This window comes from Paraburkholderia sp. J69-1, from assembly GCF_905220255.1.
Taxonomy (GTDB): Bacteria; Pseudomonadota; Gammaproteobacteria; order Burkholderiales; family Burkholderiaceae; genus Paraburkholderia.
On record NZ_CAJMZG010000018.1, the window covers coordinates 112,668 to 170,338 of the forward strand.

Here is a 57,671-nt window from a genome sequence, read left to right on the forward strand (position 1 = left end):
ACTCGCCAAGGCGCGCGCCACGCTGATCGCCGCGCAGGCGCAAGCCGATCGTTACAAGGTGCTGGTCGCGGCCAACGCGGTCAGCAAGCAGGACTACGACAACGCCGTGGCATCGGCGGGCGAAGCGCAGGCCGATGTGGAAGCCGACGCCGCCAGCGTCGAAACCGCGAAGATCAACCTCGGCTATACCTCGGTGTATTCACCGATCACGGGCCGCATCGGCAAGTCGTCGGTGACGCCAGGCGCGTATGTGCAGTCGAGCGGCGCGACCGAACTCGCCACCGTGCAGCAGCTCGATCACGTGTATGTGGACCTCACGCAATCGAGCGTCGATGGTCTGAAACTGCGCCGCGCCGCCGCCGAAGGCAAGGTCACGCTGACCGGCCCGCACGCCGCGAAGGTGCAACTGATTCTGGAAGACGGCCAGCCGTATCAAGGCGAAGGCAACCTCGAATTCTCCGATGTCACCGTCGATCAGACCACCGGTTCGGTCACGGTGCGTGCGACGTTCGACAATCCGCAGAACGTGCTGCTGCCTGGCATGTACGTGCGCGCGCGTATCGACGAAGGCTATAACGAGCAGGCCGTGCTGCTGCCCGAAGCCGCCGTTCAGCACGACCAGAAGGGCAATGCGACGGCTTACGTCGTCAACGCGCAGAACAAGATCGAATCGCGCCAGCTCACCACGGGCGGTGTGACCAACGATAACTGGATTATCGAAAAAGGCCTTCAGGCAGGCGATCGCGTGGTGGTGGCAGGCGGCATGAAGGTGCAGCCTGGCGAGACCGTCAAGACCGTCGATCAGGGCGCAACGCCCGCATCGGCTTCGGCACCCGTGGCCGCGTCTGCCGCATCCGCCGGCGCAGCGTGAGGGTGGACTGAATGGCACGATTCTTTATTGACCGGCCGATCTTCGCCTGGGTGATCGCGATCATCCTGATGATGACGGGCGCGGCTTCTATTTTCAACTTGCCGGTGGCGCAGTATCCGACGATCGCGCCGCCTTCCATCCAGATCAGCGCGAGCTATTCGGGCGCTTCGGCAAAGACCGTCGAAGACACCGTAACGCAGGTGATCGAGCAGCAGATGAGCGGTCTCGACCATCTGCTGTACATGTCGTCGACTTCCGACGATTCGGGCGCGGCGACGATCACGCTGACCTTCGCGGCGGGCACCAATCCCGACATCGCGCAGGTGCAGGTGCAGAACAAGCTGCAACTGGCGACGCCGGTGCTGCCGACCGTGGTGCAGGAAGCCGGTATCAAGGTTACGAAGTCCAGCAGCAGCTTCCTGATGGTGATGGCCTTCGTGTCCGCCGACGGCAGCATGGACCGCTACGATCTCGCGAACTACGTGGCCTCGCATATCGAGGACCCGCTTAGCCGCGTGGATGGTGTGGGCACGGTGACGCTGTTCGGCACGCAGTTCTCGATGCGCGTGTGGCTCGACGCCAACAAGCTGAATCAATACGCACTCACGCCTGTCGATGTCGAAACGGCGATCACGAACCAGAACGTCCAGGTGGCGGCCGGTTCGATCGGCGGCACGCCGGCTGTGAAGGGCCAGGCGATGCAGGCGACCATCACGGAAGCGTCGTTCCTTCGGACCCCGGAAGAATTCGGCAATGTGTTGCTGAAGGTGAACCAGGACGGCTCGCAGGTGCGTCTGAGGGATGTGGCGCGTATCGAACTGGGCGGCGAAAACTATAACTTCGACACCAAGTACAACGGTGCGCCGGCAGCCGGCTTCGGTATTCAGCTTGCGACGGGCGCCAATGCGCTGCAGACGGAAAAGCTGGTGCAGGCCAAGCTCGCCGAGCTGTCGAAGAACTTCCCGCACGGTCTGGTCGTGAAGTATCCGTACGACACCACGCCGTTCGTGCGTCTGTCGATCGAGGAAGTGGTCAAGACGCTGCTGGAAGGCATTGTGCTGGTGTTCCTCGTGATGTATCTGTTCCTGCAGAACCTGCGCGCCACGCTGATCCCGACGATCGCAGTGCCGGTGGTGCTGCTGGGCACGTTCGCGATCATGAGCGCGGTGGGCTTCTCGATCAACACGCTGTCGATGTTCGGGCTCGTGCTGGCGATCGGTCTGCTGGTGGACGATGCGATCGTGGTGGTGGAGAACGTCGAACGCGTGATGGTGGAAGAAGGCTTGTCGCCGAAGGAAGCCACACGCAAGGCGATGGGCCAGATTACCGGCGCGCTGGTGGGTGTGGCGCTGGTGCTCTCGGCGGTGTTCGTGCCGGTGGCCTTCTCGGGCGGCTCGGTCGGCGCCATCTATCGTCAGTTCTCGCTGACGATCGTGGCGGCGATGGTGCTGTCCGTGCTGGTCGCGCTGATTCTCACGCCGGCGCTGTGCGCGACCCTTCTGAAGCCGATTCCCAAGGGTCATCACGAAGAGAAGAAGGGTTTCTTCGGCTGGTTCAATCGCACCTTCGACAAGAGCCGCGACAAGTACCACGGCGGCGTCCAGCATGTGATTCGCCGCTCGGGCCGCTGGCTGGTGATCTATCTTGCGGTGATCGTCGGCGTGGGCTTCCTGTTCGTGCGTCTGCCGAAGTCGTTCCTGCCCGATGAGGACCAGGGCACGATGTTCGTGCAGGTGCAGACGCCGCCGGGCTCGACCCAGGAAACCACGGCACGCTCGCTCAAGGCGGTGACCGACTATCTGCTCACGGACGAGAAGAACATCGTCGAATCCGTGTTCACGGTGAACGGCTTCAACTTCGCGGGCCGCGGCCAGAACTCGGGGATGGTCTTCGTGCAGATGAAGGACTTCTCGAAGCGCCGCTCGTCGGACGAAAAGGTCCAGGCGCTGGTGGGCCGCGTGTTCAAGCACTTCGCGAACGACAAGGACGCCACGGTCATTCCGATCAACCCGCCGTCGATTCCTGAACTGGGTACGGCTTCGGGCTTCGACTTCGAACTGACCGACAACGCTTCGCTTGGCCACGAGAAGCTGATGGCCGCGCGGAACCAGCTGCTGGCGATGGCCGCGAAGAATCCGGATCTTGCGCTGGTGCGCCCGAACGGTCTGAGCGACACGCCGCAATACAAGGTCGATATCGATCGCGAGAAGGCCGAAGCCATGGGCGTGGCCGCTTCCGACATCGACGATACGTTCTCGATCGCGTGGGGTTCGAAGTACATCAACAACTTCCTCGATACCGATGGCCGTATCAAACGCGTCTACGTGCAGGCCGATGGCCCGTTCCGTATGAACCCGGACGATCTGGGCCGCTGGTATGTGCGTGGCTCGTCGGGCACGATGGTGCCGTTCACCGCCTTCGCAAAGGGCAAGTGGACGTTCGGTTCGCCCAAGCTCGAACGCTACAACGGTATTTCGTCGCTGGAAATCCAGGGGCAGGCCGCAGCGGGTAAATCGACCGGTCAGGCCATGAGCGCAATGGAACAGATCGCTTCGAAACTGCCGGCAGGGATCGGTTATTCGTGGACGGGTCTGTCGTTCCAGGAAATCCAGTCGGGCAGCCAGGCGCCGTTCCTCTACGCGATTTCGATCATCGTGGTGTTCCTGTGTCTCGCCGCACTGTATGAAAGCTGGTCGATTCCGTTCGCGGTGATTCTGGTGGTGCCGCTCGGTGTGATCGGCGCGCTGCTGGCCGTGACGATGCGAGGGCTCGAAAACGATGTGTTCTTCCAGGTGGGTCTGTTGACGACCGTGGGTCTGTCCGCGAAGAACGCGATTCTGATTGTGGAATTCGCGCGTGAATTGCAGGAGCAGCATGGCATGACCGCTGTTGCGGCGGCGCTGGAAGCGGCGCGTTTGCGACTGCGTCCGATCTTGATGACGTCGATGGCCTTCGTGCTGGGCGTGCTACCGCTGTCGATCAGCAACGGCGCGGGTTCGGCGTCGCAGCATGCGATTGGTACGGGTGTGATCGGCGGTATGTTCACGGCCACGTTCCTCGCCATTTTCATGATTCCGATGTTCTACGTAGTTATTCGTTCGAAATTCGGCTCGTCGAAGCCGGACGAACAAGACAGCGCCGATACGGCGCACGTGCAGGAGGACAGCCATGAATAAGCTCACGTTGAGCGCACTGGCTGCGGCAGTGGTTTGCTTCACTTCGGCGTGTACGCTGGAGCCGCATTACACGCAGCCTGCCGCGCCGGTTTCTGCGGCGTATCCGACCGGTCCGGCTTACGACAGCCAGCCCACGGACGGCGCGCGCAGCGCGCAGGGACACGCGGCGGCCGATATCGGCTGGCGCGACTTCTTCAAGGATCCGCGTCTGCAAAAGCTCATCGAGCTGTCGCTGCAGAACAACCGCGATCTGCGCGTCTCCGTGTTGAAGGTGGCGCAGGCGCGCGCGCAGTACCGCATCGAGCGCGCGAACCTGCTGCCGACGCTTGACGTCAGCGGCACGGGCACCCGCACGCGCACGCCTGCCGATCTGTCTTACTCGGGCCGCGCGACAGTGTCGAGCGACTACGAGGCGGCAGCCGGCGCGTCGTGGGAACTGGACTTCTTCGGCAAGGTGCGTAGCCTGTCTAATCAGGCGCTGCATACCTATCTGTCAACGGCGCAGGCGCGCAAGGCTGCGGAAATCACGCTGGTTTCCGAAGTCGCCGACCAGTACCTGACGATGATCGCCTACGACGACTCGCTCAAGGTCACGAAGGCGACGTTGGATGCCGCGCAGAAGTCGTACGCTCTGACCAAGACCGAGTTCGATACCGGCACGGGTTCGGAGCTTGATCTGCGCGAAGCACAAGGCGTCATGCAGCAGGCGCATGCGAACTACGAAAGCCAGTTGCGTCTGCGTGCGCAGGCTGAAAACGCGCTCGTGCTGCTGGTGGGCGCGCCGTTGCCGGCGGACCTGCCGGCCGGCCTGCCGCTGGATTCGCAGGATCTGCTCGCCGATATTCCCGCCGATCTGCCTAGCACGCTGCTCACGCGCCGCCCCGACATCCTCGAAGCCGAGGAAACGCTCAAGGCCGCCAACGCCAATATTGGCGCGGCGCGCGCGGCGTTTTTCCCGAGCATCAGCCTGACGGGGCAATTCGGCTATGCGAGCGCAAGCCTCGGCTCGCTCTTCAAGCCGGGGCAGCTTGCGTGGGACTTCGGCCCGACGATCACGATGCCGATCTTCGAAGGCGGCGCGAATAAGGCCAGCCTCGACGTGGCGAAGCTCGAAAAGGACGAAGATGTGGCCGCGTACGAAAAGGCCATTCAAACGGCCTTCCGCGAAGTGGCGGACGGGCTGGCCGCGCGCGGCACGTATGACACGCAGATCACCGATCTGCGCGCCTACACCGAGAGCCAGCAGCGCCGCTATACGCTGTCCGATCTGCGCTATCGCAACGGCGTGGACAGCTATCTCACGGTGCTGAGCGCGCAGGATGATCTGTACACGGCGCAGCAGTCGCTGATCAGCGCGAATCTGGACCGGCTGACGAACCTCGTCGATCTGTACCAATACCTGGGCGGCGGCTGGATCGCCAATACCGGCGATAAACCGCGCAACGCCGATTCGGACAGCACGGCGATGCAGACGTCGCAATCGAAAGAGAGCGCCGTTCACTAAGGGCGTCCGTCGAGCGAGGCGGAAAAGCATTCCGATGTGCAGGGCAAGTGTCGTTTCCATGACTTGTCCTGCACGCGGAATTCTGGCGTGATAACACATCGTCATTGCCAACTTCGTCCCATCTCGCTTGATATGGAAAGCCCCCGACTCAACTTCTCCTTGCGTCAACTACGCTACTTCGTGACGGCGGCGGAAACGCTGTCGTTCACGCTGGCGGCGCGGCTGATGCATATCTCGCAGCCTTCCATTTCCAGTGCGATCTCCGAACTCGAAGACGCATTCGGCATTCAACTGTTCATTCGCCATCATGCCGCCGGTCTGTCGCTCACGCAGGCAGGGCGCGAATTGCTCGGCAAAACACGCGATCTATTGAAGAACGCCGAAGAACTCCAGGCCGTTGCGCGCGGGCTCGATACCGGCATGACGGGCACGATTGCGCTCGGCTGCCTGGTTTCGCTGGCGCCGCCGTTGTTATCCGGCTTGATCAGCCGCTTTCTGGCCGATCATGCGGGCATCGCCTTCAAGACGATGGAAGCGCATCAGGATGGTTTGTTCGAAGGGCTGCACGACGGCTCGCTGGATATCGCACTCACGTACGATATCGATCTCACCGATGACATCGACTTTCGGCCGCTGGTGCATTTGCCGCCTTATGTGATCCTTCCTAGCCGCCATCCGCTTGCGCAGCATCGGGCGGTATCGCTGTCGAATCTCATCGACGAACCTTATGTGATGCTCGATCTGCCCCATAGCCGCGAATATTTTTCTTCACTGTTCGATACGGTCGGGCAGCGGCCGGTGCCGGTGTTCCGCTCTTCGCAACCGGAAGTGGTGCGCGGCATGGTGGCGAACGGTCTGGGCTTCAGCATCCTGAACTTCCCGCTCAAATCGACCCAGACGGTCGATGGCGAAGATTTCGTGGTGAAGCGCTTCAAGGAGAAAGTGGTTGCGACTACGCTGGGTATTGCGCAGTCGCGCACCATGAAGCCGCGCGTGGTGGTGCAGCGGTTCGCTGCATTCGCCGAGGAATTGATCAAACGGCAGTACGCGCGGCCCTGACGAATCCTAGTGACCGGTCTTGAGCTGCGCCCAGAGGCGGTTTTCCAGACGCAGGATATCGGCGGGCAAGGCTTTCATCATGGTCATTTTCGCGAGCACATCCGGCGCGGGATAGACGCCGGCGTCATTGGCCACGGAGGCGGTCACGAACGAACGCGCGGCCTTGTTCGGCGTGGGGTAGAACACCTCGTTCGTGATTCCCGCGTTCACTTTCGGGTCCTCGATATAGTTGATCCAGGCGAGCGCGGCTTCGGGATGCGGAGCGTCCTTGGGAATGCCCATGATGTCGAACCAGATCAGCCCGCCTTCCTTCGCATTCGAGAACCTGATTTCATAGCTGCGTTTGGCATCCACGGCGCGGCGATGCGCAATGCCGATATCGCCGGACCAGCCAAACGCCACGCAGATATCGTTATTCGCAAGGTCGTTGATATATCCGGACGAATTGAATTGCGTGATATACGGGCGGACTTTCTTGAGCGTTTCATACGCCGCCTGATAATCGCCGGGGTTGGTGCTGTTGGGGTCTTTGTGCATATATTGCAGCGTGGCCGCGAACACATCGACGGCCTGGTCCAGGAATGACACGCCGCAACTCTTCAGTTTCGACATATTTTCCGGGTCGAACACCAGCGCCCAACTGTCGACGGGCGCGTTGCCGCCGAGCGCCTTCTGCACGGCCTGCACGTTGTAGCCCATGCCATCCGTGCCGTAGGCATACGGCGCGCCGTACTGATTGCCGGGATCGGCCTGCGCAATGATTTTCATGAGTGCAGGATCGAGATTCGCCAGATTGGGCAATTTCGATTTGTCGAGCTTCTGGTAGATGCCCGCTGGAATCTGCCGCGCCATGTAATTAGATGTTGGCACAACGATATCGTAGCCGGAGCTGCCGGCAAGCAGCTTGGCCTGCAAGGTATCGTCGCCGTCGTAGTTATCGTATTTGACCTTGATGCCCGTTTGTTTTTCGAAATCGGGAATGGTGTCCTTGCCAATATAGTCGGACCAGTTATAGACGTTCAACTGCGTTTCAGCCGCCCTGGCGGGCGCGCTGGTCAGACTTCCCGTGCTGGCGAGCGCCGCAAGCGAAGCCAGGGCAATCGAAGGACGCACAAACTGCCGGATACGATCGATGCGCATGAATGTCTCTCTATGAATGAGGATTGGCCATAAGGGCTGCGACGAACGACGGCTGAATCCTGGCACGCGAAGAGCGGGAGAAAAAAATAGTTTATCTAGGTCATGTACAGGTTTTTTCTATGCGATGCGCCATGGAACTGGCATCGACAAATTCTATGCAATAGCCAGAAATTGCATTCTTTACCTTGTTATTTTGTCGAGGGAGAGTGAGCCGAACTGGTGTTCGTTTTTGTCGCGGACACCGAGGGTATTCACCAGGCGTAACGGTGCTCAATAGAAGTCCGATTCTGGAACCAGAACCATGAATACACGCGATCTCCCCCAGCGCAGTACCCGTGACTATCAACAGAGCGATGCCGCGCATCATCTGCATGCGTTCGTCGACCAGAAGGCGCTGAACGCGGAAGGGCCACGCGTTATGGTGCGCGGCGAGGGTGTGCATCTCTGGGACAACGACGGCAATCGCTACCTCGACGGCATGTCGGGCTTGTGGTGCACGAACGTCGGTTATGGACGCAAGGAACTGGTCGATGCCGCCGCGCGGCAGATGAAAGAACTGTCTTACTACAACATGTTCTTTCACACCACGCATCCTTCGGTGATCGAACTGTCCGAGAGGCTGTTTTCGCTGCTGGGCGGCCATTTCAGCCATGTCGTTTATACGAACTCCGGTTCCGAATCGAATGAAGTGCTGATCCGCACGGTGCGCCGCTTCTGGGACGTAATGGGCAAGCCGGAAAAGAAGGTGCTGATTGGCCGCGTGAATGGCTATCACGGCTCGACGGTCGGCAGTGCGTCGCTGGGCGGTATGGCGTTCATGCACGAAATGGGCGATCTGCCGATCCCCAATATCACGCATGTCGATGAACCGTACTGGTACGCCAATGGCGGCGATCTCACGCCGGAAGCATTCGGCCTGAAAGCCGCACAATCGCTCGAGTGCAAGATTCTCGAACTGGGCGCGGACCGCGTTGGCGCCTTCGTTGCCGAACCGTTCCAGGGCGCGGGCGGCATGATTTTCCCGCCCGACGGTTATTGGCAAGAGATCGAGCGCATCTGCCGCAAATACGATGTGCTGCTGTGTGTCGATGAAGTGATCGGCGGCTTTGGCCGCACCGGCGAATGGTTCGCGCATCGGCACTTTGGCTTCGAACCGGATTTGATCTGTATCGCCAAGGGTTTGACATCGGGCTACGTGCCGATGGGCGGGCTCATCATGAGCCGCCGCGTTGGCGAGGCGCTGGTCGAACGCGGCGGCGTTTATGCACACGGTCTCACGTATTCGGGGCACCCGGTTGCCGCAGCGGTGGCGCTGGCGAATCTGGATGTGCTCGATCGCGGCGGGCTGGTCGAGCGCACGAAGACAGATATCGGCCCGTATCTGCAGAAAGCGCTACGCGAAGCCTTTGCCGGCCATCCGTTAATCGGCGAAGTGCAGGGCGTGGGGGCCGTTGCCGCGATCCAGCTTGCGAAGAACAAGAGCACGCGCGAGCGCTTCGCCAACGAAGCGGAATTGACGTGGCATAGCCGTTCCGTGGGTTTCGATCTAGGCGTGATCGTGCGTTCGACCAACGGTCGTTTGATCGTCGCGCCGCCGCTCGTGATCGACCACGCGCAAATCGACGAATTGGTGGACAAGATGCGCCAGGCGGTAGACGCGACCGCTGGAACCCTGCTGTAAAGCGTTGGAACTACAACGCCCGCTTCGTTCCCATTCGGGAGCGAGCGGGCGTTTTTTTATTGACCGCAATACAGCCAAAAAAGCGCAGAGGAATTTTTTTGCTAGGCAGGAACGACAAAAATCATCGTTTCGCAATTCCTCGACTCTGAACAGAATAGACACAACCAAACCCAACCGAACCCCCACACAGGGTCGCACAGGCGGTGCGTTTTCTGGTTTGTTGCCAACTCAGGCCGCCTTGCATAAGGAAACCGCAATGACAATCGAAACCGTTGATACGCTCGTCGTCGGCGCCGGGCAGGCCGGCGTGGCAATGAGCGAGCACCTGGGCAAGCTGGGTGTGCCGCATCTCGTGCTGGAGCGCGAGCGCATCGCCGAGCGCTGGAGAACCGGCCGCTGGGATTCGCTGGTCGCGAACGGTCCTGCATGGCACGACCGTTTTCCGGGCCTGGAATTCGACGATCTCGACCCTGACGCTTTTGCCTCGAAAGATCGCGTGGCCGATTATTTCGAAGCCTACGCAAAGCAGTTCAATGCGCCGATCCGCACGGGTGTGGACGTCACAAAAGTGGTGCGCAATGCAGGCCGCCCCGGCTTCACGGTCGAAACGAGCCGCGGCGTGATCGAAGCGCAACGTGTGGTGGTCGCCACCGGCCCGTTCCAGCGCCCGGTGATTCCGCCGATCGCGCCCAAAAATGCCGCCGGTCTCGTGCAGATTCACTCGGCCGATTATCGCAATCCGCAGCAATTGCCCGAAGGCGCCGTGCTGGTGGTGGGCGCGGGTTCGTCGGGCGTGCAGATTGCCGAAGAATTGATGCGTGCGGGCAAGCGTGTTTATCTCTCCGTGGGTCCGCACGATCGCCCGCCGCGCGCGTATCGCAATCGCGACTTCTGCTGGTGGTTGGGCGTGCTCGGTCTCTGGGATCTGGAAACTGCCGTGCCGGGCCGCGAACACGTGACGATTGCTGTGAGCGGCGCGCGTGGTGGCCATACCGTCAATTTCCGCAAACTCGCGCATGCGGGCATGACGCTGGTGGGGCTGACCCAGTCGTTCAACGACGGCGTGGTGAAATTCGAAAGCGATCTCGCGACCAATCTCGCGAATGGCGACGCCAACTATCTCTCGCTGCTCGACGCCGCTGACGCCTATGTCGTGGGCAACGGTCTCGATCTGCCCGAAGAACCCGAAGCGCGCGCGGTCGTGCCCGACCCGGAGTGCGTCACGCAACCGCTCCTCGAACTCGACCTGAAAAAGGCCGGTGTGAGTTCGATCGTCTGGGCCACCGGTTACGCAAACGACTATGGCTGGCTGCAGGTCAACGCCTTCGACGAGAAAGGCAAGCCGAAGCATCAGCGCGGCGTATCGAGCGAGCCGGGCGTCTATTTCGTGGGCCTGCCGTGGCTCTCGCGCCGTGGCTCGTCCTTCATCTGGGGCGTGTGGCACGACGCGAAGCATGTCGCCGGCCATATCGCCACGCAGGCTCAATACCTCGACTATCGCGACGCGACGCAACGCGCGCAAAGCACTCAATCCGCCAGTGTGGAAGCGAACATCGACGCTCGCGAAGAAACCCGTAACGAATCGAATAACGCAATCGGAGTCATTTAAATGCCCACGCATACCCGCATCCGCATGTTCAATACCAAGGATACTTATCCGAACCAGACGCTCGACAACGATCTTTGCCAGGCCGTTCGCGCCGGCAATACGGTGTACGTGCGCGGCCAGGTAGGTACGGATTTCGACGGCAAGCTCGTGGGGCTGGGCGACCCGCGTGCGCAGGCCGAGCAGGCCATGAAGAACGTCAAGCAACTGCTCGAAGAAGCGGGCAGCGACCTGAGCCATATCGTCAAGACCACGACGTATCTGATCGACCCGCGTTATCGCGAGCCGGTTTATCAGGAAGTGGGCAAATGGCTCAAGGGCGTGTTTCCGATTTCGACGGGCCTCGTGGTCTCGGCGCTCGGTCAGCCGCAATGGTTGATGGAAATCGACGTGATCGCCGTGGTGCCGGACGGCCGGACGCCGCCGCAAGCCTGAAAACAAGGGAGAAACGTGCCATGACATTCTCGATTGTCGGCCGCTGCGCCGAAACCGGTCAGCTCGGCATTGCCATCAGTTCGTCGAGCATTGCAGTGGGGGCGCGTTGTCCCTGGGCACGCGCAGGCGTGGGCGTCGTGGCGACGCAAAACGTCACGCTGCCCGCACTCGGCCCGCAGGTGCTGGATCTGCTGGAGCACGATCAGCTCGAACCCGCAGCCGCGCTGGACCGCGCATTGAATTCGAATGGCTGGAGTCAGTATCGCCAGGTGACGGTGATCGACGCGCAGGGGCGCACGGCGTTTTTCAGCGGCAAGGAAGCGCTGGGCATTTATCACGCGGCGGCAGGCGAGCAGTGCGTGGCCGCGGGCAATATGCTCGCGGGACAACACGTGATCGATACGATGGTGCAGGCGTTCGAAAACACGCCGGGCGCGCTCGCCGATCGTTTGCTGGCTGCCATGCACGCTGCGATGGCGGCGGGCGGGGAAGCCGGACCGGTGCATTCGGCGGCGCTGAAAATCGTCGACGACCATACCTGGCCGGTGGTCGATCTGCGCGTCGATTGGGCCGATAACGATCCGCTCGGCGAGCTGGACGGTCTTTGGCAGGCGTATCGTCCGCAGATGCAGGACTATCTGACCCGCGCGCTGAATCCGACTGCCGCGCCAAGCTATGGAGTCCCAGGCGATGAATGAACGCAGCAGTCGCAAGCTGCTGGAGCGGTTGATCGGTTTCGCAACCGTCAGCCGCGAATCGAATCTCGAACTGATTGCGTTTATCGAGCGCTATCTGGCGGAATTCGGCATTCGCAGCGAGCTTTTCTATAACGCGGAGCGCACCAAGGCAAATCTGTTCGCGACGATTGGTCCGTGCGATCGCGGCGGCGTGGTGCTCTCCGGGCATACGGACGTGGTTCCCGTGGACGGCCAGGCGTGGACGGTCGAACCGTTCCGCCTCACGGAGCGCGACGGGCGTCTGTATGGACGCGGCACGGCGGATATGAAAGGCTTTATCGCCTCGGTGCTGGCAGCCGTGCCGGAATTCATTGCCGCCGATCTGAAAACGCCCATCCATCTGGCGTTTTCCTATGACGAAGAAGTGGGTTGTCTGGGTGTGCGCCCGATGCTCGAAGAACTGGCGAAACGCCCGCACAAGCCGCTCCTTTGCCTGATCGGCGAACCTACGGAGCTCAAGCCGGTGCTCGGTCACAAGGGCAAGCTGGCAATGCGTTGCTGCGTGAAAGGCGCGGCGTGTCATTCCGCTTATGCACCTTATGGCGTCAACGCGATTCAATATGCAGCGCGTCTGATTGGTCAACTCGACGAAATCGGCGCGCGTCTGGCCAGCCCGGAACATCGCGACGAACGTTTCGATCCGCCTTATTCCACAGTGCAAACCGGTGTCGTCAAAGGCGGGCGCGCGCTCAATATCGTGCCGGCGGAATGCGAATTCGATTTCGAAGTGCGTGCATTACCGGGTTTCGAGGCTCAGTCGGTAGCCGACGAACTCGCGCAATACGCGCAGGCGCAATTGCTGCCCGCCATGCGCGCCGTGCAGCCCGATACCGATATCCAATGGCAATCGCTCGGTGCCTATCCGGGACTGGCGACGCCGCCCGAAAGCGAAGCGGCGCGCCTGCTCGCGCATATCAGCGGATCGACGGATTTCGGTACGGTGGCGTTCGGCACGGAAGGCGGCCTGTACGAACAGGCAGGCATACCGACCGTGGTGTGCGGCCCCGGCAGCATGGACCAGGGCCACAAGCCCGACGAATTCGTGAGCGAAGCACAGCTTGCGGATTGCGATGCCATGCTCGTGCGTCTCGCGCAATATCTCGCGCGAGCGGAGTGAGTTTCAAATCGACGCCTCGTGCAGATTCGCGAGGTGTTCGCGGCAGAAGTCCACGAACAGTTGCGCGGGCTTGGTCAGTTGACCGCGTTTGAGCCGCGCGCTCACGAGACCGGAGGTGGCCACGGGTTCGGTGATATCGATCGTGACCACCTTTTTGCCGTCGTAAGTGCATTCGGAATGCGGGCGCGTGACCAGCAGCGAAAAGCCGAAGCCCTGGCCCACCATGCCGCGCACCATTTCGATCGAAGGCGAGCCGAACACGATATTGGGCGTGAGGCCAAGATCGTGAAAGAGGCTCACGAAATAGGTACGGCTGGGCTGCACGTCGAGCAGAATCATCGGCTCGGCGCAAAGATCGCGCAGCGATACGTGCGATTGACTCGCGAAGCGGTGGTTTTCCGGCAGCAGCACATAAGGCTTTTGCGGCGGCATCAGCGGCTCGGTGGCGATGGTGCCGTCGAGTTCGTGATCGTAGAGAAAGGCGACGTCGAAGGTGCCTGCAGTGAGTCCCTGAACCAGTTCCTGCTGTTCGCCGTCGCGAATGCGGATATTGACGCCGGGATAGCGTTCGCGGAAACCCGCAATCAGTTGCGGCAGATAGAGCGGCGCCACCGTTTCGAAGCAGCCGATATCGATCTGGCCGGTGATGACGTCATTGTCGGCCAGCGCGTTCTGTTCGAATTCGTGCGCCATGCGCAGCAGTTCCTGCGCCTTGCGATAGAAGCGCGTGCCGCCCGGCGTGAGCGACACGCCCTGGGCGTGGTGCCGGATGAACAGCTTGACGTTGAAGCTTTCTTCCAGTGCCTTGATGGCGCTGGAAATGGACGGCTGGGCAATATGAAGCTGGCGCGACGCCTCGGCCACGCTGCCGGCTTCAACGGTTGTCACGAAGTACTTGAGTTGTCGCAATGTATAGAAAGCCACTTGCACCTCTGATGCAGGGCCGCAGGCACGGAGGTGCGCGGCACGTTTTACCGGTTTTTCAGGCGTTTTTCGACATTACCTTACCCTGGAAGCGCGTGCGGAAGAAAACTGCATTGCATAGTTTTATCGTATGACTCGAAAATATTTTTATTAATTTGTCTTTGACGCGAAATATCGCACCATCGACTCAAACCCTTGCTTTTCACTATCAACATGGGCTGCCCGGGCGGCCCCTCTGGAGACCCGCATGTTTGATCTCGGCTACTGGCAGCGTCGCGCTGCGGAGCAGGTGTTCATCGACCAGGCCCTGATTGGCGGGCGGCGCGTGGCCGCGCTGTCCGGTGCGACGTTCGACGCCGTCAATCCGGCCACGAACCGCCTGTTGGCGCGCGTGGCCGCCTGCGATACGGCAGATGTCAATCTGGCCGTGCGTGCCGCACGCGAAGCCTTCGACAAGGGCACGTGGTCGCGCGCGCCAGCGGTCGAGCGCAAGAAAGTGCTGCTGCGCCTGGCCGAATTGATGCTCGCCAATCGCGAGGAACTGGCATTGCTCGATTCGCTCAATATGGGCAAGCCAGTCGCCGATGCGTGGAATATCGATGTGCCGGGCGCGGCCCATGTGTTTGCGTGGTACGGCGAATCACTCGACAAACTCTATGACCAGGTCGCGCCCACCGCGCCGAATGCGTTCGCGACGATCACGCGCGAAGCGCTGGGCGTGGTCGCGGCAGTCGTGCCGTGGAATTTCCCGCTCGACATGGCCGCGTGGAAACTCGCACCCGCGCTGGCCGCAGGCAATAGCGTGGTGCTCAAGCCCGCGGAGCAATCGCCGTTTTCCGCGCTGCGCCTCGCCGAACTCGCGCTGGAAGCGGGCCTGCCCGAAGGCGTGCTCAATGTCGTGCCGGGGCTGGGCGAGCAGGCCGGGCGTGCGCTCGGTCTGCATCCGGATGTTGATTGCCTCGTGTTTACCGGCTCGACCGAAGTCGGCAAATACTTCATGCGCTATTCGGCCGATTCGAATCTCAAGCAGGTCTGGCTCGAATGCGGCGGCAAGAGCCCGAATCTGATCTTCGAAGATTGCGCCGATCTCGATCTGGCCGCGGAAAAAGCCGCGTTCGGCATCTTCTTCAATCAGGGCGAAGTGTGCTCGGCCAATTCGCGGCTTTATGTGCAGCGCTCGATTCAGGAGGAGTTTGTCGAGCGCCTGCTTGCAAAGGCGCGCGACTGGATGCCAGGCGATCCGCTCGATCCGGCCAGCCGCGCGGGTGCCATCGTCGATGCGGGGCAGACCGCGCGCATCATGCGCGCCATCGATCAGGCCCAGCTTGACGGCGCGCGCCTGCTCAAGGGCGGCAAGCGTCTGAACATCAACGGCTCGGACAATTTCGTCGAGCCGACCGTCTTCGCCGGTGTGAACAACGACATGCCGATCGCACGCGAGGAAGTATTCGGCCCCGTGCTGGCGATCAGCACGTTCGACACCGAAGAAGAAGCGCTGCGTCTCGCGAACGACAGCGTGTATGGTTTGGCGGCTTCGCTGTGGACCGATAACCTGAATCGCGCGCATCGCGTGGCGCGTGCGCTAAAGGCTGGCACGGTGTCGGTGAATACCGTCGATGCGCTGGACGTGACGGTGCCGTTCGGCGGCGGCAGGCAATCGGGCTTCGGCCGCGATCTCTCGCTGCATTCGTTCGACAAGTACACGCAATTGAAGACCACCTGGATTCAATTGCGCGGATAAGGCGTATCGGACTGGCCGCAACCGGAGCACGCGGCCAGTCTGCTCGATGGAAAGAGGCAGTGCAAGCGATGCATTGAATCAGTAATCCGAAATAATTAGTTCTTGAAACCAGGCAGGAGACAGTATCGTGGCCAGTACGGATAGCAGCAACGCGCAATTGATCGAGAAACACACTATTGGCTATGTGCCGCCCGCAGATCGTCACGGCAAGGTCCGCGATCTTTTTACGCTCTGGTTCGGCGGCAATATCGCGCCGCTGCCAATCGTCACCGGCGCGCTGGGCGTGCAGATGTTCCATCTGAATCTGTTCTGGGGAATCGTGGCGATCGTCTTGGGGCAGGCGTTGGGCGGCGTGCTGATGGCGCTGCATTCGGCCCAGGGCCCGCAAATGGGCATTCCGCAGATGATTCAAAGCCGTGCGCAGTTCGGTTCATGGGGCGCGCTGCTCGTGACGGTGATTGCGGGCGTGATGTACGTGGGCTTTTTTGCATCGAATATCGTGCTGGCCGGCAAGTCCTTGCACGGCATCCAGGCATCGATTTCTGTACCGGTCGGGATTGTGATTGGGGCAGTGGGGTCGGGGCTCATCGGCATTATTGGTTATCGCTTCATCCACTTTCTGAACCGCATTGGCACGTGGGTATTGGGTATCGGTATTGCCATCGGCTTTGGCTATATCTTCACGCACGTGTCCACGGACGATTTCCTCACGCGCGGCGGCTTCAATTTCGCGGGCTGGCTCGCAACGGTATCGCTTTCGGCGCTGTGGCAAATTGCATTCGCGCCTTATGTTTCTGACTATTCGCGCTATCTGCCGGAAAACGTGCGCGTGTCGTCCACGTTCTGGGCGACGTGGCTCGGTTGCACGATCGGCTCCACGCTCGCGTTCGTGTTTGGCGCCGTGGCGGTGCTCGCCGTGCCGCCGGGTGCCGACGCAATGGACGCCGTCAAACTGGCGACCGGCCCGCTCGGGCTGCCGATGCTGGTGCTGTTTCTGCTCAGCGTGATCAGCCATAACGCGCTGAATCTCTATGGCGCTGTGCTCGCGACCATCACGTCCGTGCAGACCTTTGCGAGCCGCTGGATTCCCACGGCTAATGCCCGCGCGGTATTTTCGGTGGTGATTCTAGCATCGTGCTGCTACGCAGCGATTGGCGCATCGACGAATTTCGTCGGCAATCTCGTCGATCTCGTGCTGGCTTTGCTTGTAGTGCTGGTGCCGTGGACGGCAATCAACTTGATCGATTTTTATGTCGTGCACAAAGGCAAATACGACATCGCATCGATATTCAAAGCCGATGGCGGCATTTACGGCCGATTCAATCCGCAGGCGCTGATCGCCTATGCCGTCGGTATTGCAGTGCAGATCCCGTTCATGAATACGCCGATGTACACGGGGCCAGTACCCAAATATCTGGACGGCGCCGATCTTTCCTGGCTGATTGGATTGCTGCTGACGTCGCCGCTCTATTACTGGCTGGCCACGCGCGATACGGCTTATCGCCGCCGCGTCGAAGCAGGGGCAAGCGCTGCTTTGCGGTGAATTTCCCAATCCTTTAGAAGCGCATTTTCCGATGACGCCGCTCCCCAAACGAGCGGCGTTTTTCGTTTGCGCCTGGCACCGAAAATAATTCCAGCGAGGTATGGTGCATCGCAGTATTCGCGCCTCGTCACGGGAACTCCATACCCTAAAGGTATGGAAACCGGTGTTTAAAAGTATTGGACGCTCTATCCAGGCGGGGCGTATAAATCCATTCCATGAACTCCACGCACGCCACGCCAGCCATGACCCCAGTGACGATTGAACGCATCGAAACCCGCCTGGTCGATCTGCCCACGATCCGTCCTCACAAGCTTTCGGTTGCAACGATGTATGGGCAAACCTTGATGCTCGTGAAGGTATTTTGCAGCGATGGCGTGATCGGCATCGGCGAAGGCACCACGATCGCGGGCATGGCCTACGGCCCCGAAAGCCCGGAAGCGATGAAGGTGGCGATCGACACGTACTTCGCGCCGGCCATGATCGGCCAGGACGCCACGCGCATTCAGGCGTTGATGGCGCATCTGGGCAAGCTGGTGAAGGTCAATCATTTTTCGAAGAGCGCGATTGAAACCGCGCTGCTTGATGCACAAGGCAAGCGCCTTGGCGTGCCCGTGAGCGAGTTGCTGGGCGGTCGCCGCCGCGATCGCGTGCTGGTTGCCTGGACGCTTGCGTCGGGAGACACGGCAAAGGACATCGCCGAAGCCGAACATATGCTCGAAGTGCGCCGCCACAACGTCTTCAAGCTGAAGATTGGCGCGAAGCCGCTTGAAACCGATATCAAACACGTGGCCGAAATCAAGAAGGCCGTGGGCGATCGCGCTGCCGTGCGCGTCGACGTGAATATGGCGTGGAGCGAAACGCAGGCCGCGTGGGCGATTCCCGCACTGGCCGATGCGGGCTGCGAACTGGTCGAGCAACCGGTTGCCTCCGCTGCTGCGCTGGCGCGTTTGATGCGCCGCTTCCCGGTCGCGCTGATGGCCGACGAAATCCTCCAGGGCCCGGAAAGCGCATTCGACATTGCAAAGAACAATGGCGCCGATGTCTTTGCCATCAAGATCGAGCAGAGCGGCGGCCTGTTTGCCGCGCAACGCGTGGCCGCAATCGCAGACGCCGCGGGTATCGAACTCTATGGCGGCACGATGCTGGAAGGCGCGTTCAGCACGGTGGCTTCGGCGCATCTGTTTGCGAGTTTCGCCAATCTGCAATGGGGCACCGAATTGTTCGGTCCGCTGCTGATCACCGAAGAGATTCTGACGAAGCCGCTCGATTACAGCGATTTTGCACTGACCGTGCCATCCGGTCCGGGTCTGGGGATCGAACTCGACGAAGCGAAAGTCGAGCGCTTCACCCGCAACGGACTCATCAAGACTACCCGCTAATTTCAGGTTATTAGAAGGACGGAGACGATGCTTTTCCAGGTACGTATGGATGTGAACATCCCGGCCGATCTGCCCGCCGAGGTCGCCAATGAAATCAAGGCACGTGAAAAGGCCTATTCGCAGGAACTGCAACGCAGCGGCAAGTGGCGCCATATCTGGCGCGTGGTCGGCGAGTACGCGAATTACAGTATTTTCGATGTGGAAGGCAACGCGGAACTGCACGACATTCTCACTGCCTTGCCGCTGTTCCCGTATATGAAGATTTCGGTGACGCCGCTGTGTCGCCACCCGTCGTCGATCCGCGACGACGACGCCTGATTGCAGCAGAGTCATTCAGGCCGCTGTTCCCCAAAATACAAGTGTGGAGACACTAATCATGAGCGTCAAAGTATTTGATACGAAGGAAGTGCAGGAGCTGCTGAAAGCCGCTGCGAATCTCAACGGCAATACCGGCAACGCGCGTTTCCAGCAAATCATTCATCGTCTGCTGGGCGATCTGTTCAAGGCCATCGACGAGCTCGACATTACGCCCGATGAAGTGTGGGCCGGTGTGAACTATCTGAACAAGCTCGGTCAGGACGGCGAAGCGGCGCTGCTTGCAGCAGGTCTCGGTCTGGAAAAATACCTCGACGTGCGCATGGATGCGGAAGACAAGGCAACCGGCCTGGACGGCGGCACGCCGCGCACGATCGAAGGCCCGCTCTATGTGGCCGGCGCGCCGGTGCGCGACGGCGTGGCGAAGATCGACTTCGACGAAGATGCAAACGCAGGCCCGCTGATCATTCGCGGCACGGTCAAAGGCACGGACGGCAAGGCTATCGCCAACGCCGTAGTCGAATGCTGGCACGCCAACTCCAATGGCTTCTATTCGCACTTCGACCCGACCGGCGCGCAAACAGATTTCAATCTGCGCGGCGCAGTGAAAACGGGCGCAGACGGCGTGTACGAATTCCGCACGCTCATGCCCGTGGGTTATGGCTGCCCGCCGCACGGCGCCACGCAGCAGCTGCTCGACGGTCTGGGCCGCCACGGCAACCGTCCGGCGCACGTACACTTCTTTATCTCGAGCGGCGATCACCGCAAACTCACCACGCAATTCAATATCGAAGGCGATCCGCTGATCTGGGATGACTTCGCTTATGCCACGCGCGAAGAACTCATTCCGCACGTCGTCGAGAAAACCGGCGGTGCAGCATTGGGCCTGAAAGCCGACGCGTACAAGCACATCGAATTCGATGTCGTTCTGACGCCGCTGCTGCAAGGCCGCGACAACCAGATCGTCCAGCGCCCGCGCGCTGCGGCAAGCGCCACCGTAGAAGCCTAAGCGTCCAGTACGGCGGCAGCCGCACCGCGCTGCCGCCCACCGATTCCCCCGCGAGAACCCATTCGCCACCGATGCATGCTTCCCGTGCAGGGATCGGTGTACGCATAGGGAGAGGAAACATGTCCGCCATCATCGACCAATCCAACGACCTCGATAACCTGCTGGCTACCGCCGTGCAGGACGACAGGCAAGCCGGTATTTTCCGTTGCCGTCGCGATATCTTCACCAATACCGAATTGTTCGATCTCGAGATGAAACACATCTTTGAGAGCAATTGGGTTTATCTGGCACACGAAAGCCAGATTCCGAATAACAACGATTACTACACCACGTGGATTGGTCGTCAGCCCATCGTCATTACGCGTGACAAGACTGGCGAACTGAATGCCGTCATCAATGCCTGCGCGCACAAAGGTGCAATGCTCTGTCGCCGCAAGCACGGCAATAAAGGCAGTTTTACGTGCCCGTTCCACGGTTGGACTTTCTCGAACACCGGCAAGCTGCTCAAGGTGAAGGACGAGAAGACCACTGAATATCCGGTGCAGTTCAATACGCACGGCTCGCACGATCTGAAGAAAGTCGCGCGTTTTCAGAACTATCGCGGCTTTCTGTTCGGCAGCCTGAATGCGGATGTCATGCCGCTCGAAGAGTATCTGGGCGAAGCGCGCGTGATTATCGACCAGATCGTCGATCAGGCGCCCGGCGGCCTCGAAGTGTTGCGCGGCAACTCCTCGTATGTGTACGAGGGCAACTGGAAAATGCAGATGGAAAACGGTTGCGACGGCTATCACGTCAGCACCGTGCACTGGAATTACGCCGCCACGATGGGCCGCCGCAAGGAAGAGGGCACCAAGGCCGTTGACGCGAATAGCTGGAGCAAGTCGGTGGCGGGCGTTTATGGCTTCGAACACGGCCATATTCTGCTCTGGACCCAGACCATGAACCCGGAAGTGCGCCCCGTCTATCAGCAGCGCGACGAAATCAAGGCGCGCGTGGGCGAGGTGGCAGCCGACTTCATCGTGAACCAGACACGCAACCTGTGCGTGTACCCGAACGTCTTCCTGATGGACCAGTTCAGCACGCAGATTCGCGTGGTGCGTCCGATCAGCGTCGATAAAACCGAAGTGTCGATTTTCTGCTTCGCGCCGAAGGGCGAGAGCGCAACCGATCGCGCCACGCGCATTCGCCAGTACGAAGACTTCTTTAACGTCTCGGGCATGGGCACGGCCGACGATCTGGAAGAATTCCGCGCCTGCCAGAACGGCTACGCCGGTATCACGGCGATGTGGAACGACCTCTCGCGCGGCGCACCGCTGTGGGTCGAAGGCGCCGATGACAACGCGAAGAAGATGGGCCTGAAGCCGCTGATTTCGGGCGAGCGCAGCGAAGACGAAGGCCTGTTCGTGTGCCAGCACGAATACTGGGTGGAAGTCATGCGCGACGCACTGAAGAAAGAACGTAAGGAGTCCGTGGCATGAGCTTCGATTACCAAACCCTTTGCGCGGTGCTTTATCGCGAGGCGCGTCTGCTCGACGATCGGCAGTGGGACGAATGGCTCACCTGCTATGCGGAAGACGTCACCTACTGGATGCCGGCCTGGGACGACGACGATCAGATCACCGACGACCACGAAAGCCAGATCTCGCTGATGTATTACCCGGATCGCGGCGGCCTGGAAGACCGCGTGTTCCGCATCAAGACCGAACGTAGCGGCGCTTCCACGCCGGAGCCACGCACGAGCCACAACGTCAACAACGTCGAAGTGCTGGCCGAGCGCGATAACGAAGTCGATCTGCGCTACAACTTCCAGACGCTCAACCATCGTTACCGTACGACCGACTTCTTCTACGGCACGATGTTCGTCACGCTGCGTCTGGTCGAAGGTCAGTGGTTGATTGCCTATAAGAAGATCGTGCTGAAGAACGACTATATCCGGCAGGTACTCGACGTTTATCACGTGTAAGGCGTGCCGAAAGTCGAACGCATCAATATCAGGTAGTTGGAGGAGGTCCCCATGTCCAGTTTCAATATTGCGCTGAATTTCGAAGACGGCGTGACGCGCTTCATCGAATGCAAGGCCGGCGAGAAAGTTCTCGACGCGGCATTTCGCGCCCGCATCAATCTGCCGATGGATTGCTCCGACGGCGTGTGCGGAACCTGCAAATGCAAGGCCGAAAGCGGCAGCTATGACCTTGGCGACGACTATATCGAAGATGCGCTGAGCGACGACGAAAAAGAAGGCGGCCTCGTGCTCACGTGCCAGATGGTGCCGCAAAGCGATTGCGTGATTGCGGTGCCGGCATCGTCGGCGGTGTGCAAGACGGGGCAGAGCCAATGCGCCGCAACCGTGACGAAGATCGAATTGCATAACGATGCAGCCGTCGTGCTCGAACTGGATGTCGATGCGAATGCGCCGGTGTTTCTGCCTGGCCAGTATGTGAATATCAACGTGCCGGGCAGCGGTCAGCATCGCTCGTATTCGTTTTCTTCGGCACCGGGCGATTCGAAGCTCAGCTTCCTGATCAAGAAGATTCCCGGCGGCGTGATGAGCACGTGGCTCCAAGCCGCCAAGCCCGGCGACAAGCTCGAACTGATCGGGCCGCTCGGCAGCTTCTATCTGCGCGATGTGCAGCGTCCGCTGTTGTTCCTCGCGGGCGGCACGGGCCTCGCGCCGTTCCTTTCGATGCTCGAAGTACTCGCGCGTGCGAATTCGCAGCAGAAGATTCATCTGATTTACGGCGTGACGCGCGATCTCGATCTCGTGCAGGTCGAAGCGATCGAAGTCTATACGTCGAAACTGGCGAATTTCAGTTTCAGCACCGTCGTGGCGGACGAAGCGTCGAATCATCCGCGTAAAGGCTGGGTCACGCAGCATATTCCCGCCGATGCACTCAATGACGGCAACGTGGATGTCTATCTGTGCGGCCCGCCGCCGATGGTCGACGCAGTGCGCAAGCATTTCGACGATAACGGCGTGAAGCCCAATAGCTTCCACTACGAGAAGTTCACTCCCAACGTCCTTCCGAAGGCGGCATGAACATGCAACGTTTCTCAGGCAAGGTCGTGGTCGTGACGGGCGCGGCCCAGGGCATCGGGCGCGGCGTGGCGCTGCGCGCCGCCGCGGAGGGCGGCAAGGTGGTATTCGTCGATCGCGCGGATTTCGTTGCTGAAGTCGCGGCGGAAGCAGACGGTGATCACACGGCGGGTTTTGTCGCGGATCTCGAAACCTACGAAGGCGCGCGCGATACGATGGCTTTCGCGGCGGAAAAATTCGGCGGCATCGATATTCTGATCAACGGTGTGGGCGGCGCGATCCGCATGCGTCCGTTCGCGGAATTCGAGCCCGCGCAGATCGATGCGGAAATTCGCCGCTCGCTCATGCCGACTCTCTATACCTGCCATGCTGTGTTGCCGCATTTGCTCAAGCGCGGCGGCGGCACGATCGTCAATATCTCGTCGAATGCCACGCGCGGCATTCGACGCGTGCCGTATTCGGCGGCAAAAGGCGGCGTGAACGCTATTACGCAGGCGCTGGCGATGGAATACGCGGACCAGAATATCCGCGTGGTGGCGACCGCGCCGGGCGGCACCAGTGCACCGGCGCGCCGCGTGCCGCGCAATGCCGCGGGCGATACCGATCAGGAAAAGGCGTGGATGAACGAGGCGGTTAATCAGGTTACCGAATCAACCTTTTTCAAGCGCTATGGCAGTATCGACGAGCAGGTTGCACCGATCCTGTTCCTCGCCTCCGACGAAGCGAGCTATATCACCGGATCGGTCTTGCCGGTCGCAGGCGGCGATACGGGTTGAATCGTCGGTTGAATCGCCCAATCAACCTTTATTTGCACGCGGTTCCCGATCGGTCGGCGTGAGATATTCCATGCCTTGCTCGTCGTAGAGGTCGTAAATCAGTTGCAGCATGCGCTGAAGATCCTCGGATTCGTCGAGCATGCGCATGCTCATGATGATCGGCGAAACCAGATTGGCGTCGTCCAGATCCTTGTAGACCACATCGTCGCGTTTAAGGCCGTAGACGCTTTTCGGCACGATCGAAATGCCTTCGCCCGCGGCGACGAGCCCCAGCGCAACCTGCAATTCACGCGTTTCCAGCACGCGGGCGGGTTTGAGCGCGCGGTCGTGAAAGGCGGCCAGTACCTGGTCCGCGTAACTCGGGCGTGGCGACTTCGGGAAAATAATCAGCGTTTCATTGAGCAGATCGTGCAGCGACAGCACGGTCTTGCTATCGCCCAGCACGTGGCCTTGCGGCAGCGCCACGATCATGCGTTCCTCGCGCAGCACGACGCGGCGCACACTCGGATCGTCCAGCCGGATACGTCCGAAGCCCACATCGATACGGCCTTCCTTGAGCGCCTTGATCTGGTCCATCGTGGACATTTCATTGAGGCTCAATTCGACTTCGGCATGCTGCTGACGATAGCGGCGGATGATCTTGGGCAGCATGCCGTAAAGCGTCGAGCCCACAAAACCCACCGAAAGATTGCGCTCGATCTTGCCGACGCGGCGCGTCATCGATTCAAGCTCGGCGGTTTGCGCAAGCAGTTGCGAAGCGTGCTGATAGAAAAAGCGCCCGGTATCGGTGAGCTTGAGCGGGCGCGAATTGCGCTCGAAAAGCTGCACGCCCAGAATCTCTTCGAGTTGCTGGATCTGCCGGCTCAAAGGCGGCTGCGCAATATGCAGGCGCTGCGCGGCGCGCGTGAAGCTGCGTTCTTCGGCGACCGCTACAAAATAGCGAAGATGGCGCAACTCCATGTTCCAACCTCTGAGATATCGATCTGTGGAGAAAGGGTGCCAAAACGGCATCTCATTATACCTGGCAGGCATGCCGAGCGCCGTTCCGCCAACACCGCCATCCATCCCAATAATAGTTGAAATTTTCAACTAGTTGTCTATACTCCGATGCGTCGCCGGGTTCAGCACGCGTTGTGCATGACTGCCGCCCGGCATCACCGTCAGGAGTTTGCGCTTGGCTTCAGGTTCTCATCCAGGGCGTCCCGGTTTTCTCACCTTCAGGCTCGATCTCGCGAGCGCGCTGCTCAGCGAGCGCGCCAACGCGATTTACCGCGAGCGCTGGAGCCTGGATGTGCGTGCGCTGCGCGTGTTGCGGCTCGTCTGCGCGGAAGCGGGCATTACGCCCAAAGCCGTTTCTCAGCGCGCGCTGATCGAAAAAACGTTACTGTCGAAAACGCTCGCCGAACTGGAATCGCGCGGTTTGATCGCTCGCGATACCCATGCCGATGACCGTCGCAGTATCGCCTTGAGCGGCACGCCGGAAGGCGTCGAGATCGCCCGGGCATCTGCGCGAGTTGGCGAAGCGCTGGAAGTCGAACTGGCCGCCGCGTTGAGCGCGAACGAACGCAAGACGCTCGACCGCCTGCTCGAAAAGCTTTCGGACAGCTTGCTCGATGGCGCTGCCTGACCTGAACGCACGACCTGAATCGCGCCTTCGCGCGTTCCCCCATTTTCCAGGAGTTATCGATGGCTAATCTGATCGAAACACTTGCGCCTTTTGTCGGCGCGCTGCTGCCCGAACTCGAAACGATCTATAAGGATCTGCACGAGCATCCCGAACTTTCGATGCAGGAATTCCGCACCGCGAAAATCGTCGCCGACTATATGGAAAAGCTCGGCTACGAAGTCACGCGAGAAGTGGGCGTGACCGGCGTGGTGGCGATCCTGCGCAATGGCGAAGGTCCGGTCGTGATGCTGCGCGCCGACATGGACGCGCTGCCGATGGCCGAAGCCACTGGCCTGCCGTATGCGAGCAAGGTTGTCGCGAAGGACGAGGACGGCGTGCAGGTGGGCGTCGCGCATAGCTGCGGCCACGATATGCACGTAACCTGGCTGCTGGGCGCCGCGCGTCTGATGGCCGAACATCGCGGCGCATGGGGCGGCACGCTGATGGCCGTATTTCAGCCCGGCGAGGAAGTGGGGCGCGGCGCGCGCAGCATGGTCGACGACGGCATGATCACGCGCTTTCCGAAGCCGGACGTGATTCTCGGCCAGCACGTGATGGTGGGCGCGGCGGGCACGGTGGGCTATCGCAGCGGCACGATTCTTTCGGCCGGCGACAGCCTCAAGGTCAAACTGTTCGGGCGCGGTTCGCACGGCTCGCAACCGCAGACCTCGATCGATCCGGTCATCATGGCGGCTTCCACGACGCTGCGTCTGCAGACCATCGTCTCGCGCGAGATTTCGCCTCGCGACAGCGCCGTGCTGACGATCGGCAGCCTGCAGGCGGGCACCAAGGAAAACATCATTCCCGACGATGCCACGCTCAAGCTCAACGTGCGCACCTACGACGAAGACGTGCGCGAATACATGCTCGGTGCGATCCGCCGCATCTGCTGCGCGGAATGCACGGCCTCCAACGCGCCGCGCGAACCGGAATTCACCACGCTTTCCAGCTATCCGCTGACCGTCAACGACGACGCCACAACGGAACGTCTGCGTGCCGCATTCGAAGCGCGCTTCGGCGACCAGGCCTATGAAACGCAGCCAGCCGCAGCCAGCGAGGATTTCAGCGTGTTCGGCCGCGAATGGGGCGTGCCGTACGCGTTCTGGTTTATTGGCGGGACGGAACGTGCCGTGTTTGAAAAAGCGCGCGCGGAAAAGAAAATCAATCAATTGCCGAGCAATCATTCGCCGCTGTTCGCGCCGGTTATCGACCCGACGTTGCGCACCGGTCTCGAAGCGATGCTCTGTGCCGCGGGCGCATGGCTGAGCCTCGGCGCGGCGCTCGACGAACCCATCAGCGAGGCAGCGTGAGCATGGCTTTGGGCGCGCACGTCAGCGCGCATATGAACGCCCATACGGCGTACACGGCGCTCGATCTGATCGGCACGTTTGCGTTTGCGATTTCGGGCGCAGTGGCGGCGCGGCAGCGTCGGCTGGACCTGTTCGGCATCCTCGTCGTCACGTTTATGGTGGCGTGCGGCGGCGGCATTCTGCGCGATGTTTCCATCGGCGCGATTCCGCCGGCGGGGCTGTCGAACTGGGCGTATATGGCCGTGACCGTGGTGGCGGCGGTGATGACGATCTTCGCTTATCCGCAGGTACGGCGGCTGCGCCATCCGGTGCTTTTCTTCGATGCGATCGGCCTCGGGCTATTCGCCGTGGCGGGCGCGCAGAAGGCGTGGATCTGGACCGATAGCGCGGAAACCGCCATCGTGCTCGGCATGGTGAGCGCGGTGGGCGGTGGCGTGCTGCGCGATATTCTGCTGTCGCGCGTGCCTGCTATTCTGGAACGCGAGATTTATGCGTCGGCGGCGCTGCTGGGCGCGGCGCTGCAGGTCGGGCTGACCTACATGGACTGGTCGACGTTCTGGACGCCGTGGGTGGCGACGGTGGGGTGCGTGACGCTGCGGCTGGCTTCGCTGTATTTCGGCTGGCGTTTGCCGGTATTTCATACGCGCGAGAGTAAAAAGAACGCACGCGCGATGGAAGAGGCCGCGCGGGCCAGCCAGCAGGATGCGCGTCACGACGCGCGGTGAAGGGCGGCGAAGGGCGGCGTAGGGCAGTTGATCGTGACTCGCGCAGCGGCAGCAGCGCGCCTGATCAGGCGCGCCAGATGCATGCGAAAGTCAGTGCTTGTGCACCTTTTCCAGTGCCTCGCCGCGATGGACAGCATGGTCACCGCTTTTTTCGCTCTCTACCTCGTAATGCGGGTCTTCCTTCGATGCGGCGACAGCATGACCGTCCAGTTCCGTATCGCGGATAATCCGGCGCACTACGGTGCCTGTCGTCATCCCTTGCGGGGTGTTCCATGTAACGCGGTCGCCTGTTTTGAGTCGATGAGACATGGTCATGCGCTCCGGTGGTTGAAACCCGCTTATTGGCGCATTTCGTGTTCCTGAGGCTTTGATTAGTGCCCCTTTTTCTGGCTGTCTTGCTCCCAAGGCTGATCGGTTGCTGACGCAACATTCTTCTTTTCCAGATCGCGTAAAAACCAGGCGCTTAAGCGCGACATAAGTTTCATGCCCTACATTGCCCGCCCATGCACAAATGCATTCGAGGGCACGGTAATTATGTCAATGCTTGAAGTAGGTCGGGAAATCCGCGCCCTGCGGAACCGGCTGGGTCGCACTCTGGGCGAAACGGCGTGCGCGGCCGGTATTTCCAGTGGATTTCTATCGAAGGTCGAGCGCGGATGCGCTTATCCATCGCTCGTGACCTTGGGGGATATTGCCTCGGTACTGGGCGTGTCGGTCGCGCACCTGCTGGAACTGTTCCGCAATCAGGAAGCCGGGACTGTGAGGCAACTCAGTCCCGTTTCGGCATCGAGCCGCGCGCGAACGGTGCGTTGAGCGGCGCGGCAAAGCGGTTTCACTCGCGGGCGTCGTTCGCCTTTTCCTGAAACAGCGCAAGTCCAATCAAACTCACCACCCCGCACCCCAGCACATACCACGCAGGCGCATAGAAACTCCCGGTCGCGCGCCACAACGCGCCCACCGCAAGCTGCGCAAAGCCGCCAAACAACGTCACGCCAACGGCATAGATAATGCCGAGCGACGTCGCGCGCACTTCGGGGCGCAGCGCTTCGAGAATCATCAGGAAACCCGCCGGGCTTGTCAGCGTCATCAAGCCGATCAACACGATCGCCACGATCAGCACGGTGCCCACCGTCGGCCACGCGGCAATCGCTGCGAACGCAGGAAAGAGCAGGGCAAGCGACACCACGGAAGCCATCGCCAGCAACGGCTTGCGACGCGGCAAACGGTCCGCCAGCTTGCCCGCGAACGGCGAACCAATCAGCAGCACGAGCCCTGCAGCACAACCGCTTGCCGATGCAGCCGCAGGGGGCATATGCAGCGTAAGCGCGAGAAACGCCGGCAGAAAGAACACAATCGTGTACATCGTGCCCGTGCCGCCGATCACCAGCATCGTGCCCGCCACGATCAGGCGCAGCGGCAACCTGCGTTGCACAGGCCTGGCGTGATGCGCGGCCTGAGCCGGTGAATGCACAGGCGCAGGCAAGGTATCGTCCAGCCGCGCACGCAGGAAGAATCCCACCGGACCGATGGCCAGGCCGATCAGAAACGGCACGCGCCAGCCCCACGAAACCAGTTGCTCGTGCGAAAGCGATTTCGACAACAGCAACGCGATCAGCGCGCCCGCCAGCGCCGCGCCGCCCTGGCTCGCCATCTGCCAGCTCACCAGCGCGCCACGCTTGCCTTCGCGGCCCGCTTCCATCAGCAGCGTAGTGGCCGCGCCCACTTCGCCGCCCGCCGAAAACCCTTGCAGCAGACGCCCGAGCACGATCAACGCGGGCGCAATCATGCCGATCTGCGCATACGTAGGCGCAAGCCCGATCAAGCCGGTGCCCAGCGCCATCAGCAACACCGTGAGAATCAACGCGGGCTTGCGTCCCGCACGATCCGCATAAGCGCCGATCAGCACGCCGCCCAGCGGACGCACCACGAAGCCCACGCCGAAGGTCGCCAGCGACATCATCAGCGACGCAAGCGCATCGTGCGCCGGAAAGAACAACTGGCCGATCAGCGCCGAAAAGAAGCTATAAACGGTGAAGTCGAAGAACTCCAGACCGTTGCCGAGCGCGGCGGCCAGCACCATCGTGCGGCTCGTGCGGCTCGTGCGGCTCGTGCGTGCGAGCGGTGCGCCCTGTGCTGCTGCGCGTTCGTGTACGACGTTCATGCGGATACCCCGGTTTCCATAGAGCTTTTGATGCGCCCACGCGTTCGCAAGGCGGCGTGTACCGCCTTGCGCGCGCGACACAACACGGCGCAATGCAGACTTACTGACTGCCCTTGATGCCTTCGTCGTCGCGAATCACGAGTTTGGCCGCGTTGACCGAGCGCACGCCGTTGACGCCTTGCGCGACCGACGTGGCCAGCTCGATCTGCTGCGCGCTGGCGATTACGCCCGCAAGCGTGACCACGCCGTCATGCGCGCGCACGCGAATAAAGCTCGATTTCAGGCCGTGTTTGCGCGCCGCCTTGAGCGCGTGGCGCACGTTGGCGGCCAGCGCGCGATCCGCGCCGGACGATGCCGCCACGGCGGGCGTGGCGTGTTGCGCGCCCGGCCCGGCGCTGGCATCGCTGCCGCCTTGCGCATGCCCGGCCGCGCCGCCAGCCACGCAAAACGCGGCAACCAGAAAGCGCAACGTTTTGGGCGAATTCACGGTGATCCTCATCCTGTCTCTCCTCGGTCTGTTGTTCAGAACTGGTCAGAACTTGTGGTACATGCCCACGAGCACGAGATGCGGCGACTGATACATCTCGGTGCCGTTCGCGCCCGTATAGCTGTTGCTGATGCTGTCGACGGTCGGTTGCTGGGTCGGATAGCGGCCATACGTGGGCGTCGTGCCCGTGTTGTGAATCAGCGCTCCGCGCACATAAAGAGCCGTGCGTTTCGAGAGGTTGTAGTCATAGCCGAGCGTCACGCCATACGAATGGCTACCCGCGCCCGCCACGTCGCGATACGCGAGTTCCACGCGAAAATCGTTGCGCTGCTGATAGCGATAGAGCCCGCCCAGCGTATAGAGCGAGGCCACGCGGTCGCCATCCAGGCGCGGCGCGAGAAAACTGTAGCCCGCCGAAAGCACGTAATGTCCGGCGTCATAAAGCAGACCGGCGGCGAAGTTATCGGTGCGCACATACTGCGAGGTAGTCAGCGCATTGAGCCCGTAATTGCCGATATAACTGAGCGTGCCGAACAGATGGCCGTCGAAGTAATTCAGCGCGGCCGCGCGTGTGACGATGGTCGGCGCACTGGAACTGTTGTCGTGCAGCGCCAGGGCCACCTGCGCATTGAGCGGCCCGAACCACGGCGACGAATAGCTGATCGCATTCGACAGACGGCTCGCTTCGAAGCTCGCGCCCGGGCCGAGGTCGTAGGTCCACGCCGTCAGATACGCGACCGTCGAGACCGTGCCCACCTGGCCGAACACGTCGATAAAGAGCGGCACGCCCACATCGTCCTGCAAGCCGAACTTCAGTTCGCCGGTTTTCTGCGAACCGATGCTCACCCACGCCTCGCGATTAAACATCGTATTCGACGTGCCCAATTGACCATTGGCCGCATTGAAACCGTTTTCCAGGTCGAAGCGCACGCGATAGCCGCCGCCCAGATCTTCCACGCCGTACAGACCGATCTTCGACGTCCATTCCCCGCCGCTTTGCTGCACAAACGCCGTCTGCGCGCCCTTGGTGAAGCCGATCGACTGGTCGATCGCGCCATACAGACGCACGCCCGGCGAGTAGGCGCCGGTCGTCGCGTAAGGCACGCCCTGAAAATAGTCTTCGAGGAACAGATTCGAAGTCTGCGCCTGCGCGCCGATCGAAGCGCCGCCCATGACGGTTGCGCACGCAACCAGACGCGCGGCTCGCGCAATAGTGTGAGGCGTGATGCTGCTTGCTGACATTTATAGACTCTTTAGGTTGGTCAGAAACTGCGGGGAGCGCGGCGCGCGAGGCGAGAAGTGGGCGCGCAGCGTGTGGATCAGCCCTGGCGGAGGTAGCGCTCCACGAGTGCGACGAACCACGCCGCGCCATAAGGCAGCGCATCGTCGTTGAAGTCGTAGCCGGGGTTGTGGACGGAGCAGCCGCCCACGCTGCCCACGCCGTTGCCGAGCAGCACGTAGCAGCCGGGCAGCTTCTCGGTCATCCACGAGAAGTCTTCGCTGCCCATCACGGCGTCGGGCATCATCGTCAGTCCGCTTTTGCCGACCAGCGAGTGCATGACGTCGATGGCCAGATCGGTCGCCTTCTGTTCGTTGACGAGCGGGCGCGAAATCGCCTTGTAATCGACGGTGGCGCTCGCGCCGTAAGACTGCGCCTGAAGTTCGGCGATGCTGCGAATACGCGCTTCCAGCAGATTGCGCGTTTCGCTGTCGAGCGCGCGCACGGAAAGCTGCAGCGTGGCGCTTTCGGGAATCACGTTGCCGGCTTTGCCCGCGTTGATCGCACCGACCGTCACCACGGCGGCGCGCGTCGGCTCCACGTTGCGCGCGACGATGCTTTGCAGCGCCATCACGATGCTTGCGGACGCAACGACCGGGTCGCAGCCCAGTTGCGGCATCGCGCCGTGCGCGCCGCGTCCGGTCACGGTGATCGTCACCGTATCCGACGACGCCAGCATGCAGCCGTGGCGCACCGCGAAATGACCGACCGGCAGGCCCGGCGCGTTGTGCAGCGCGAACACCTGATCGCAGGGAAAGCGCTCGAACAGGCCTTCGGCGATCATGCGCGAGGCGCCGCCCAGACCTTCTTCGGCGGGCTGGAAGATCACGTTGAGCGTGCCGTCGAAATCGGCTTCGGTGGCGAGGTGATGCGCGGCGGCCAGCAGCGTCGCCGTGTGGCCGTCGTGGCCGCAGGCGTGCATGGTCTGCGCGACCGTGCTGGCGTAGGGCAGGCCGGTGCTTTCCTGGATCGGCAGCGCGTCCATGTCGGCACGCAGGCCGATGGCGAGCGCCGACGTCCCGCGCTTGATACGCCCGACCACGCCCGTGCCGCCCACGCCCGTCGTCACTTCATAGCCCCATTCGGCGAGCTTTTCGGCGACCAGCGTGGCAGTGCGCGTCTCGGCGAAACCCAGTTCGGGGTGGGCGTGGATGTCGTGGCGAATCTGCACAAAAGGCGCGCGCTGCGCGCGCAGGCGTTCGATGAGATCGGCGCGCGGGGCGTCCGTTGCGGGGGAAGGGCTGTGCGGAATGGCGTTGGCTTGCGTCATGTCTGGTTTCTCTTGACTGGCCGTACGGGCGACGGCTTCTGGAGAAACAGACTAAGGACGATCGGTCAAAATAAAAAAGCAAAAATCCGTATGTCGATAACCACTGGTAATATCTCCCGCATTATGAAAATCCATCAACTGCGCGCGCTGGTCGAAATCGCCGCGACTGGCAGCATCAACGGCGCGGCGCGGCGGCTGCACGTGACCCAGCCCGCCATCACCAAGGCGGTGCGCGATCTCGAGGACGAATGCGGCGTGCGCCTGCTTGAGCGTAATCCCTGGGGCGTCGTGCCGACCGCCGAGGGCGCCGCGCTGCTGCAGCGCGCCCGCACGGTGGTGCGCGAACTCGAACGCGCGGAAGAAGACCTCGCGCATCTCAAAGGCCAGCGCACCGGCAAACTGGTGATTGGCGTGACGCCGATCGCGGGCACGGCGGGGCTGGCTGAAGCCTTCAGCAATTTCCGCCGGCACTGGCCGCAGGTGGCCGTCGAGTTTCGCGAACTGGGCTTTAACCAGTTGCGCGAAAACCTCAGTAACCGCACGCTCGATCTGGCGTTCGCGGCCTTTCCCACCAGTCCCGGCGACGATGCGGTCACGATCCGGCCGCTGTTCGCCTTCGATTCGGTGTTCGTCACGCGCGCCAATGGCGCGTTCGCCAGCGCGACATCGCTCGCGCAACTGCAGGACGCCGAGTGGATTCACACCGACGTCACCGACAGTTATCCCGCCAATATCCGCGCGATGTTTACGCAGGCAGGGCTGGAGCCGCCGCAGCGCATCACGCGCTGCACCTCGTATGGTCTGCTTTACGGGCTGGCGCTCAACAACGACGCCGTGTTCGCCTGGACGCGCCACACGCTGGAGGCGGCGGAACTGGGTCGCGCGTTCGTCGAATTGAAACTGCCGGTGCGGCCGCCTTCCTTGCAGTTGTATCTGTTCTCGCCGCCCGAAGCGCAGATCACGCGGCCGGCCGAATATTTTGTCGATTGCATCCTGGCGGTGGCAGCCGAGCGCGCCCGCAACGGTTTGGGCGGTACGGTCTTGATGGGCATTTGATCGCCGCGAAGGAAGTTGACTGTCCCATGTGTTTCCCGCCTTATCGTTGCCGGTACAACTTGATCGACACGCTTGATCGATGCGCCTGATCGATGCCGGAACGCGCGCCACGTCCCTCGGCACAGTGAAATATAAATAAGGTACGGAACGTGCTCGCCGCCTGTTCCGGCCGCTGATGGAGGGCTGGAAATCGCGCCTAATAGCACGATCGAGTCACCTTATCTAGTGCCACTAATGTAATTCGGCTTTACCCCGTGCGGGTTTTGCCGGATTGCGCAAAGTTGGATGCAGATTTCGCTCCGGACTGCTATAGTCCGCCCCCGCTGCGACCAGTCAAAAAGCACCATTCCAGATGACGCGCTATATTTTTCAGGCGTCATGTGCTCGGCCGGTTCGCATCGAAGTATCGAAAAATGCGTTGCCGCCGGGCATAGCGCGGAGCATCCCCAGCGGAGCGGGATCATCGCCCCGTGAATTTGCTTTCGGCTCGGCTATTTTCGGGATGGCCCGACAGGACACCCGCAACTGGCCATCGACGGACTGCGCAGCGCTCTTGCGCGCGACGGGACCCGGCAAGGGGTCCCAGGCGGCCCGGCTGGCACGGACAACGAAAGAAAGAAATCCACCTGGGAGCTGACGTGAAAAATCAACTGGGCGCCATCGTCCTGCTCGCAGCCAGCACGGCTGCCTCGGCGCAATCGAGCGTGACACTGTACGGCCGCGTCGACGGCGGTATCGAATATCTGAATCACATTGCCAATGGCAACGGCGGCACGTCGAGCCGCTGGAGCGCGGAAGGCGGCGACTGGGGCACCAGCATGCTCGGCATGAAGGGCACCGAGGATCTGGGCGGCGGCACCACCGCGCTGTTCGACCTCGAAACCGCGCTGCAGATCATGAACGGCACGTCGGGCGGCGGCAAGCTGTTCTCGCGTCGCGCGTATGTCGGTCTGAAGAATGATACGTGGGGGCAAATCCAGGCCGGGCGCAATCTCTTCATCGACAGCGACGGTGTCTGGGAATTCGACCCGTTCGTGCAGCAGGCGGTGTCGTCGGCTTCGCTCGTGCGCGGCCGCAACTGGCAGCAGACCAGCAATAACGTCGAATATCACAGCCCCGTGTGGCACGGTTTCGACGTGCAAGGCCAGTACGCTTTCGGCAACCAGACGAGCGGCTTCAACAATGGCGCCGATGGCGACTTTGGCCGCTCGGACGGCGTCATGCTGACGTACCACTCGCAACTGTTCGACGTGCGCGGCATCTACGACGAACTGCGCGACTCCAACGGCCGCTTCTCGAACATCTTCAGCTCGTCGCGCGAATACTTCGTGGGTGGCAACCTGCGCATGGACAAGTGGAAGTTCCAGGCGGCCTACACGCACTACGCGGCACCGGATTCGCCGGTAGGCGTGGCCGACAGCGCCGATCACTACTGGATGGGCGCGACCTACCAGGCGACGCCGAAGTGGGCCGTCACCGCGGCGGGTTTCTACATCCACGTGGGCGAAGGCAGCGGCGACGCATCGCATGATCCGGGCAGCCACGCCATGCTCTACGCGCTCGGCACGACCTATAACATCAGCAAGCGCACCTTCCTGTACGGCACGGTCGCTTATGTGGACAACAGCAAGAACGGCAACTTCTCGGTGTTCGCGACCTCGCGTGACTCGAGCTCGCCGACCAGCCCGAATGTGGGCGAGTCGCAGACCGGCGCCTACGTCGGGATGATGCACGTCTTCTAAAAGCATCAGGCTTTTCGCGGAGCGTTTTCCGCACAGCTGGCCACTCCGGGCGTAGCGGAGTGGCTGGACGACTCGCCGGCGTTCGCGCTGGCGCGCCTCGCCGCAGGCATCGTGTGACAGGCGATGTTGGCGGCGTCCTCAAAAGAAGGTTGAGATCATCATGTCAAGATCCAGAGAATCAACATCGCCGGGGTTCATCGGCGTCATCACCTTACTATTTATCGCGCTCACCTCGCTCTATCTGCTGATAGGCGGTGCGTACCTGCTGTCGCTCGGCGGTTCGGCGTATTACGTCGTGGCCGGCGTGCTGCTGCTGGCCGTGACGTGGCTGCTGTATCGCCGTCGTCCCACCGCGCTCGTGCTCTACGCGCTCGTGCTCGTGGGAACCGCGATCTGGTCGCTGTGGGAGTCGGGTCCCGACTTCTGGGCGCTCGCACCGCGCTCGGGCGTTCTGGTCGTGTTCGGCGTGTGGCTGCTGCTGCTCGTGAGCTGGCGCCTCGAAGCGCCACGCAAGCTGGGCGTGCAGACGCTGGTTGGCGCGCTCGTGATCTGGGCCGGCGTGCTCGTGTACGCCTGCTTCAACGATCCGCAATCGGTCAACGGCACGCTCAATGCGTCGACGGGTTCGCTCGCGGCTAACCCGAATGGCGTCGATGCCTCGGACTGGCCCGCATACGGCCGTACCCAGGAAGGCACGCGCTACGCGCCGCTGCAGCAGATCACGCCGGATAACGTGAAGAACCTGCAGGTGGCCTGGACGTTCCGCACGGGCGACCTGAAAGGCCCGAATGATCCGGTCGAAATCACCAACGAAGTCACGCCGATCAAGATCGGCAATCTGCTCTACCTGTGCTCGCCGCACCAGAAACTCTTCGCGCTCGACGCGCAGAGCGGCACGCTCAAGTGGACCTTCGATCCGAAGCTCAAGGCCGATCCGTCGTTCCAGCACGTGACCTGCCGCGGTGTGTCGTACGTCGATCTGTCGACGGCGGCTCCCGCTGCTGCGGCTAGCGATGCGGCAACGGCTGCTACGGCTGCTACGGCTGCTACGGCGGCGGCTTCGGACGCTGCCGCTTCGGCACCGCAAGCGGCTGCCAGCGATGCGGCTGCAAGCGCCGCAACGGCTGCTGCACCGGCCAGCGACGCGGCGACCGCCGCTGCCGCTCCGGTGACGGGCGCCTGCTCGCGTCGTATCTATCTGCCGGTCAACGACGGCCACCTGTACGCGCTCGACGCGCTGACGGGGGAGCGCTGCGCGGGCTTCGCCAACAACGGCGATCTCGATCTGCAGCACGCCATGCCGGTCACGACGGCGGGCATGTACGAGCCGACGTCGCCGCCGATCATCACCGACAAGGTGATCGTCGTCGCGGGCGCGGTGGAAGACAACTTCTCGAACCGCGAACCGTCGGGCGTGATCCGCGGTTTCGACGTGCGCACGGGCCAGCTCCTGTGGGCATTCGATCCGGGTGCGAAGGACCCGAACCACATCCCGGGCCCGGGCGAGCACTACACGTGGAACTCGCCGAACTCGTGGGCGCCTGCTGCCTACGACTCGAAGCTCGACATCGTCTATCTGCCGATGGGCGTGCGCACCCCGGACATCTGGGGCGGCGACCGTACGCCGGAGATGGAGCGCTTTGCAAGCGGCCTGCTCGCACTGCACGCCTCGACGGGCAAGCTGGCCTGGTTCTACCAGACCGCTCACCATGACCTCTGGGACATGGATATGCCGTCGCAGCCGACGCTCGCCGACATCACGACCAAGGACGGCAAGACCGTGCCGGTCGTGTACGCACCGGCCAAGACCGGCAACCTGTTCGTGCTCGACCGCCGCACCGGCGAAACCGTCGTGCCCGCACCGGAACTGCCGGTTCCGCAAGGCGCGGCGCCGGGCGACCGCACCTCGCCGACGCAGCCGTTCTCGGAACTGACGTTCCGTCCGAAGAACCTGCTGACCGACAAGGACATGTGGGGCGCGACGATGTACGACCAGCTGGTCTGCCGCGTGATGTTCCACAAGCTGCGTTATGAAGGCACCTTCACGCCGCCGTCGCTGCAAGGCACGCTGGTGTTCCCGGGCAATCTGGGCATGTTCGAGTGGGGCGGTATTGCGCTCGACACCGATCGTCAGATCGCCATCGCCAACCCGATCGCACTGCCGTTCGTTTCGCGTCTGATCCCGCGTGGTCCTGGCAATCCGCAGGAACCGGAAGCAGGCGCCAAGGGCAGCGGTACGGAATCGGGCATCCAGCCGCAGTACGGCGTGCCGTTCGGTGTGACGCTGAACCCGTTCCTCTCGCCGTTCGGCCTGCCGTGCAAGCAGCCGGCGTGGGGCTACATCTCGGCGGTCGACCTGAAGACCAACGAAATCGTCTGGAAGAAGCGTATCGGTACGGTGCGTGACAGCTCGCCGATCCCGCTGCCGTTCAAGATGGGTATGCCGATGCTCGGCGGCCCGATGGTGACGGCTGGCGGCGTGGCGTTCATCGGCGCAACGGCGGACAACTATATCCGCGCGTTCGACGTGAACAACGGCAAGCAGCTCTGGGAAGCCCGCCTGCCGGCAGGCGGCCAGGCTACGCCGATGAGCTACTCGGTCAACGGCAAGCAGTACGTCGTGATCGCAGCGGGTGGCCACGGTTCGTTCGGCACCAAGCTGGGCGACTACGTGATCGCTTACGCGCTGCCTAACTAAGGCGCGTAAAGATCTGCGCGGCGAGGGCGGTTCGGCCTCCCGCGCGGATCGGGACACCGGAAGCGGCATGCATGACATGCCGCTTTTTTTTGCCCGGCTATCTTGTAGCCGGACGGTTTTTTTTCGCGGCCTGCAGCGTTCGATGCTGGACGGCCGCTTTCCTGTTTTTGACATGAGCCAACTTTCCACCGCACGCGGCGTCTCGCGCCGGCTCGGCGCCCGCATCCGTCAGGCCCGCGCCGCTTCGCGCGCACCTGGCCGCGCGGCCTCGCGCGTGGCGCTGACCGCGCTGGCGGCCCATGCCATCGGCGCCCATGCGCAAAGCTCGGTCACGCTCTATGGCGCGCTCGACACGAGTATCGAAATCACCAATCCCGGCTCGGGCTATGTCGCGCGGATGGACTCGGGCGCGTATCGCGGTTCGCGCATGGGTCTGCGCGGCGCCGAGGATATCGGCAATGGCCTCAAGATCCTCTTCGATCTGGAGAATGGTTTCAGTTCGGGCAACGGCACGATGGCCGTGAGCAACACGATTTTCAATCGCCAGGCGTGGGTCGGTCTGGGCACGCCTTATGGCACGCTGCGCATGGGCCGCCAGTATTCGCCCATCTATATTCCGTTCAAGGGCGGGCTGGATGCGTTCGGCGCGGGCACGATCGCTTCGGGCCTCGACAATCTGTCGAAAATCACGCCCTATGAAAGCAATGCGATTACGTATCTTTCGCCCGAATTCCACGGCTTTTCGACCACGCTGATGACCTCGCTGCGCGACGCGAGCGATGGCGACGGCAACGGTCTCGCCGGCAATATCGAAACCTTCGCGTATCACAACGGGCCGTTCCGTATTTCGTACGCACATCAGCAGACGCATGGCGATGGCGCCTTGCGCGCGAATCTCGGCGGCGTGTCGTATGTGTACGGTCCGGTCACGGGCTTTCTGTCGTTTTTCAACGGCGATGGCGGCACGCCGCGTTATCACAACGATGGCGTGTCGGTGTCGGCGCGTTATGCGGTGAATGCGCGTTTTCGTGCATCGCTGGGCTATACGTATCTGCGCGACCGCTCGGGCGGCGATAACAACGCGGATCAATTCAGCGCCGCCTGCGAATACGACCTCAGCAAACGCGTGCTGCTGTATGCGAGCGCGGGTTGGCTGCGCAATCGCGGCGAAGGCGAATTCACGCTCAAGGGCGTCAACGTGACGGGCCTCACGCCGTCGTGGCCGGGCGCGAGCGTGCGCGGCGTGCAGTTCGGCATGATCGACCGGTTCTGATCCGCGCGTTTTTCACACGCTGGTACAGGCGCGGATGCAGGGAATGCCTTAAGCGAAGCGCCGGACGCGCTTTGCTACACTGATTTGCACGATCAGCCGCTGCGGGCATGCCGCCACGACGGCGAAGGGGAAACCGCGTGACGCCCAGCAACGCCACCCGACCGCAGCCCGTCCCGCCACGCACGCGCGGAGTGCGCCAATGAAGCTGCGCGCGCTGCCGGATTTTTCACCGCTGCGCGTGTTCTTCTTTACGGTCGCGCTGGGCGGCGCTACCGGCGTGGACTTCGTCGCATCGTCGATGATGGGCATTGCCGGCACGCATATTCGCGGCGGCGTCCATGCTTCCCCGGAAGATTTCCTCTGGAGCATGACCTCGTACGCCGCCATGGCGACGCTTGCCAATCTCATGCTCCGGCGCATCGCGCAGCACACCAGTTATCGCTCTTATACGGTGGTCGGGTTGATCGTCGCGGCGATCGGCTCGTTGTTGTGCGCGTTGTGCGAAACGCCTTTGCAACTGACGTTTGCGCGTGCCGTGCAAGGCTTTGGCGCGGGCGGCCTGTTCGCGGCGTCGCGCATTCTGATCCAGCTCGTATCGGCGCGCGACGAACGTGCGCCGCTCTTTATCGGCTTCAATATCGGCTCGTTCGGGTTGTCGGCGGGCACGCCCTGGCTCGCGGCCGTACTGGTGGAAAGTGCCGCCTGGCAGATGGTTTTCGCGATCCAGGTGGTGCTGGCGCTGGCCGTGCTGGTGCTGGTCGTGCTCACGTATCCCAGCCGCGTGAAGCCCGCCGGCGATCTCTGGGAAATCGACATCGATCCCATGGACTGGTGGGTCGTGATTCTGTTTGGCCTGGGTGCGATGGTGCTCATGCACGGCCTGGGCGACCTGCGTTTCTACGAACTCGCCAGTTCGCCTTCGGTCGCGCTCACGCCGCTGGTGGGCTTTCTGCTGATCGCCGCCGCCTTGCTGCGCCTGCGTCGCGAGCCGCAACTCTGGCTCGATCCACGTGCGCTGCTGGGGCGTACGTATCTGGTGGGCCTGCTGTTCTATGCGATCTACTACTTCCTCAACGGCCTGTGGAATTACCTGATTCCCACCCTGTTGCAAAGCGGTTTTGGCTTCGGCTTCCAGGTCACGGGCGAGGTGCTCACGTGGGCGTCCGTGCTGAGTCTGCTGGCGATGATGTGCTTTTCCGTGGTGGCGCCCAAGGTGTTCGGACGCCGCCGTTATATCGCGCTCGGCTATGTGATGTTCGCGGCGGCTTTATTGATGCTGTCACTGCGCACGCTCACGGGGGTGTCGATGGATGTGATCCTGCCCGCGCTCTTTCTGCAAGGGCTGACCGTGCCGTTCGTGATGGCGCAGGTTGCGGGGATGACCTTCGTCGATTTTACGGAAGACGATTTTCAGCATGCCTACGCGTTCAAGAATATCGTGCGCCAGATCGCGACGGCGGCGGGCACGGGCGCGGCCAGTCTCTGGCTGCAATACGGCGAAGCAATCGCGCGCTCGCGGCTGGTCGATCGCATCACCGTATTCGATCTGGGCGGCACGCCGCCACTGCCCGAGATGATGGCCATGGCGAGCACGCTGGAAACGCAGGCGACCCTTGTGGCAAGCGCTAATCTGCTTTCCTGGCTGGCGATTTTCTGCGCAGTGGTGGCAGTGTTAGCGCTTGTGATACGTTGGCGAGCTGCAGCCTAGATCGTTGCGTTATCAACGAAGAGCGCGCTTTCTGCATAGCCCGGTAGAGTCGCGCACGACAAGTTCGGGCGGCGGCCCAATCGCCATCGACGGTTCCTGAACCGGGGCATCGATCAATTCAATCAGGCTGCGAATCGATAACTCCGCCACAGCAGCGGTTTGAATCGCCACGGTGGTGAGCGCAGGGCGCACCTGATGCGCGAGCGCGATATCGGTAATGCCGATCACCGAAACGTCGTTCGGCACCGAGCGCCCCGTGCCGATCAAGGCCTGAATCGCGCCAATCGCCAGCAGGTCGTTCGAGCCGAAAATCGCTGTAATTTCAGGGTGATTCTGCATCAGCGCGATGCAGGCCTCGTGACCCGCATCGATCGAATCGCGCACCTGCATTTCCGCTGTCGCCGCTGCCACGCCGCCTTCGGCGAGCGCCGCGCGAAAGCCATCCGAGCGCGCATCCTGCAAGCCGCCACAACCATCGCCGATCAACATGCCAATCCTGCGATGCCCCAGTTCCAGGAGATGCTTCGCGGCGAGCGCGCCCGCGGTGGCGAAATCCACTGCAACGCAGGGCAGTGCGGGCGGCTTTTCGGGGTGTTCCCACATCGCCAGCAGGATCGGCCCGTTGTGCATCGCGGAGATGCAGAGCTCGTTCATGGCGATGTCGGTGTTCATCACCAGCACGCCGTCCGCGAACGTTCCCGCGATCTGGTTGAGGTAGGCGCGGCCGATCTGCGCGTCGTCGTCGGTGTTGCAGACCATGAGGAAATGGCCGGATTTGCGCGCCGCGCGCTCGGCCGCCAGCACGAACTCGGGATAGAACGGGTTGGCGATGTTCGAGAGCATCAGCGCGAGCGTGGACGAACGCCCCTGCGCCAGCGCGCGCGCGTTCAGGTTGGGCCGATAGCCCAGTTCGGCTATCGCCTGGAGCACGCGTTCCGCCGTCTCCGGGCGGACTTTTTCGCGGTTGCGCAACACGTTCGAAACGGTCGCGGCGGTGACGCGGGCATGCCGCGCGACTTCTGACAAGGTGACCATGTCCTGCCTTTTTAAGCGCTTTTTAGGCGTTTACCCGGGGGATTAACGGGCTTTTCGTGACTTTTCCCACATTCAGGGAAAGCGATTCAAATGTTGCAAAGCCTGGCGGAGATTTGATAATTTTCACCCACACCAAGCCGGGAAGCGATTTGCACGCGGTTGTGCCGCCCAGAAATTTAAGCGGTTAAATCACCGTTGCACAAGCCCCTCGGCTAAATTTATCGCGTAGAATTTAAGCGCTTAAATCTGAAGAATCCGGAAAAACGGAGGAGACACATCCATGGCAACGATCCAGTTGTCGAACGTCGGCAAGCAGTACGGCGATCATCCGCCCGTGATCCGGCGCGTCGATCTCGACATCGGCCATCACGAATTCTGCGTGTTCCTGGGCCCGTCGGGCTGCGGGAAGTCCACGCTGCTGCGCATGATCGCGGGTCTCGAAGAACTCAGCGACGGCGAGCTGCGCATCGGCAATCGCCTCGTCAACGACGTGCCCGCGGCCGAGCGCGGCGTGGCGATGGTGTTTCAGAGCTACGCGCTGTTCCCGCACATGACTGTGTTCGAGAACATGGCGTTCGGCCTGAAGATCGCCAAAGTGCCCAAGGCCGAAGTGGAGCGCCGTGTGCGCGATGCCGCGCGCAGCCTGCAACTGGAAGCGCTGCTCGACCGTCATCCCAAGGCGCTTTCGGGCGGCCAGCGCCAGCGCGTCGCCATTGGCCGCGCGATCGTGCGCGAGCCCGGCGTGTTTCTGTTCGACGAACCGCTGTCCAATCTCGATGCCGCGCTGCGTAGCCATACGCGGGTGGAGATCGCGCGCCTGCATCAACGCTTCGAAAACGCGAGCGTGGTGTATGTCACGCACGATCAGGTCGAAGCGATGACGCTGGCCGATCGCATCGTGCTGCTGCACGCCGGCGCCGAAATGGAAAAGCACGGCAGCGTGGCGCAAAGCGGTGCGCCGCTGGAGCTTTATCACCATCCCAAGTCGCTGTTTGTGGCGGGTTTTATTGGCTCGCCGCGCATGAATCTTATCGACGCGCAGGTGGATGCTGTGGAAGAGGGCGGCGTGCGCGTGACGCTCGCGGGCGGCGAAACGCTGCTGGCCAGCGTCGATGGGCGCGGCCTGCAACGCGGCCAGCGCGTGACGCTGGGCGTGCGGCCGGAACATCTGCGGCTGGACGGCGACGATCAATCGGTTGCGTGCACAACCGTCCTGGCTGAGCGTCTTGGCGAGCACAGCTATCTGCACGCCGATCACGCGTCCGGCACGCTGGTGGCGAAAGCGCCCGGCGATACGCCCGTGGGCGTTGGCGAGCGCCTGCGTGTGCGCGTGCCCGCCGACGCCTGCCATCTGTTCGACGAAGCAGGCGTGGCGCGCCGCCGCCTTGCGTCGCCCGCGCTCGCAGCAAAGCCGGCCCTCGCTTCCGTGGCGCTGGCCTGAGGTATCGGGTAGCAACTCGCCTAGCAACCGATCAGTCATACCCCGCCGCCAGAGCGGGTCATTCACCTTGCAAGACAAACCAAGGAGACACCAGATGTTCGCTCAACGCTTCCGCCGTTCCGGCACGCTCGGAACATTGGCTCGCGCCACTGCCGCCGTGGCGCTTGTGGCCGCCACACTCGCGAGCGGCGCGGCCGATGCCGGCACGCTCACTGTCAACGTTTCGGCGCGCGGCAATCAGCGCGCGACCTGGCAGGATGCCTTCGACAAGTTCAAGAAAGCCAACCCGGATGTCGATCTTAAGGTTTCCTATGTAACGGAAGAAGCCTACAAGGTGCAGATGAGCGGCTGGCTGGCGACCGATCCGCCCGATGTAGTGTCGTGGCACGACGGCGAACGCATGGCCTACTATGCGCAGCGCGGCCTGCTGGAAGACCTGTCGGGCGATTGGGCCAGGAACGGCTGGAACGAGCAGTATGCATCGGTAAAAGAAGCCTCCACCTATAAGGGCAAGCAGTACGCTGCGCCGCTGGGCTATGACGCTTACGGCTTTTTCTATCGCAAGGATCTGTTCCAGAAGGCGGGCGTGAAAGCCGAGCCGAAAACCTGGGACGAATTCCTCGACGCCTGCAAGAAGCTCAAGGCCAGCGGCGTGCAGCCGATCGCTGTTGCCGCGCGCGATAGCTGGACGCTGGCCGCGTGGTTCGACTATCTCGACCTGCGCATCAACGGCAACGGCTTCCACCAGCAATTGATGGCCGGCGAAATTCCTTATACCGACCCGCGCGTGAAAAAAGTATTCACGGCCTGGAAAACGCTGATCGACAACCATTACTTCATGGACAACGCGCTGTCCTATGACGTCGATTCGATTGCGCCGGTGCTCGTCAACGGCAAGGCCGCGATGATGCTGATGGGCACGTTCTTCTCGGCCAGCTTCCCGGCGACGATGAAGCAGGACGTGGGCTTCTTCCGCTTCCCGGTGATCGACGCCAATGTGCCGACCGCCGAAGACGGTCCCGTCAACGTGCTGCTGATCCCTGCCAAGGCGAAGAACAAGACCGACGCGCGCCGCCTGCTGGCCTTCATGGAAACGCCGCAGATCAATGCCGATCTCGCACACGGCTGGGGCCAGTTGCCGTCCAATAACAAGGCTGCCGAACCCGAAGACGCCATCTCGAAGGTGGGCTTCCAGACGCTCGCCAATACGCGCGGCGGCATTGCGCAGTTCTACGACCGCGACATGCAGAAGGAAATGGCCGACGAAGGCATGAAGGCGATGCAGCAGTTCTATAGCGATCCGTCGCAGATCGACGCCTTGCTCGCGCGCCTGGAAACGACGCGTCAGCGCATCTATCACAAGTAAAGCGCGCATGTTGTGAGGGCCGGTGGCGCAGCGCCGCCGGCCCATGAAGTACGGCAAGCGTTTCATGTAATTCGTCATCCGAAATATCAGGCGAGGCCTCACCATGTCCGATACCGTCGCGCGTCCGCTTGGCACGGCGCGCACGCAGCGCACTTCAACGGTGCGCCGGCAGCAAAACCGCGCGGCGCTCTGGTTTCTGCTGCCCGGCTGCGCGCTGTTCACGCTCTGCGTGCTTTATCCGATCGTCAATAGCATTGCATTGAGCTTTTATAACTGGGACGGCATGACCGAGAAGACGTTTGTCGGTCTCGCGAATTATGTCGAACTGTTCCAGACCGATACGTTCTATACGGCGCTCAAGAACAACCTGCTGTGGCTCGTGCTGTTTCTGCTGGCGCCGCCGGTCGGCCTGATGTTCGCGCTTTATCTGAATCAGCGCGTGGGCGGCATTCGCATCGTCAAGTCCCTGTTTTTCGCACCGTTCGTGTTGTCGGGCGTGGTGGTGGGGCTGGTGTTCTCGTGGTTTTACGATCCCACCTTCGGCCTGCTGCGGCTGATTCTGGGTCATGGCGTGCCTGTGCTGGGTGACCCCAAACTCGTCACGTTCGGCATTATCTTCGCCGCGCTCTGGCCGCAGACGCCGTTCTGCATGGTGCTGTACCTCACCGGTCTCACGTCGATCAACGCGGAAATCGTCGAAGCCGCGCGCATGGAAGGCGCAAAGGGCATCAAGCTTTTCTGGCACGTGATCCTGCCGCAACTGCGCCCCGTGACCTTTATGGCGATCGTGCTGACGGTGATTGGCGCGTTGCGCAGCTTCGACCTGATCGCCGTGATGAGTGGCGGCGGCCCGTTCGATAGCTCCACCGTGCTCGCGTACTACATGTACGACCAGGCGATCAAGTATTACCGCGAAGGCTATTCCGCTTCGATTGCCGTGGTGCTGTTCGCCATCATGCTCGTCTATATCGTGTTTCATCTGCGCCGCATGCTGCGCGAAGAACGCTGAAAACAAGGGAGTTTCCGCATGTATCCGCTTCCCGTCGACCGCTGGAAACCCGCGAATCGCACGCTCTACAAGATCTCGTTGCCGATTGCACTCTTCATCTGGCTGCTGCCGATGCTCGCTGTGCTGATCACCTCGATCCGTTCGACCGAAGAATTGCAGCAAGGCGATTACTGGGGCTGGCCGAAGCATTTCGCGCTGCTGGACAACTATGGCGCGGCGCTCACGCAGACGCCCATGCTGCATTACTTCGCCAATAGCGTGCTGATCACCGTGCCTTCGGTCATTGGTGCGATCGCGCTGGCTTCGATGGCGGGTTTCGCTTTATCGACGTATCGCTTTCGCGGCAATACCGCGGTGCTGTTCGCATTCGTCGCTGGTAATTTCGTGCCGATCCAGATCCTCATGATTCCGGTACGCGATATGGCGCTGCGCGTGGGACTCTACAACACGGTCTGGGCGCTGATTATTTTTCACGTCTCGTTTCAGACCGGCTTTTGCACGCTGTTTCTGCGCAATTTCATCAAGCAGTTGCCATTCGAATTGATCGAAGCCGCGCGTGTGGAAGGCGCGAGCGAATGGACGATTTACTGGCGCATCGTCATGCCGCTCGTGCGACCGGCGCTTGCGGCGCTGGGCATTCTCGTCTTTACGTTTGTCTGGAACGACTATTTCTGGGCGCTCTGCCTCACGCAGGGCGACGATGCGGCGCCTATCACCGTAGGCGTGGCCGCCCTCAAAGGGCAGTGGACCACGGCGTGGAATCTGGTGGCAGCGGGCTCGGTGCTCGCGGCGCTGCCTTCCGTGCTGATGTTCTTCGCCATGCAAAAACACTTTGTCGCGGGACTGACCTTCGGCGCCAGCAAGGGCTGATTTCCTGTCCGGCATTGCGAATGCCGAAGGTCCTTTTTCCTCTCTACCGTTTATTCGAACCGGGTTTTCACTCATGCAAATCGGTGTCTGCTATTACCCCGAACAATGGCCGCGAACGATGTGGGCCGACGACGCGCGCCGCATGGCCGAACTGGGCATCTCGCACGTGCGTATCGCCGAGTTCGCATGGAGCCGCATGGAACCGCGCGCCGGCGAATTCGACTGGGCATGGCTCGACGATGCGATCGCCACGCTGGCCGCGCAAGGGCTGAAGGTCGTGCTGGGCACGCCTACGGCGTCGCCGCCAAAATGGCTGGTCGAGCGCGATCCGGACATGCTGCCGGTGCGCGCCGACGGCACACGCTGGAATTACGGCTCGCGCCGCCACTACGATATTGCCAGTGAGTCTTATCGTCAGGAATGCGTACGAATTACCGAAGTCATGGCGCAGCGCTACGGCAAGCATCCGGCTGTCGTCGCCTGGCAGACCGATAACGAACTCGGCTGTCACGATACCGTGCCCAGCTATTCCGCGGCCGCGCAGATCCGTTTTCAGGAATGGCTGCAACAGCGCTATCAAACCGTCAACGCGCTCAATGAAGCGTGGGGCAATGTGTTCTGGAGCATGGAGTATCCGTCGTTCGAATCGATCGGCCTGCCCATGCTCACGCCCACCGACGCGAATCCCTCGCATCTGCTGGACTTCCGCCGCTATATGTCCGACGAAGTGGCGAGCTTTCACCGCGAACAGGCCGATGTGCTGCGCCGTTACGCGCCCGGCGTGGACGTGCTGCACAATTTCATGGGCTTCTTCACGACGTTCGATCATTACCGCTTCGCTGCGGATAAAGCCATCGACGTCGCGACGTGGGACAGCTATCCGATCGCGCGTACGGAAGTGATCGGTCTGCCCGAAGCCGATAAAGCCCGTTACGCACGCACCGCGCATCCCGATGTTTCGGCGTTCGATCACGACCGTTATCGCGCCATCGGCGCGGGACGTTTCTGGGTCATGGAGCAGCAGGCGGGGCCGGTGAACTGGGCGCCGTGGAATCCGGTGCCCGCGCCCGGCATGGTGCGTTTGTGGGCCTTTGAGGCCTTTGCACACGGCGCGGAACTCGTTTCGTACTTCCGTTGGCGCCAATGCCCGTATGCGCAGGAGCAGATGCATTCGGGCCTGAATCTGCCGAATAACGAACTTTCGCCGGGCGGCAAGGAAGTCGCGCGCGCGGCGCAGGAGATCGCGCAGAGCGAGGCGCTGCGCACGCTTGCGGCGCCCGCACGGGCCAGCGTCGCGCTGGTCTTCGATTACGAAACGCAATGGATGTTCGAAATCCAGCGACACGGCACGGGATTCGATTATCAGACGCTTGCATTCGACTACTACCGTGCGTTGCGCGAGCAGGGTGTCGATGTCGATATCGTGTCGCGGCATGCGGATCTCTCGGCGTATCGGCTTGTCGTGGTGCCGTCGCTGGCTGTGATCGACGATGCGTTTGTCGCGAAGATCGAGCATAGCGACGCGCAATGGGTGTTCGGCCCGCGCAGCGGTTCCAAGACCGATAACTTCGCGATTCCTGGCGCGCTCCCGCCTGGCCTGCTGCAGCGCGTGTTGCCGCTTCAGGTGCTGGAAGTCGAGTCGCTGCGCCCGACGCTTGCCCCGGCACTGAGCGTGGGCGATGCGCATGGCACGGCGCTGCACTGGCGCGAGCACGTGCGTGCGAACGACGGCACGCGCGTAGAAGCCGAATTCGCCGATGGCTGGCCCGCATTGCTCACGCACGGGCGCGTGCGTTATCTGGCGGCGTGGCTGACGCACGATCTGCATCGCACAGTCCTCGGCGACGCGGCTCGCGCAGCGGGCGTGACCTTGCAAACGCTGCCGGAAGGCGTGCGCCTCGCGAAACGCGGCGGTCTGACTTTCGCATTTAATTTCGGCGATACACGCGCACTGGCGCCTGCGCCCGCCAATGCGCAATTCGTGCTGGGAGAAGCCTCGCTGGAAACCGGCGACGTATGTGCCTGGCGCGATCCGCAATAGGCCGATTAAAACCTATAAGCGTTGCGGGCCGCGTCAAAGCGGTCCGCCGATTACCATGGAGGAGCACAGATGAAAAGAAGAGAGATGCTGTCCTGGCTGGCCTGCACTGCGCTTGCATCAGGTGCGGCCCCATCGTTTGCGGCTTCGGCGCTAACGGGCGAAACGCGCGGCAACGATCAGCGCCTGACAATGGGCGCGGATTTATCGACTCTGCTGGAACTGGAGGCAAACGGCGCACGCTTTTACGATCACGGTAAAGCCGAAGACTGCCTGCGCATTTTCCGGCATCACGGGTTGGACGCGATTCGCATTAAAGTCTGGAATGACCCTGGCAATCCTGACTATTTCCCGGCGAATCAAAGCCCCGCTACAGGCTACAACAATGCGAAGCATGTGCGCGTACTCGCGCGCCGTGCCGCGGAATTGGGCCTGCGCGTGCTGATCGACTTCCACTACAGTGACTGGTGGGCCGATCCCGGCAAGCAGTATCCGCCGCATGCATGGGCGGGAAAAGATCTCGCGCAGACCTGCGCCTTGCTCTCCGACTACACCACGAGTGTATTGCACATGCTGCGCGAAGAAGGCGTGCGTCCCGAATGGGTGCAGACGGGCAACGAGATTACGGGTGGCATGCTCTGGCCGCTCGGCAAATACGACCAGTGGGACAATCTCGCGACACTGCTCAAGACCGCGCACGATGCGGTCAAATCCGTCGATCCAAAGATCCAGCACATGCTGCATATCGATAGCGGCGGCGACAATGCCAAAAGCCGCTGGTGGTTCGACAGCGCGGTGCAGCGCGGCGTGAATTTCGATCTGATCGGGCTTTCGTATTATCCGCAGTGGCAGGGCTCACTCGACGATCTGCAGAACAACGCCAACGATCTGGCCACGCGCTACGGCAAGGATATTTTCGTTGTCGAGACCGCGTATCCGTGGACCACGAGCGACGGCGATTCCGAACCCAACGCAATGACCAATACCGGCACGCTCGGTTATCCGCCCACGCCCGAAGGTCAGGCGCAGTTCTTCGCCGCGCTCACGAACGTGGTGAAGAGTATTCCCGACGGGCGCGGTAAAGGCGTGTTCTGGTGGGAACCCGAATGGATTCCCACGCCGAATGTGGGCTGGAAAGTAGGCGCCGGCGATCAGTGGGACAACAACACGCTATTCGATTTCCACGGTCACGCGTTGTCGTCCATCGACGTGTTCAAGAAGCGCTAAAAGTGCTTTAGAAGCGATAGGTCAGGGCGACCTGCGCCACCGGATACCAGTGGTAGCGGGTCACCTTGTCGGTGAACTTCTGCTCTTCGTCCTGGATGTCCTGATTCGTGACGTACGGGTCGTAGACCGACGGCACGTTATAGTTCACGCGCGGGCGGCCATAAGCCACGCCCAGGTCGAACGACACGCCCAGACCCAGCGCGGGCTTCTTGTGGCCGTAACCAATGCCGATATACGGCATGACGTGCGGCAGCGTCACTTTTGCGGTGGGCGAAGGACCGAGCGCCGGCACGGTTTGCCCGCCAATCACGTAGTTACCCTGCGCATTCGGCGCAAGGTTCGCGCTCAAGGAATCGCCGTTGAACAGCGCGCCGGCCGTGAGGCGAAAGCCGCTGGAGGCGAACGGGAAGACATCCAGATACGTGCCGCCCTGGGCGAGCGTCAGGTGGCCGTCGTAGCGGTTATCGTCCACCGTCACGGTGTGGCTCAGACCAAAACCTTCGGCATCGGCGTGAACGCCGAAGTGCGGGCTCAGATTAAGCGCGCCGCCCAGGCCCGCGCCCAGCGTACCGCCCGTGACATACACTTCCTGCGCGTGTACTTGCGCCATCGCCGCGCTCGCCAGTACGGCAACCAGCCCAATATATATCGGATGACTAAATGATTTCACTGCTCTCTCCCTGAAATCAGAAAGCGCTCGCTATGGGCCTCCTGACGTCTGTGACTTTACGTGGGGTGAGAGCAAGTCAATTGGGCGAGATGCAGGCATTTCGCACGGCAAATCGAAATCTTTATGTAATGGCGGTGCGACCCTTTCAACGCGCGCTTAGAGCCGATATTCGTCAGTGGAATGTGGCGCAGAGCCGGTCGATCGGCACAACGATCAGCAGACACGATGAAAAGGCGAGGCCGACCGTAAAAGCGACGGCAGCCGTCGCGCCACACCAGGCAATGAAGCGCGCGGGATTGCGCTTGCCCGGAACCTGCGAAGCGATCATCCGCCAGGCGCGCGAAGCCGCAATCGCGATGATGACCGCAGCGATCATCGAAACGGCGGACGCGCCGGCCACGATCCGCTCGACCAGTGGCCAGGGCAGGGCGCCGCTGTGCTGAAAGTCGTCGCAGGCGTTGGAAATGAGCGTCACGCAAAGCGCGAGGTGAGCGAGCCAGATGCCTGGCACGCCGGCCAACCCAAGCCAGATCGCGGTGCGGCCGGTTTTTGGCAGCTCGAGATCCTCTTCCATCCCAGGTTTCCTTTCGTTTTGCCTGACGATTTCGATGGGCGTTTGATTTGTCATAGCATGCCCACCGCATATTGCATACCTGGGACATGCCGCTTCATGCCGCTGCATACCGATCGGGCCGTCGCGCATATGCGACACCACGCGACACCGTTTGGCCGCCGTTTTTGCCGACCGACTGGACGGTTACACCATAAAAGGCGATGCACAACCCTCAATTTCGTCCCGTCACCCGCCTGAGCGACCGGTTCCGCCACACAAACATGAAGCCGCGCGCCCGGTTTGACCACATCAGATAGTCATAACGTTAGCGTTATCGCAACTTCCGACTGGAAACAACGTTAGAAGCGGGCCGCATTTTCCCTGGCGCGGATCGTCGTCCTGCGTGCGCCGCTCGTTCTTATAATCGGCTCCCGAAGTGCCCGCTGGCATTTCAGGTTGCTGCGCCGGCAAGCCCCACCAAGCCGGGACGTGGTTTGGAGACAGACGACAAAATATAGGATACCTGATGAAAAGGACGCTTATTGGCCTCGCCGTGCTGGCCACGGCCTCATCCGCCGCCCACGCGCAAAGCCAGGTCACGTTGTACGGCCGCATCGACAACGGCATCCAGTATGAAACCGGCCTGCCGGGTAACAAGCATCTGGTCAGCGCGGAAAGCGGCGATTGGGGTTGCTCGTGGTTCGGGCTCGAAGGCTCGGAAGACCTGGGCGCAGGCACCAAGGCCATCTTCAAGCTGGAAGGGCAATTGAATACGCAGACGGGCCAGTCGGCCGGCGCATTGTTCGGCCGTCACGCGATCGTGGGTTTCGACAACGACCGCTACGGTACCTTCAAGATGGGCAATCTGGGCGCGGGCGAAATCTCGCAGGATAGCTGGGGCGCCGACCCGCAACTGATGCAGCGCTACGCCATCGCCACGCTCGTGCGCGGCCGCAACTGGGCCAGCGCGGCGAACGGCTTCGAATACCAGACGCCAAGCTGGAACGGCTTCCAGATGCGCGGCCAGTACGCGCTGACCAACAACACCAAATGGAATGCGGCTTCCACGCCCACGGGCCAGGGCCGCACCGACGGCATCGAAGCCGTGTACTCGTACAGCCTCGGCGACTTCCGCGTGATCTACGACGAAGTGCGCGGCGCGGACGGCACCTTCAACGACGTGTACCAGCATTCGCGCTCGATCCTCGCGGGCGGCACACTCGTATTCGGGCCGGTCAAGTTCTACGCGGGCTACCAGCACCTGAGCGCGCCGAACGCCACCAACGCGAGCGTGGGCGTCACCGACGCCTCGCAGCCGGACGGCGTTTCCGCACCCACCGCCGTCGATCACGAATGGATCGGCGCGGCCTGGCAGATCAACGCCGCGGCGGCGATCACGGCAGCAGTCTTCCACGCCAACGCAAACCACGGCAACGGCAATGCCACGCTTTACACGCTGGGCAGCACGTACAACCTGTCGAAGCGCACCTTCCTTTACACGGAAGCGGGTTACGTCCACAACAGCTCGACGTCGAATATCAATCTGGGCAACGGCTCGTACGGCAATAACGATTACGACCCGGCGACCGGCTCTTCGGCGAACGGCAATCCCAACTACGGTCAGGGGCAATTCGGCGTGTTCGCAGGCGTCATGCATCTGTTCTGATTCGGGCAGGACAGATGGCATCGCCAGAAGATGCCTCGCAACAAGCTGACAGTCCCCATGGACAGGCGCGGCCGAAACGCAATGCAATGCGATTGGCCCGCGCCGCGCCGGCGTGGTCTTTCTCCTCCACCCTGACACGCCGGCGTCCTTTTTTTCTCGCGCCTTTGGCATCGGGAATACCCAGGTCCGGGCGCTATTGAAGCGCAGCGCTTTCGCATGCTATCTTGAGAACGTTAGCGATAACGTTCAAGGCGCGCGACGGATCGTGCTGACCTCGCATAAAACCATAATTAAGCGCGCCGGCAAGGTGGAGAGCCTTCAATGGAAAAGCGTGTGTCCAAAGCGATGTTCAAGGCCAAGGCCTGCGAACTGTTCCGTCAGGTCGAGTTGCTGGGCGAGAGCGTGGTCGTGACCGACCGCGGCCAGCCGACCATCGAAATCCGGCCTTATCGGGCGAAACGTAAAAGTCCGCTCGATTCGCTGCGTGCATCTATCGTGTATTGCGATATCGAAGGCACGGGCGATGAGGCCGTCGTTGCCAGCCACAAATAGCACGCGAAGATGGTTGCTCTGGACACTTGTGCGCTGGTCTACTGGCTGCGCGGCGATCAAGCGCTGAGCGAGCCCGCGCGCGCCGCCATAGAAAGTGCGCTCGAAGAATCGGAAGTGCTGATTTCGGCCATCAGCTTGCTGGAAGTCGCGCAATTCGTGGAGAGCGGGCGGCTTGCGCTGTCGATGGATACGCGGCGCTGGCTGGCCACGCTGGCTTCGCTCGAAGGCGTGCGGATGGTGCCGGTGGATACGGCCATTGCCGTGCGCGCGACGACGATGTCCGCGCAATTGCCGATGCCGCAGCGTCTTGTTGTCGCCACGGCGCGCACGCTGGGCGTGCCGCTCGTCACACCCGACGCCAGCGTCCGCGCGCTCACGCATATCGATACGATCTGGTAATTCTCCCGCCAGAAAATTACTTCGTTATCCTTTTCAAGCTTTGACGCGGGCGCGGCTGCTTTTGCGTGCGGGTGCCTCGTTGGCACGCTGCGGTGTGGGCGCCGTGCTGTGCCGCACGACCAGCTCCGCAGGAAAAGTCGTGCGCTGCGCCACCGCATCATTCCCGGCGATCTGCGCGAGCAGGGCATTCACCGCGGAACTCGACATCTGCTGAAACGGCTGGCGAACGGTCGTCAGCGCGGGATGAAACTGCGCGGACATGGGAATATCGTCGAAGCCCACCACGGAGATATCGTCGGGAACGCGCAGGCCTGCTTCGCGCACCGCGGCAATCGCTCCGAATGCGCTCTGGTCATTGGCCGCGAAAATCGCGCTGGGCGGATCGGGCAGTTTGAGCAAGCCCGAAGCCGCTTCGAACACCGTCGTCTTCGAAGGATCGCTACTCACGGCCAGCGCCGCGTCGCGTGCGAGGCCATGGCGCGCGAGCGTGTCGTGATAGCCGCGTTGGCGGTCGCGTAGCCCTTCGATCGACTCGTCGCCGCCCAGAAACGCAATGCGCGTGTGACCGAGCGCGATCAGATGCTCGACGGCCATACAGGCGCCGCCGTAGTTATCGACCGATACCGACGGAAAACGATTGAGCGTACCGCGTTGATCGATGACGACTACGGGCACGTGGGCGGCGGCGAGGGCGTCGAGTCCCAACGTTTCTCGCGGCAGGATCACCAGCAGACCGTCCGAGAATTGCCGCACGAGCTTGATGAGTTCCTGATGCGAGTGCGTGTCGTCCGAGACGGTGTACACCAGCACTTCGCAACCGGCCGCGCGCGCTGCGCGACTCGCGCCCAGAATGAGTTCGTTGGAGAACTCGGTATCGAGCGCGGGCGTCATGATGCCGATAATGCCGTTGCGCCCGCCCGAAAGCTTTTGCGCCGTGCGATTGACGACATAGCCGATATCGGCGGCGATACGCATCACTTCATCGCGGGTTTCGCGCGAGACGCCGGGGCGTCCGTTGAGCGCGCGCGAAGCGGTCATCTGCGAGACGCCGGCCCGTTGCGCAACATCCGCCAGCGTGGGATTTTGCTTGGTCATGCGACGAACTTGTTTTGAAGTAGTGTGCAGCGCGACCAGAGCGGCTATTGGTAACGCTATCGTTACAGTTCGATCGATTCTAGCAGAAGGCTTTGCGCGAGCCCGCTGCCGATGCAGCCGCGTTGTGCGGATGCCGCATGGCGTGTTGGGTTTTAGGGGGATTTGCGGCGAATTTGAGGGTTAACACTGTTCGAGCGAGCACGACTTCCACGCATCGTTAAGCGTAACGTTCGGAGGAATTGCAGCACGCACCGCAGCTTGCGCACGCAGTCATCGTTCGATCACCGTGCCGGTGCATAATGAAATACCGCCGATGCAGTTCGATGCAGTTAATGGCCATCCGCCCCAGGAGTCCGCCATGCAAGCGAGGAACGAGGATTTCGTCGCCCATCTGCTCTCCGATCTCGTGGAATTCGCGCGTGCGCGTTTGCCCGAATCGACCTTCCAGATCGTCGAGCCTTTCCTGCGGCACTATTACGATTTCGTCGATGCCGAAGACCTGCGCAGCCGCTCGATCGCCGATCTCTACGGCGCCGCCATGGCGCACTGGCAGACCGCGCAGCGCTTCGTGCCGGGCACCGAGCGAATGCGGGTCTATAACCCGATCCTCGAACAGCACGGCTGGCATTCGGACCACACCGTCATCGAGATCGTCAACGACGACATGCCGTTTCTCGTCGATTCGGTATCGATGGCGGTCAATAAACTCGGACTCGCGCTGCATTCGGCGATGCATCCGGTGTTTCGGATCTGGCGCGGCCAGGACGGCGGCATTGCGCGCGTCGACGTGGGCGGTGCCGGCGCGGACGACGCGCAATCGCAACTCGCCTCGTTCATCCATTTCGAAGTCGATCGATGCGGCGACGCAGCAAAGCTCGACGAATTGCGCCGCGATATCGCCAAGGTGCTAGGCGACGTGCGTGCGTCAGTCGAAGACTGGCCGAAGATAGTCGAAGTCGCGCGCGAAACCATCAAGACGATGAAGGCGCGCGAAAGCAGCGCCGAAGATATCGAATCCCGCGCCTTCCTCGAATGGATGGTGGCCGATCATTTCACCTTCCTCGGCCAGCGCGACTATGCGCTGGTCGCGCACGACGGCGGCTTCGGTTTGCGCGGCGTGGAAGGTTCGGGGCTGGGCATTCTGCGCGAAGCTTTGCGCGCGCCTGGCGTGCCCGATGTCACGCCGCTGCCGCCTGCCGCGAGCGAAGTCGTCTCGGGCGCGTGGCCGATTTTTCTCACCAAGGCGAATTCGCGCGCAACGGTGCATCGGCCCGGTTATCTCGACTACGTGGGCATCAAACTGGTTGGCCCGGACGGGCAGGTGTGCGGCGAGCGCCGCTTCGTCGGCCTTTACACTTCGACCGTCTACATGGACTCGATCAACGAGATCCCGATCGTGCGCCGCAAATGCGCGAACATCGTGAGGCGCGCGGGATTTCTGCCCAAAGGCCATCTGGGTAAATCGCTGATCACGGTGCTAGAGACCTGGCCGCGCGACGAACTCTTTCAGGCCGACGAAGACGAACTCTATGACATCGCGCTAGGTGTGCTGCGTTTGCAGGAACATCAGCGCACACGGCTGTTCGTGCGGCGCGACCGTTTTGGCCGTTTCGTCTCCTGTCTCGTGTACGTGGCGCGCGACAAGTACAACACCGACTTGCGCCAGCGTATCGCCCAGTTGCTGAAAGCGGCATTTAACGGTGAATCGGTCGAATTCACGCCGCTGCTTTCGGAGTCGACGCTCGCTCGCATTCATTTCGTCGTCCATATCAAATCGGGCGCAATGCCGGAGGTGGACACACGCGAACTGGAAGCGCGGCTCGTGCAGGTGACGCGGCGCTGGCAGGACGATCTCGCCGATGCCTTGCTCGACGCGTTTGGCGAAGAGCAGGGCACGCGCCTGCTGCACCGTTACGCCGACTCTTTCCCCGCAGGCTATCGCGACGATTATCCCGCCCGCACGGCGGTACGCGATATCGAACTGATCGAGCGCGTGCAGGGCACGCGCCGCATTGCGATGAATCTGTATCGACCGATCGAGGCAGGGCCGCGCGCATTCCGCTTCAAGGTCTACTGCGCGGGCGATGCCATCGCGCTTTCGCGAAGTTTGCCGATGCTCGAACATCTGGGCGTGCGCGTGGACGAAGAACGTCCTTATGTGATTCAGGTGCCGGGTTGCCAGCCCGCATGGGTCCATGATTTCGGCCTTGAACTGGCCGACGATACCGAATTCGATATCGAGCGCGTCAAAGATCTTTTCGAAGATGCATTCGAAGCGGTCTGGACCGCGCGCATCGAGAACGATGATTTCAACCGACTCGTGCTGCG

Annotated in this window: 49 protein-coding genes (2 of these 49 cut by a window edge); 37 read left to right on the forward strand and 12 right to left on the reverse strand. The window is 61.8% G+C overall.

Annotated elements, in window-relative coordinates; genetic code table 11:
- The 4 genes from U5A67_RS28500 to U5A67_RS28515 form a co-directional block, all read left to right on the forward strand.
- Positions 1-871, forward strand: partial view of an efflux RND transporter periplasmic adaptor subunit gene (locus tag U5A67_RS28500; RefSeq protein ID WP_321816905.1) — the 3' portion only. Its footprint begins 350 nt before the window's first position; only the last 871 of its 1,221 coding nucleotides appear in the window; the start codon falls outside the window, past its left edge; the stop codon is at positions 869-871.
- 11 nt (positions 872-882) lie between these two features.
- Positions 883-4,047: an efflux RND transporter permease subunit gene (locus U5A67_RS28505; RefSeq protein ID WP_321816906.1), complete on the forward strand. Its 3,165-nt coding sequence runs from the start codon at positions 883-885 to the stop codon at positions 4,045-4,047.
- Positions 4,040-5,551, forward strand: a complete 1,512-nt coding sequence (locus tag U5A67_RS28510; RefSeq protein WP_321816907.1) for an efflux transporter outer membrane subunit — start codon at positions 4,040-4,042, stop codon at positions 5,549-5,551. The genes U5A67_RS28505 and U5A67_RS28510 overlap by 8 nt, the downstream gene beginning before the upstream one ends.
- 132 nt (positions 5,552-5,683) lie before the next feature.
- Positions 5,684-6,610 (forward strand): LysR family transcriptional regulator, encoded by a 927-nt coding sequence (locus U5A67_RS28515; protein ID WP_205985237.1) that lies wholly within the window; start codon positions 5,684-5,686, stop codon positions 6,608-6,610.
- Between the two features lie 6 nt (positions 6,611-6,616).
- Here U5A67_RS28515 and U5A67_RS28520 read toward each other — a convergent pair whose 3' ends face one another.
- Entirely contained in the window at positions 6,617-7,750 is a 1,134-nt protein-coding gene (locus U5A67_RS28520; protein ID WP_321816908.1) for a polyamine ABC transporter substrate-binding protein, read from the reverse strand.
- A gap of 301 nt (positions 7,751-8,051) precedes the next feature.
- On the opposite strand from U5A67_RS28520, the gene U5A67_RS28525 reads away from it, so the two are divergent.
- From U5A67_RS28525 to argE, 5 genes are all read left to right on the forward strand, one after another.
- A complete protein-coding gene (locus tag U5A67_RS28525) occupies positions 8,052-9,431 on the forward strand; it encodes an aspartate aminotransferase family protein (RefSeq protein WP_321816909.1) in 1,380 nt (459 codons plus the stop codon).
- A gap of 256 nt (positions 9,432-9,687) precedes the next feature.
- Complete coding sequence (locus U5A67_RS28530; RefSeq protein ID WP_321816910.1) at positions 9,688-11,040, forward strand: NAD(P)/FAD-dependent oxidoreductase; 1,353 nt, start codon at positions 9,688-9,690, stop codon at positions 11,038-11,040.
- Complete coding sequence (locus U5A67_RS28535; protein WP_321816911.1) at positions 11,041-11,472, forward strand: RidA family protein; 432 nt, start codon at positions 11,041-11,043, stop codon at positions 11,470-11,472.
- A gap of 20 nt (positions 11,473-11,492) precedes the next feature.
- A complete protein-coding gene (locus U5A67_RS28540; protein WP_205985232.1) occupies positions 11,493-12,170 on the forward strand; it encodes a DUF1028 domain-containing protein in 678 nt (225 codons plus the stop codon).
- On the forward strand, positions 12,163-13,326 hold the full coding sequence (gene argE, locus U5A67_RS28545) for an acetylornithine deacetylase (protein WP_321816912.1): 1,164 nt from the start codon (positions 12,163-12,165) through the stop codon (positions 13,324-13,326). The genes U5A67_RS28540 and argE overlap by 8 nt, the downstream gene beginning before the upstream one ends.
- Before the next feature lie 3 nt (positions 13,327-13,329).
- Here argE and U5A67_RS28550 read toward each other — a convergent pair whose 3' ends face one another.
- On the reverse strand, positions 13,330-14,250 hold the full coding sequence (locus U5A67_RS28550) for a LysR substrate-binding domain-containing protein (RefSeq protein WP_205985230.1): 921 nt from the start codon (positions 14,248-14,250) through the stop codon (positions 13,330-13,332).
- A 247-nt stretch (positions 14,251-14,497) separates the two neighbouring features.
- On the opposite strand from U5A67_RS28550, the gene U5A67_RS28555 reads away from it, so the two are divergent.
- From U5A67_RS28555 to benD, 9 genes are all read left to right on the forward strand, one after another.
- A complete protein-coding gene (locus U5A67_RS28555; RefSeq protein WP_321816913.1) occupies positions 14,498-15,991 on the forward strand; it encodes an aldehyde dehydrogenase in 1,494 nt (497 codons plus the stop codon).
- 127 nt (positions 15,992-16,118) lie between these two features.
- On the forward strand, positions 16,119-17,534 hold the full coding sequence (locus tag U5A67_RS28560) for a cytosine permease (RefSeq protein ID WP_321816914.1): 1,416 nt from the start codon (positions 16,119-16,121) through the stop codon (positions 17,532-17,534).
- A gap of 242 nt (positions 17,535-17,776) precedes the next feature.
- Positions 17,777-18,913: a muconate/chloromuconate family cycloisomerase gene (locus tag U5A67_RS28565; protein ID WP_321816954.1), complete on the forward strand. Its 1,137-nt coding sequence runs from the start codon at positions 17,777-17,779 to the stop codon at positions 18,911-18,913.
- 27 nt (positions 18,914-18,940) lie between these two features.
- Positions 18,941-19,231, forward strand: a complete 291-nt coding sequence (gene catC / locus U5A67_RS28570) for a muconolactone Delta-isomerase (protein ID WP_321816915.1) — start codon at positions 18,941-18,943, stop codon at positions 19,229-19,231.
- 58 nt (positions 19,232-19,289) lie between these two features.
- Entirely contained in the window at positions 19,290-20,237 is a 948-nt protein-coding gene (gene catA, locus U5A67_RS28575) for a catechol 1,2-dioxygenase (protein WP_321816916.1), read from the forward strand.
- A gap of 119 nt (positions 20,238-20,356) precedes the next feature.
- Complete coding sequence (locus U5A67_RS28580; RefSeq protein WP_205985225.1) at positions 20,357-21,715, forward strand: Rieske 2Fe-2S domain-containing protein; 1,359 nt, start codon at positions 20,357-20,359, stop codon at positions 21,713-21,715.
- Positions 21,712-22,200: a benzoate 1,2-dioxygenase small subunit gene (benB, locus tag U5A67_RS28585; protein ID WP_205985224.1), complete on the forward strand. Its 489-nt coding sequence runs from the start codon at positions 21,712-21,714 to the stop codon at positions 22,198-22,200. The genes U5A67_RS28580 and benB overlap by 4 nt, the downstream gene beginning before the upstream one ends.
- 51 nt (positions 22,201-22,251) lie before the next feature.
- Complete coding sequence (benC, locus tag U5A67_RS28590) at positions 22,252-23,274, forward strand: benzoate 1,2-dioxygenase electron transfer component BenC (RefSeq protein WP_321816917.1); 1,023 nt, start codon at positions 22,252-22,254, stop codon at positions 23,272-23,274.
- Complete coding sequence (gene benD / locus U5A67_RS28595) at positions 23,271-24,047, forward strand: benzoate diol dehydrogenase BenD (protein WP_321816918.1); 777 nt, start codon at positions 23,271-23,273, stop codon at positions 24,045-24,047. Before benC ends, benD begins: the two co-directional genes overlap by 4 nt.
- A gap of 21 nt (positions 24,048-24,068) precedes the next feature.
- On the opposite strand, the gene U5A67_RS28600 is transcribed toward benD, so the two are convergent.
- Positions 24,069-25,007 (reverse strand): LysR family transcriptional regulator, encoded by a 939-nt coding sequence (locus tag U5A67_RS28600; protein WP_205985221.1) that lies wholly within the window; start codon positions 25,005-25,007, stop codon positions 24,069-24,071.
- Between the two features lie 214 nt (positions 25,008-25,221).
- Here U5A67_RS28600 and U5A67_RS28605 point away from each other — a divergent pair, with 214 nt between their 5' ends.
- The 3 genes from U5A67_RS28605 to U5A67_RS28615 are packed head-to-tail and all read left to right on the forward strand — an operon-like array spanning position 25,222 to position 27,748.
- Positions 25,222-25,674, forward strand: a complete 453-nt coding sequence (locus tag U5A67_RS28605; RefSeq protein ID WP_205985220.1) for a MarR family winged helix-turn-helix transcriptional regulator — start codon at positions 25,222-25,224, stop codon at positions 25,672-25,674.
- 59 nt (positions 25,675-25,733) lie between these two features.
- Positions 25,734-27,023, forward strand: coding sequence for a M20 family metallopeptidase (locus tag U5A67_RS28610; RefSeq protein ID WP_205985219.1), 1,290 nt, complete (start codon positions 25,734-25,736; stop codon positions 27,021-27,023).
- Positions 27,024-27,055: 32 nt separating this feature from the next.
- Positions 27,056-27,748 (forward strand): trimeric intracellular cation channel family protein, encoded by a 693-nt coding sequence (locus U5A67_RS28615; protein WP_205985297.1) that lies wholly within the window; start codon positions 27,056-27,058, stop codon positions 27,746-27,748.
- Between the two features lie 90 nt (positions 27,749-27,838).
- Here U5A67_RS28615 and U5A67_RS28620 read toward each other — a convergent pair whose 3' ends face one another.
- The gene (locus tag U5A67_RS28620) at positions 27,839-28,057 is read right to left on the reverse strand and encodes a DUF2945 domain-containing protein (protein WP_205985218.1); all 219 of its coding nucleotides are present in this window, start codon (positions 28,055-28,057) and stop codon (positions 27,839-27,841) included.
- A gap of 174 nt (positions 28,058-28,231) precedes the next feature.
- Here U5A67_RS28620 and U5A67_RS28625 point away from each other — a divergent pair, with 174 nt between their 5' ends.
- Positions 28,232-28,561, forward strand: coding sequence for a helix-turn-helix transcriptional regulator (locus U5A67_RS28625; protein WP_321816919.1), 330 nt, complete (start codon positions 28,232-28,234; stop codon positions 28,559-28,561).
- Positions 28,562-28,580: 19 nt separating this feature from the next.
- Here U5A67_RS28625 and U5A67_RS28630 read toward each other — a convergent pair whose 3' ends face one another.
- The 4 genes from U5A67_RS28630 to U5A67_RS28645 form a co-directional block, all read right to left on the reverse strand.
- The gene (locus tag U5A67_RS28630) at positions 28,581-29,909 is read right to left on the reverse strand and encodes an MFS transporter (RefSeq protein ID WP_321816920.1); all 1,329 of its coding nucleotides are present in this window, start codon (positions 29,907-29,909) and stop codon (positions 28,581-28,583) included.
- A 100-nt stretch (positions 29,910-30,009) separates the two neighbouring features.
- On the reverse strand, positions 30,010-30,408 hold the full coding sequence (locus tag U5A67_RS28635; RefSeq protein WP_321816921.1) for a BON domain-containing protein: 399 nt from the start codon (positions 30,406-30,408) through the stop codon (positions 30,010-30,012).
- Positions 30,409-30,441: 33 nt separating this feature from the next.
- Complete coding sequence (locus U5A67_RS28640; protein WP_205985215.1) at positions 30,442-31,638, reverse strand: porin; 1,197 nt, start codon at positions 31,636-31,638, stop codon at positions 30,442-30,444.
- 77 nt (positions 31,639-31,715) lie between these two features.
- Positions 31,716-32,945 (reverse strand): M20 aminoacylase family protein, encoded by a 1,230-nt coding sequence (locus U5A67_RS28645; RefSeq protein WP_321816922.1) that lies wholly within the window; start codon positions 32,943-32,945, stop codon positions 31,716-31,718.
- A 123-nt stretch (positions 32,946-33,068) separates the two neighbouring features.
- On the opposite strand from U5A67_RS28645, the gene U5A67_RS28650 reads away from it, so the two are divergent.
- The 5 genes from U5A67_RS28650 to U5A67_RS28670 all read left to right on the forward strand — a co-directional run bounded on the left by U5A67_RS28650 (position 33,069) and on the right by U5A67_RS28670 (position 41,422).
- Complete coding sequence (locus tag U5A67_RS28650) at positions 33,069-34,001, forward strand: LysR family transcriptional regulator (RefSeq protein WP_321816923.1); 933 nt, start codon at positions 33,069-33,071, stop codon at positions 33,999-34,001.
- A gap of 638 nt (positions 34,002-34,639) precedes the next feature.
- Positions 34,640-35,743, forward strand: coding sequence for a porin (locus tag U5A67_RS28655; protein ID WP_321816924.1), 1,104 nt, complete (start codon positions 34,640-34,642; stop codon positions 35,741-35,743).
- 160 nt (positions 35,744-35,903) lie between these two features.
- Positions 35,904-38,441: a glucose/quinate/shikimate family membrane-bound PQQ-dependent dehydrogenase gene (locus tag U5A67_RS28660; protein WP_321816925.1), complete on the forward strand. Its 2,538-nt coding sequence runs from the start codon at positions 35,904-35,906 to the stop codon at positions 38,439-38,441.
- A gap of 172 nt (positions 38,442-38,613) precedes the next feature.
- On the forward strand, positions 38,614-39,714 hold the full coding sequence (locus tag U5A67_RS28665; protein ID WP_321816926.1) for a porin: 1,101 nt from the start codon (positions 38,614-38,616) through the stop codon (positions 39,712-39,714).
- A gap of 199 nt (positions 39,715-39,913) precedes the next feature.
- Positions 39,914-41,422 carry an MFS transporter gene (locus tag U5A67_RS28670; RefSeq protein ID WP_321816927.1) on the forward strand — a complete coding sequence of 503 codons (1,509 nt, stop codon included), beginning with the start codon at positions 39,914-39,916 and terminating at the stop codon, positions 41,420-41,422.
- Between the two features lie 12 nt (positions 41,423-41,434).
- Here the strand turns inward: U5A67_RS28670 and U5A67_RS28675 are convergent, their stop codons facing one another.
- Positions 41,435-42,457 carry a LacI family DNA-binding transcriptional regulator gene (locus U5A67_RS28675; protein WP_321816928.1) on the reverse strand — a complete coding sequence of 341 codons (1,023 nt, stop codon included), beginning with the start codon at positions 42,455-42,457 and terminating at the stop codon, positions 41,435-41,437.
- 280 nt (positions 42,458-42,737) lie between these two features.
- Here U5A67_RS28675 and U5A67_RS28680 point away from each other — a divergent pair, with 280 nt between their 5' ends.
- The 6 genes from U5A67_RS28680 (at position 42,738) to U5A67_RS28705 (ending at position 50,408) form a co-directional block, all read left to right on the forward strand.
- A complete protein-coding gene (locus U5A67_RS28680) occupies positions 42,738-43,898 on the forward strand; it encodes a sn-glycerol-3-phosphate ABC transporter ATP-binding protein UgpC (protein WP_321816929.1) in 1,161 nt (386 codons plus the stop codon).
- A gap of 94 nt (positions 43,899-43,992) precedes the next feature.
- On the forward strand, positions 43,993-45,264 hold the full coding sequence (locus tag U5A67_RS28685; RefSeq protein WP_321816930.1) for an ABC transporter substrate-binding protein: 1,272 nt from the start codon (positions 43,993-43,995) through the stop codon (positions 45,262-45,264).
- Between the two features lie 103 nt (positions 45,265-45,367).
- Entirely contained in the window at positions 45,368-46,273 is a 906-nt protein-coding gene (locus tag U5A67_RS28690) for a carbohydrate ABC transporter permease (protein ID WP_205985206.1), read from the forward strand.
- Between the two features lie 18 nt (positions 46,274-46,291).
- Positions 46,292-47,143 carry a carbohydrate ABC transporter permease gene (locus U5A67_RS28695; protein ID WP_205985205.1) on the forward strand — a complete coding sequence of 284 codons (852 nt, stop codon included), beginning with the start codon at positions 46,292-46,294 and terminating at the stop codon, positions 47,141-47,143.
- A gap of 73 nt (positions 47,144-47,216) precedes the next feature.
- A complete protein-coding gene (locus U5A67_RS28700; RefSeq protein WP_321816931.1) occupies positions 47,217-49,184 on the forward strand; it encodes a beta-galactosidase in 1,968 nt (655 codons plus the stop codon).
- A gap of 69 nt (positions 49,185-49,253) precedes the next feature.
- A complete protein-coding gene (locus U5A67_RS28705; protein ID WP_321816932.1) occupies positions 49,254-50,408 on the forward strand; it encodes an arabinogalactan endo-1,4-beta-galactosidase in 1,155 nt (384 codons plus the stop codon).
- A gap of 7 nt (positions 50,409-50,415) precedes the next feature.
- Here the strand turns inward: U5A67_RS28705 and U5A67_RS28710 are convergent, their stop codons facing one another.
- Together U5A67_RS28710 and U5A67_RS28715 are read right to left on the reverse strand one after the other, a co-directional pair.
- A complete protein-coding gene (locus tag U5A67_RS28710) occupies positions 50,416-51,078 on the reverse strand; it encodes a hypothetical protein (protein WP_321959762.1) in 663 nt (220 codons plus the stop codon).
- Positions 51,079-51,250: 172 nt separating this feature from the next.
- Complete coding sequence (locus tag U5A67_RS28715) at positions 51,251-51,781, reverse strand: hypothetical protein (protein ID WP_321816934.1); 531 nt, start codon at positions 51,779-51,781, stop codon at positions 51,251-51,253.
- A 376-nt stretch (positions 51,782-52,157) separates the two neighbouring features.
- Between U5A67_RS28715 and U5A67_RS28720 the strand changes: the two genes are divergently transcribed.
- The 3 genes from U5A67_RS28720 to U5A67_RS28730 all read left to right on the forward strand — a co-directional run bounded on the left by U5A67_RS28720 (position 52,158) and on the right by U5A67_RS28730 (position 54,248).
- On the forward strand, positions 52,158-53,297 hold the full coding sequence (locus tag U5A67_RS28720; protein ID WP_205985200.1) for a porin: 1,140 nt from the start codon (positions 52,158-52,160) through the stop codon (positions 53,295-53,297).
- Between the two features lie 321 nt (positions 53,298-53,618).
- The gene (locus U5A67_RS28725; RefSeq protein ID WP_205985199.1) at positions 53,619-53,849 is read left to right on the forward strand and encodes a type II toxin-antitoxin system Phd/YefM family antitoxin; all 231 of its coding nucleotides are present in this window, start codon (positions 53,619-53,621) and stop codon (positions 53,847-53,849) included.
- Positions 53,850-53,858: 9 nt separating this feature from the next.
- Complete coding sequence (locus U5A67_RS28730; protein WP_205985198.1) at positions 53,859-54,248, forward strand: type II toxin-antitoxin system VapC family toxin; 390 nt, start codon at positions 53,859-53,861, stop codon at positions 54,246-54,248.
- A gap of 33 nt (positions 54,249-54,281) precedes the next feature.
- Here U5A67_RS28730 and U5A67_RS28735 read toward each other — a convergent pair whose 3' ends face one another.
- Entirely contained in the window at positions 54,282-55,343 is a 1,062-nt protein-coding gene (locus tag U5A67_RS28735) for a LacI family DNA-binding transcriptional regulator (protein ID WP_321816935.1), read from the reverse strand.
- A gap of 358 nt (positions 55,344-55,701) precedes the next feature.
- Between U5A67_RS28735 and U5A67_RS28740 the strand changes: the two genes are divergently transcribed.
- Positions 55,702-57,671, forward strand: the beginning of a protein-coding gene (locus tag U5A67_RS28740; RefSeq protein ID WP_321816936.1) for an NAD-glutamate dehydrogenase. Its footprint extends 2,890 nt past the window's final position; the window shows 1,970 of its 4,860 coding nt (coding positions 1-1,970); the start codon lies at positions 55,702-55,704; its stop codon lies off the right edge, out of view.

What these genes read in the sequence shown, in the direction of transcription:
- U5A67_RS28515 (WP_205985237.1), top strand. Translation starts at nt 5,684, where the DNA reads ATGGAAAGCCCCCGACTCAACTTCTCCTTGCGTCAACTACGCTACTTC.
- U5A67_RS28620 (WP_205985218.1), bottom strand. Translation starts at nt 28,057, where the DNA reads ATGTCTCATCGACTCAAAACAGGCGACCGCGTTACATGGAACACCCCG.
- U5A67_RS28530 (WP_321816910.1), top strand. Translation starts at nt 9,688, where the DNA reads ATGACAATCGAAACCGTTGATACGCTCGTCGTCGGCGCCGGGCAGGCC.
- U5A67_RS28505 (WP_321816906.1), top strand. Translation starts at nt 883, where the DNA reads ATGGCACGATTCTTTATTGACCGGCCGATCTTCGCCTGGGTGATCGCG.
- U5A67_RS28525 (WP_321816909.1), top strand. Translation starts at nt 8,052, where the DNA reads ATGAATACACGCGATCTCCCCCAGCGCAGTACCCGTGACTATCAACAG.
- argE (WP_321816912.1), top strand. Translation starts at nt 12,163, where the DNA reads ATGAATGAACGCAGCAGTCGCAAGCTGCTGGAGCGGTTGATCGGTTTC.
- U5A67_RS28700 (WP_321816931.1), top strand. Translation starts at nt 47,217, where the DNA reads ATGCAAATCGGTGTCTGCTATTACCCCGAACAATGGCCGCGAACGATG.
- U5A67_RS28650 (WP_321816923.1), top strand. Translation starts at nt 33,069, where the DNA reads ATGAAAATCCATCAACTGCGCGCGCTGGTCGAAATCGCCGCGACTGGC.
- U5A67_RS28555 (WP_321816913.1), top strand. Translation starts at nt 14,498, where the DNA reads ATGTTTGATCTCGGCTACTGGCAGCGTCGCGCTGCGGAGCAGGTGTTC.
- U5A67_RS28630 (WP_321816920.1), bottom strand. Translation starts at nt 29,909, where the DNA reads ATGAACGTCGTACACGAACGCGCAGCAGCACAGGGCGCACCGCTCGCA.
- U5A67_RS28645 (WP_321816922.1), bottom strand. Translation starts at nt 32,945, where the DNA reads ATGACGCAAGCCAACGCCATTCCGCACAGCCCTTCCCCCGCAACGGAC.
- U5A67_RS28625 (WP_321816919.1), top strand. Translation starts at nt 28,232, where the DNA reads ATGCCCTACATTGCCCGCCCATGCACAAATGCATTCGAGGGCACGGTA.
- U5A67_RS28695 (WP_205985205.1), top strand. Translation starts at nt 46,292, where the DNA reads ATGTATCCGCTTCCCGTCGACCGCTGGAAACCCGCGAATCGCACGCTC.
- U5A67_RS28660 (WP_321816925.1), top strand. Translation starts at nt 35,904, where the DNA reads ATGTCAAGATCCAGAGAATCAACATCGCCGGGGTTCATCGGCGTCATC.
- U5A67_RS28715 (WP_321816934.1), bottom strand. Translation starts at nt 51,781, where the DNA reads ATGCGCGACGGCCCGATCGGTATGCAGCGGCATGAAGCGGCATGTCCC.
- benB (WP_205985224.1), top strand. Translation starts at nt 21,712, where the DNA reads ATGAGCTTCGATTACCAAACCCTTTGCGCGGTGCTTTATCGCGAGGCG.
- benC (WP_321816917.1), top strand. Translation starts at nt 22,252, where the DNA reads ATGTCCAGTTTCAATATTGCGCTGAATTTCGAAGACGGCGTGACGCGC.
- U5A67_RS28705 (WP_321816932.1), top strand. Translation starts at nt 49,254, where the DNA reads ATGAAAAGAAGAGAGATGCTGTCCTGGCTGGCCTGCACTGCGCTTGCA.
- catA (WP_321816916.1), top strand. Translation starts at nt 19,290, where the DNA reads ATGAGCGTCAAAGTATTTGATACGAAGGAAGTGCAGGAGCTGCTGAAA.
- U5A67_RS28540 (WP_205985232.1), top strand. Translation starts at nt 11,493, where the DNA reads ATGACATTCTCGATTGTCGGCCGCTGCGCCGAAACCGGTCAGCTCGGC.
- benD (WP_321816918.1), top strand. Translation starts at nt 23,271, where the DNA reads ATGAACATGCAACGTTTCTCAGGCAAGGTCGTGGTCGTGACGGGCGCG.
- U5A67_RS28665 (WP_321816926.1), top strand. Translation starts at nt 38,614, where the DNA reads ATGAGCCAACTTTCCACCGCACGCGGCGTCTCGCGCCGGCTCGGCGCC.
- U5A67_RS28565 (WP_321816954.1), top strand. Translation starts at nt 17,777, where the DNA reads ATGACCCCAGTGACGATTGAACGCATCGAAACCCGCCTGGTCGATCTG.
- U5A67_RS28635 (WP_321816921.1), bottom strand. Translation starts at nt 30,408, where the DNA reads ATGAGGATCACCGTGAATTCGCCCAAAACGTTGCGCTTTCTGGTTGCC.
- U5A67_RS28580 (WP_205985225.1), top strand. Translation starts at nt 20,357, where the DNA reads ATGTCCGCCATCATCGACCAATCCAACGACCTCGATAACCTGCTGGCT.
- U5A67_RS28730 (WP_205985198.1), top strand. Translation starts at nt 53,859, where the DNA reads ATGGTTGCTCTGGACACTTGTGCGCTGGTCTACTGGCTGCGCGGCGAT.
- U5A67_RS28600 (WP_205985221.1), bottom strand. Translation starts at nt 25,007, where the DNA reads ATGGAGTTGCGCCATCTTCGCTATTTTGTAGCGGTCGCCGAAGAACGC.
- U5A67_RS28735 (WP_321816935.1), bottom strand. Translation starts at nt 55,343, where the DNA reads ATGACCAAGCAAAATCCCACGCTGGCGGATGTTGCGCAACGGGCCGGC.
- U5A67_RS28725 (WP_205985199.1), top strand. Translation starts at nt 53,619, where the DNA reads ATGGAAAAGCGTGTGTCCAAAGCGATGTTCAAGGCCAAGGCCTGCGAA.
- U5A67_RS28535 (WP_321816911.1), top strand. Translation starts at nt 11,041, where the DNA reads ATGCCCACGCATACCCGCATCCGCATGTTCAATACCAAGGATACTTAT.
- U5A67_RS28670 (WP_321816927.1), top strand. Translation starts at nt 39,914, where the DNA reads ATGAAGCTGCGCGCGCTGCCGGATTTTTCACCGCTGCGCGTGTTCTTC.
- U5A67_RS28640 (WP_205985215.1), bottom strand. Translation starts at nt 31,638, where the DNA reads ATGTCAGCAAGCAGCATCACGCCTCACACTATTGCGCGAGCCGCGCGT.
- U5A67_RS28520 (WP_321816908.1), bottom strand. Translation starts at nt 7,750, where the DNA reads ATGCGCATCGATCGTATCCGGCAGTTTGTGCGTCCTTCGATTGCCCTG.
- U5A67_RS28720 (WP_205985200.1), top strand. Translation starts at nt 52,158, where the DNA reads ATGAAAAGGACGCTTATTGGCCTCGCCGTGCTGGCCACGGCCTCATCC.
- U5A67_RS28675 (WP_321816928.1), bottom strand. Translation starts at nt 42,457, where the DNA reads ATGGTCACCTTGTCAGAAGTCGCGCGGCATGCCCGCGTCACCGCCGCG.
- catC (WP_321816915.1), top strand. Translation starts at nt 18,941, where the DNA reads ATGCTTTTCCAGGTACGTATGGATGTGAACATCCCGGCCGATCTGCCC.
- U5A67_RS28610 (WP_205985219.1), top strand. Translation starts at nt 25,734, where the DNA reads ATGGCTAATCTGATCGAAACACTTGCGCCTTTTGTCGGCGCGCTGCTG.
- U5A67_RS28615 (WP_205985297.1), top strand. Translation starts at nt 27,056, where the DNA reads ATGAACGCCCATACGGCGTACACGGCGCTCGATCTGATCGGCACGTTT.
- U5A67_RS28510 (WP_321816907.1), top strand. Translation starts at nt 4,040, where the DNA reads ATGAATAAGCTCACGTTGAGCGCACTGGCTGCGGCAGTGGTTTGCTTC.
- U5A67_RS28690 (WP_205985206.1), top strand. Translation starts at nt 45,368, where the DNA reads ATGTCCGATACCGTCGCGCGTCCGCTTGGCACGGCGCGCACGCAGCGC.
- U5A67_RS28680 (WP_321816929.1), top strand. Translation starts at nt 42,738, where the DNA reads ATGGCAACGATCCAGTTGTCGAACGTCGGCAAGCAGTACGGCGATCAT.
- U5A67_RS28685 (WP_321816930.1), top strand. Translation starts at nt 43,993, where the DNA reads ATGTTCGCTCAACGCTTCCGCCGTTCCGGCACGCTCGGAACATTGGCT.